We start from the raw sequence: 41564 nt of genomic DNA, 5'->3' as shown, positions 1-41564 counted from the left end.
CTTGGCGGTTACGATGAGCCAGAAACCCTCTCTTATCAAATCAACCTAAACTGTCCCATTGGTGCTGACGTCAGACAAACGTACTACATACGTCTAAGGCTGAACCGTGTTCGCGAATTTCTGTGCAAAGACGCATCGGTTTACAGGATTGTGGATGTGGCCAACCGCAACGGCTTTTGGCACATGGGGCAATTCGCGCGTGACTACAGGCGTTTTTTTGGCGAGCTTCCATCTCAGACTCAGCTTGGCTTGAAAGGCAGATAGGGAACCATGGGATCTTAGGTAAGGGGTCTTTGTTTCGGACATACGACAAAGTTCCATGCATTGCCTTTAAACGAACGGTAGTTTTGTTCGCATATCCACAGTTTCAAAGTTCGGTTTTGAAGGTATGCTTTGGGCTGAGACCGGTCCTCAACAACCATTGAGCCTATGGCAACTTTGTCCGCATTGCGGTCGCTCGCGATATTCGGGCGAACGTCTGCACCGAGCCCAACGCGGACCAGTACCAAAATCCATAATTTTCTCGCACCGGCTATAGCTTCAAACGTCGGTCAATTTTACCATAGTAGCAGGCTTGCTTTTTGCGCCTCGAAACCTTTTGGCGTTGGAAAAAGCGAGTGCATCCTGGCAGCAAGTTCAATCTCGCCATCCAGCATCTTGCGGACTGTGTTTAACCAGTTATTGAAGGTTTCAGAGTCCCAATAATCCTGAACTGCAGCTTCGTTCCGGAACACTTCGTAGAAATAGAAACGATTTGGATTTGCCTCATCCACCATAATTTGAAACTGGAAAACTTCGGGTTCTTCACTGACAGCATTTTGCGCTTGAAAGATGCTGGCCTCCAAAAAGGACTGCCGATACTCAGGCTTTACGTTGATCACGAAGAACCCGCCAAACATTGCATCGTCCATATTGTCTCCCTCAGTGACCAAAAAGCGGCGAAAGTCGCAAAACACACCGGGCCTGAAGGATGGCGCAAACCTGCAGCAAGGCGATGTCCATGACCCTAAGCCGGTATCCTGTCCTCGTCTGCTTCACCCCATCCCAGCGCGCGCGAAAGTTCGTGTGCCATTGCGGTAAGTGTTTGGCCAATCTTTTCTCGCGCCGAAGGTGTAAACACCCGAAGAGACGCCGTAGCGCCGATTGAAAGCGTTGCGCCGACACCTGTCTTCGTCAGCGTTGTTGCGACAGAGCTGATCCCGCGCTCAAGCTCTTCCACACATTCGGCATACCCTTTGTCTCGAATGACATCGAGTTCCGCGGCTAGTTCCTCAGGGTCTGTAATCGTGCGATCTGTATACCGTTTAAGCTGCCCATCCAATCGGTCTTGAGACAGCAATTCAGGCGACACGGCGGCAATTGCCTTGGCGCAAGAGCACGCGTGCATGGGTCGTTTGCCCATGCCTGGATGAAGAAAAGACACGCCCGTCTGCGGTGTCTCCACATGAATAATCTCAACCCAATGGCCCCGTAGCCGAGACAAGAAAAACGCAGCGCCATAGTTATTCGCGGCGCCAGAAAGGACAGGCGCAATCACTTGCAAAAGAGCAGGATCAGAGTGATCGCTCAACGTGATACGCTTTAGCCTGGTCCCAATCGTGAACTCACCGCGGGTCGGTGATTCAAGGAGGCCGGACGAAACCAGGTCTTGAACCAGCCTGTAGGCCGTTGGTTTGGGTATATTGGACTGGGCACAGATATCCGCTACGGACGCACGTCCTTTTTGGCCGACGATTTCCAAAATCAGCGCTAACCGTTCGAGATGCATGTTTCTCACTTTGTGATAACTAAATTTTCGATATACGATACACCTTAGGGAATCAAGGGAGGAGCACACGATGGATGGACAATGCTGCGGGCCGGGCTTCAAGAGTCCGCAAGAAGCCATCAAAGCCCCCCGAGAAAAGCTGCTCTACACGATCGCCATCTACACCGGGACAGGGATCCAGAAACCTGATTACCTTGCTACAGTGGATGTCGATCCGGACAGCCCGACCTATTCTCAGGTAATCCATAGGCTGGAAATGCCGGGGATTGGGGACGAGCTTCACCACATGGGGTGGAACGCCTGTTCGTCCTGTCACGACGACGGCTCGATGTCCCGCAAATACCTGATCCTGCCGGGCGTACGCTCTAACAACCTTCACATCGTTGATACAGCCACGGACCCGCGTGCGCCGCGGTTGCATAAGGTCATCGACGGGGCCGAAATCAAGGCGAAGGCAGATTTATCGGGCCCGCATACGGTGCATTGTTTGGGCTCGGAAATCATCATTTCCTTCCTTGGAAATGCCAAGGGTGAAGCTCCTGGAGGCTATCTGCATCTCGACAAAGAGTTCAACATCGTTGGTCGCTGGGAAACCTCGATGGGCGATATCAAGTTTGGCTACGATTTCTGGTATCAACCGCGCCACAACGTGATGGTCAGTTCCGAATGGGCTGCGCCCAATACCTTCATGCCGGGCTTCGATCTGGAAGAAGTGGGTCATCTGAAATATGGGCGGGAGCTGCATTTTTGGGATTTCGAAAAGCGCGAACCGGTCGAAAGCTTCTATTTGGGTGAAGACGGGCTGTTGCCACTGGAAGTCAAGTTCCACCATGACCCCGACAGCACACATGGGTTCTGTGGCGCAGCTCTTTCGACCAATGTGATCCATTGGTGGCAAGACGACGCTAAAAAGTGGCGGTGGGAAAAGATCATCGACGTGGAAAACGAGATGCACCCTGAATGGCCGATTCCATTGCCGGGGGTTATGTCGGCGATCCTTATTTCGATGGACGACAACTACTTGTACCTGAACAATTGGCTGCATGGAGATATGCGCCAGTATGACATCACCGACCCGCATAATCCCAAGCTGACCGGCCAAGTGTTTATGGGGGGGCTTTTGGGTCAAGCTCCGATCGTTAACGGGGTCGAGGTCGCGGGTGGTCCGCAAATGTTCCAGCTCTCTCTTGACGGACGAAGGCTTTATGTCACGACCTCGCTGTTCTCGACTTGGGATAACCAGTTCTATCCCGAGATCCGCGAAAAGGGCGGGGTTATGGTGATGATCGATTGCGACCCTGAAAACGGTGGTATGAAGATCAACGAGGATTTCATTGTGGACTTTGGCAAAGAACCGAATGGTCCATCGCGCTGTCACGAGAGCCGGTATCCGGGCGGTGATTGCACAAGCGACATCTGGCTATGACTATGTATACCGTGACGATCGCGAACAGAGATGGCGCGCAATACTGTGTGGATGCGCGGCGTCCACTTCTTGAAACGCTGAGAGAACAGGGCGTCGACTTGCCTTTTGGGTGCAAGTATGGTGGCTGCATTACCTGCGCAGCAAAACTACAGGCTGGCGCGATCGATCAACGCCGACAGGTTGCGCTGAATAATCGGCAAATCGCGAACGGCTATGTGATCCTTTGCGTGGCACGTCCGACATCCGACATCACGCTTGAGATCGGGGTCGAGAGCCATGACAAGCTGTACCGCAATCCGTTTCTCGACCCACTCAAACCCCACGAACTCAAGGCTGACATTGCGACGCCGAAGGAAGGTTAACAGATGCCCGAAGCAGATATCGACCGCATCTTCGATTACGACCCCAAATACCTCGCCGACATCCTGCAGTCGGTTAAAACCATTGCAATGGTGGGGGCTAGCGCGGACAAAACGAAATTCAGCTATGGCGTTCTGCGACAGCTGAGTGAAATCGGCTATGATATTCTACCGGTGAATCCTAACCCGAATGTTTCGGAAATTAGAGGGCTAAAGGTCTACCACTCGCTGGAGGAGATCGACAAACATGTTGATATGGTGGATGTTTTTCGCCCGAAGGAAGAGTTTTATGCCTTTGCCGAGAAGGCTATCGCAATCGGGGCAAAAGTTCTTTGGGGTCAAATCGGTGTGTACGACGACAAAGCAGCGCAACTCGCCGAAGCGGCGGGCCTTAAAGTCGTGATGAACCGATGCCCCAAGATTGAACTCTTCCGCCCGTTTTGGAAGCCGCGCCTAGACCTAAAGATATGATGGAAATTCGATTGGTAGCGGCCTCCTCAGCATCCAATAAGGGTGCCAATTGAGATATTGTGCTTACGGAAGAGAAGACACGTAATCCTGCCCGCTTTTCGAAATCCGCGTACTCTAAACCCAAGAATGGCCGTTTTGTTTATATAACCAACGGCCACGTTGTCCGCGAACCAGATATTCAGGCTACGTCCCAGCGCCGCGCAGCGGCGAACGGCAGCTTTGTCCGCGTTGCGGTCATTCGCGATATTTCGACCAACGTCCGCATCGAGCCCTGAGTTGCCGTTCCCGGGTCATTTGATTGCTGCAACCGCACACGACCGGTTGGTCGTTAAGCTGCCGGTTCAAAGGAAATGTCAGTGTAGTCTGGCACGTACCAGGTAGGCTTCAATTGTGTCACCGCCGAGGGCGCGAATGGCCTCCAATCGGTGCAGTCCCTCGATCAGCACGAATCTCTTATTGTCGGCGCGTAATTGGATCGGGGTCGTCTGGCCGTTCTGCAATATATCTTCGGCAAGCGTCAGAACTTTATTCTGATCAAGTGTTTTTGCACGTTTTGCAGGTACGTAGATCAATTCGAGCGGGTACGGTCTTTTCTCCAGCATAAGCTACCTGTGCAACCTTCCGTGCATTTGGTCCGGTTTGGGTTTCCCTTTAAAAGCGCGCGCTGGTTCGTACATCAAAGTACCGAACGAACTGAGCTGCGCAGTTCCTGATGCATGATCCAAGTCGCCGGTTTATCGTCACTTTCGACATGAGAGAAGGCCACGATCTGTGCAGCACTACCATTCTGTCCCGATCCGGTTTCGGGAAGATCGAGTTCCAGATATTCCGCGATCAATAGCCCTGCTTTTTTGAAGACCTTGATGGATGTCTCGCGCGATTTATAACCGGCTGCCTGAGATAGTTGACCAATAGTCAGGCCTTCCTTTCCTGCGATTGAAAGTGCTCTCAGCATAGTAATCTGCGCTGGTGTAAACCTGACTTGACGCAAGGCTTCTGTGTATTCTCTTTCGCTGGGAACAAAAGTGCCAGACTTTCCTTCCAAACGGTGTTGATCGCGGCGTTTCTTATCGCGTTCGTCAAGAATTTCCTTCAACGCCTCGATAGCCATTGCCGGAGTTTCACCAACAGCGTCGGCAATCATGGTTTGTGTCTTGGCAGGTGGCTTGGGGAATGCCCGTGCAACGCTGTTGCCGCTCAGAATACCCGCTTTTATCAAGTACTTTCCGAACTCTTCTTCAATAACCCCAGATACGTCAGCAATTCGCGATTTTCGAACACTGCGGTCCTGAAATTCTCGCTGTTCCCTACCTAAAACTGATGTCTTTGCGTTCTGAAGACTGACTTGCGGGGCTCTATTGCGCATCAGAGAAACACCACCACAACCGCCGCTGCAACGAGCACCACCGACGCGATAAACAATTTGAGTCCGTAAGCTTGGCGGCGAACCTTTTCGGCTTTGAGCTTTTTGCCCAGATTTTCGTCAATCGAGTCTAGAGTCACAGTTTGATCCTTCCGGCTCTTACGTGGCGGCGATGACTTACAACAGTCTAATTTCGCGGCAAATTTTCAGCGCATGTATCGTTCTGGCGATTGAAGGGTTGATTACATTCCCATCCATCACCTCTTCGGTTCAAATGAGCGTTTGTTGGAACGATGTTTGCTGTGCATTTGTCTTGGGCTGTACGGAATCCACGCTCGCATTTCCATCCAGCATAGGTATCTGATGTGAGGTATGCGTGATCAGGAACGGCCACAGGTTCACAGCCACTTTCCGTAGATTTGAACCCTCTCAGGCAGACCCAACCATCTGCACCGCGCTTATCGGTTAGGCGACCATTCAGAGGGACTTCGATAGCAACACAGTTTCGGCCTTCTTTGCGAAATCCCCAATTGCAATGTGCTTCTTGCACACCAAATCGGGTATCAACGAACCCATTTTCCGGTGCAATCACTTCCTCACACTCTTCACCAATTCGTCGAAACAATCGATTGCAGGTCCACCGATCTCCTGTTGAAGCGAGGAAGGCATTTTCAGGAACTGCTATTTTCTCACAAATATCCCCGATACGCCGGAATCCATGATTGCATTCCCAGCCTCGACCATAGGAACTGCCTGTCAAATATGCGTTTTCAGGTACGTTGTCACTCTGGCACGATCCGTCCCTGAATTCGTAACCTTGGTCACAAACCAATCCGTCTGCATTGCCAGCCACTTGGGAGTTCGCAGCCGCTAGTTGAGCCGAAAGCTGCGTTCCAGAAAGCAACACGAACAATGTCAGGATCAAACACGAAGCATCGCGCATACGTTTGATTGAAGTCAGGTTAATGCGGTGTCTGTGGCCGGACCTATCGGGCATCAGGAACGCAGTTGATGAGCCATATATTATTCATGTATCGCCTTCTTTCATGTGTCGTTCGTCGTCTGACGAGTATCAGGAAACAATTGCGAACGTTTGCGGGTAACGAGCTCGTTCCGAACACCCTAGCGGAACCCGTCCTAAGCTGGGGCACATGCTACAGATATCATGAAGGCCATTGGATCATCGAAGTCGGCAGCATCGCGACGACGAATAAATTTCACCAATGCATTCTTGTGGTTCCTACCAGACATAGAGTCAAGGAAGTTTCCTTTGTCGCAAAGTTCACTTTGCAACAAACCGGGCGCAGATTGATGCCAAGGCTGCAAACGCGGCGAAAGTCAGTTTTCGTCCGCGTTGCGGACCTCCGCCGAATTTTGACGAACGTCCGCTGCTGACGAAAGCGGCCGTTAATGGTCGATGATCTGCGGTTAAGTCCGTGAAGGTCGGCTTACCGATGTAACCGGACCTTAATCCTAATGCGAGCAAGGTCCGAGTTGCGGGACTAAGTTAGCGCGGAGAAAATCACCTTGATTGGTCGACCGTGCCACGGCAATTCCCGCGGCGGTGCAGCACGACTTCCCGAAACCGGACATTCAAATCGTGAAAATGGCCAAAACTCAATCCGGCCGTTCGCTGCGCTTCTGTTCTATGTCTCACATGCGGACAAAGCGGACTTTCAATCGAAAAAAATGAAAGTCCGCTTATTGATTGTAGCGCATGCTTTAACTGAGGTGATGCACTTCTTGAAAGCCGTAGACCGGCGTCGGGATACCCTCCATCCGGGCCTTTATTTGAAGCGACAGGAACTGTGAATAATGCCGGGACTGATGCAGGTTTCCACCATGCATCCAAAGGTTTGGAACCTGTGTCGGCTTCCACATATTGCGTTGCTCGCCTTCCCAAGGCCCCGGGTCCTTGGTTGTGTCAGAGCCTAGACCCCAACATTTTCCAAGGCGATCTGCCATATCCTGGCCCATCAGGTCCGCGACCCAGCCGTTCATCGAATTATACCCGGTCGCATAGACCACCAGATCGGCATCCAGATGCGTTCCGTCATCAAGGATAACTCCGGTTTCATCAAGCGCAGTGACCTGACCGCGTTTCAGTTTGATCTCGCCATCAATGATCAACTGGCTGGCCCCGATATCGATGTAATAGCCCGATCCGCGACGCAGGTATTTCATGAACAGGCCGCTGTCATCATCGCCCCAATCCAGCCAGAATCCGGCCTTTTCAAGGCCGTCATAAAACTCTTTGTCCTGCTCTTTCATCGCGGCATAAGCCGGAATCTGGAATTCGTGCAGAATGCGATAGGGCAGCGACGCAAAAATCAGATCGGCTTTTTCGGTCGTCATGCCTGACTGCACCGCACGTTCAGAATAGAGATCGCCCAGTCCGATTTCCATGAGGGTGTCCGAGCGGACAATATGGGTTGAGGACCGCTGCACCATTGTCACGTCAGCATCGTTTTCCCAAAGCGCCGCGCAGATATCGTGGGCCGAGTTGTTGGACCCCACCACAACGACCTTCTTACCGGCCCATTTGTCGGGACCTTCATGTTCCGACGAATGCACCTGTTCGCCTTTGAAAACATCCATACCCGGAAAATCAGGCATGCGTTTCTTGCCGGACATCCCCGTCGCCATGATCAGATGTTTGGGCCGCAGCACAACTTCTTCGCCGTCCCGGTCCAAAGTGATGGTCCATTCGCCCTTGTCTTCATTGAACGTGGCGGATTTGGCCGTCGTGCGCGTCCAATAGTTCAGCTCCATCACCTTGGTGTACATCTCAAGCCAGTCACCGATCTTGTCCTTGGGCGAGAACACGGGCCAGTTTTCCGGGAACTTGATATAGGGCAGATGGTCGTACCAGACCGGGTCATGCAGGCAGAGGGATTTGTAGCGATTGCGCCAACTGTCGCCGGGCCGGTCATTCCGTTCAACGATGATCGTCGGAACACCCAGCTGACGCAGCCGCGCACCCATGGCGATCCCACCTTGACCACCGCCGATGATGACGCAGTAGGGCTGTGTTTTGTAGCCCAGTTCAGCCTCTTCCTGCGCCCGTTCTTCGGCCCATGTGGACCTGTGTTTGCCCGCACCATGCTTGGCCCCAAGTGGGCGGTTGAACCCTTTGGGCTCTTCATGACCTTTCAGCTCGACCATCGTGGTCAGCAAGGTCCATATCTTGCCATCCTTGAGGCGCAGCAACCCGTAGCCGCGTGCCAATCCGGTTTCGAACTCGATCCATGAGGTGGTTATTCCGCCGTCTTCGGTGGGCACCTCACCTTCGGATACTTTCCAACCGCTCGGTTTGGTTGTGACCAGCTGATGCGAAAGCATATCTGCCACCTGCGCCTTGCCTTCGACCGTTTTGATATTCCAGGTAAAGCTGACCAGATCGCGCCAATAGCAATCGTCTTGGAACATATCGCACGCGGCACTGATATCGCCTTTGGATAAAGCCGCACCGAAGTCATCCAGAAACCCCTGCACCTGATCCGAGAGTGTTGTGTCGAGCATGTGATCCTCCCTATCTCCACGGAGCAGAAGGCTGGCAAATCCGTGACCCTTCGGGCAAGCGGATTTGGTGAATCAACACTTGGTGCGGTCCAAAAACGCCATAGCTTGTTGCGCGCGCAACAAGGGCGCAACACGGGTACGTGTTCGTTTAAGCGGGCGGTTTAAGCCCGGCTTTTCGCATACGGCGCAGGATCGTCGATCGGTTCACACCAAGGCGCCTTGCCAGTTGGGACATGTTCCAATCGCAAGCACGCAAAAGTGTTTCCAGATCATCTGATTCCTGCTTTTGCGTAGGGGCGAGCGCCGGGGCGGGCAAATCCGTTAAGTCGATGATGTTGTCCCCACACAGGGCGACCGAACTTTGCAGTAGATGTTCCAGTTCACGAATATTTCCGCGCCACAACCGTGATTTCAAATCGGCGCGGGCAGCGGTCGACAGGCGAATATCATGGCTGGCAAACCGTCGGAGCAGACGATCAATTAGCCAATCCAAATCCGCCCGGTGGCGCAAAGGCGGCAGAGACAATGTGGCCCCCGCAATCCGGTGAAGCAGATCTTCACGCAGACCGCCCTGCAATCCTGCCGGGGGCTGCCGGCAGGAGGCGATGATCCTCAGATCAGCGCGCCGCTCAAGCACTGCCAAAAGAGAGGCCTGCGCAGGCTCGCTCAGGTCTTCAACGCCGCGCAGGAACAGTGTGCCAGGTTCGATAGCATGGCAGAAGCTGAATGTCGGAGTGTCGCAGCAGATCACGGTGTGGAAATCCCGTGTCGCGGGATCGGCCATATGTATCGCGCGCGCCAGCTTGGTTTTGCCTGTCCCGCTTTCACCGGTCAGTAAAAGCGGCAGATTTGTCGGCGCAAGACGGGCAGCCTTGTTCAAAAGTTGCTGAAGGCCCACATCCGGCCCCGCAAAGCTGCCAAGGGCACCAGGCAGAACCTGTTCGCGTTTGCGCAGGGCTGCCGTCATCTGCGGCGTCTGAGGCGCAACGGCATGACCATAGAGCGCGCGCCCATCCTTGAGGTGTAGAACGCGGTCTTCGGACGGTCTGCCGCGCATGAATTCGGGCATGTCATCAACACTGATTTCAAGCCAGTCCTGCAATTGCGACCCGATCAGGTGGCCCGAACCGTCCGGGTCCAGTGCACATCGGGCCCCCGAAGTCATACCGATGATCTTGCCGCCTCCGTCCACTGCAACCGCCGCTTCAGGATCGACCTCAAGAAATTCGGGGCTGGCAGAAAAGCGCAGGACCCAATCGCGCCGGGTCGATGCCATCAGGTTTGCCATCTCAACGCGACGGGCGGAATTGGTCACCAATGTCATGGCCAGATTCTGCGATGCCTTAGGCGAGGGTCCACGCAACAATGAAACATCCAGAACAGCCGCAAGTCCACCTTTGGTGTCAAAAATAGGTGCTGCCGTACAAGACAGCGGCGTATGCGTGATTGAAAAATGATCGCCCTGATGAATCGTAACCGGCTGACCTGTAACGATACACGACCCCACCCCGTTCGTTCCTGCCAACTCTTCCGTCCACTTGAATCCCAGATGGAGACCCGCAGTTCTGAGCTCGTCCTCGAAGTTCCGGTCGCCAAAGTAATCAACGCAGACGCCATCTGCATCCGCAAGCAGCAGGACGTAGTTCTGCCCTGCCACCTGCGCAAACAGGGATTGCAGCCCCGAACGCGCCGTTGCGATCAGACGTTCGGATTGTTCCAGATGTTCACGGAATTTGGTGTCCGGGAGGATGTGCGCTGGTTCCTGTCTTGAGGGATCCATTCCGTAGGTTTCAACACAGCGCTGCCAGCTATCCGCGACAAGTCGGTCTCGCCCTGTATCGAACCCGCTTAAGACACGGTCAATCTCTTTTGAGTGCTGGCGGTCCAACAGCTTCCCGTCCTACAAATCCTCCCTAAAAATAGCATGAGTATAGCTGCGCGCCTATGTTCAATATTCGACTGGCAAACGTTTGGCGCTTTGCCTCGTCAAGCTGACCTTCGTTAATCGCGCAGCATTGGATCCTTTCGGCTCGAAGCTGACGTTGGGTGAATTCCTCCCAATGTCCGCATTGCGGACAAAGCTGACATTCCGGACTACTGTATGTGGTCGTCTTTTTCCTGCAAAAACTGCCTGAGCGAACCTATTGATCGTTCGCCGTGAAGCAGAAAGCCGTGGCAGAACTCGCTTTTTTGGCGTGCGGTCTGTACGTAAGTAGTGGAAGCGGCTCCCAACGTTAGTCGGGAGCCGTGTTTATTGAATAGGGGGGGCTTTGGGAAATCAGGCGTGTCCACCACCGATCAAGCCGATACCAGAGGTCAGACCGAACCAAGCTTTCACCCGTAGACCAACCGCCTTGATGATACCCATGGCCTGAATCCCGTGGGCGACATGTGTTCCTTCCATTTCGCCTTCAAAATTGGTGGTGTAGGATTGGACGATGCAACCGCTACCTGGCACCAGAAGATCGCGGTGCTCTGGATGCACCAGATCGAGATGCACAACGATCTGACCCCGTTTCGCCTTTTCACTGGGTTCAATCAGGCGACCGCTGGGCGCAAGCTGACCGGAAGAAATCTGCTCCTGAATTCGGACGATCGTTGCCGGGAGAACAGTATTCCGCATCGAGATGTTGAAGTTGCTTTCGCACGCCACCTCTGCGGCCATTCCCTCGTACAGTTCGGTGCGAGAAACCTGCGAGAAACCAGCAACGATACGTCCTTTCTCTGCATCTTTCCGATCCGGTACAATCAGCATGGCTGGGCTCATTGCGGCTTGCGCTGCGCGCGAACCAACGTTCAGGGTGACTTGTTCAACTACACCGTCGACTGAGCTGAGAGTCAGAGTTTTTGACAGCTCCACTTGTGCCTGCTTCAACGATGCACGCGCTGATGCAAGTTGGGCGGGCAGAACAGCCGTTGCCTGAACTTGTGCCACACCAAGTTGCGTTTCAGCAGCCTCAACCTCTGCCTCTCTTGTACTCAAGGTTGCCTGGGCGCGTTCCAACTGGCTCACTTGAAATGCTGCAGAGCCCTTTGCTTGAAGTGCCTCGTGATCCATCAGCACCAGCTCAGCCTGTTCTCTTGCTGTAACTGCGGCATCCACCACGGCCTGAGCAGTTTGGACCTGCAATTCAGCTGCCAGTTTCGCGCTTTCTATCTCCTCAACTTTACGGGTTGCAAAATCTACTGCAGCTTGTTCCGACGCATTCTCGACTGCAAACAGCGGATCGCCCGGTTCTACACGATCACCGCCCTTTACGTAGATATCTGTTACTGTTCCACCGTTCTCAGCAACGACCGGAACAGTTCTGAATGGCACAAGACCTGTGTAAGATTTTGGGTAGTAGTAGAACACGGCAAAGAAGACGATCAGCGCTAGTACGAACCACATGAAGAGCGCTCGGTGAACGTTGTATAGGGTGACTGGAATCCCGCGCCATTTTAGGTAGATCACCCGCAGGACAAACGGAAAAGATGTGACGAGCAGTTCAATCATTTTACCAGCTCCTCTTTTGAAGGCCGCCACCACAACATGAAGTCGCGGGCGATTGCAGTCAGGATCAGCGCGCCTGGCAGCAGAATGCTGAAGTGGCTGAGCGCGGGCATCAATTCGTACGCCAAGGCTATGGTAAGCATCACCGGAATAGTTGTGCGCAGCGGAGTGCCGATTGATTTGCGCTCGGTATAGCGTTCAAAGCGGGCATAGAGGTGTACGACCAGTAGGATCGCAAGGAAGAGGACAATCAGGCCGACCCAAGCATAGGTGTCGGTCTGATTGGGCGCGACCCACCATCTGGGGTCGCCGCCAGCGGCGAAGGCCGGAGTTGAGATGATGCCAAGCACAGGCGCCATCAGGAACGCGGGTGGTTTCATGTTTCAGGTCCTTGATTTACGCAGTCACGCGGTGCGTGAAGATTTTCGGTGTCTTGAGAACGTCAGTTCTCGGTGGGTTGTTGTGCGGGTTCTGATGGCTTTTCCTGCGGGGCGTAGGGTGGATCCCAACGACGCCCGTTCGGTGTTTCCTCGCCAAGCGCCAATGAGTGCAGACCGTGGATGTTCCCCCCGGACCACTCTTGTTTGGCGGAGTTTTGGATTGCCTTCAGTACGCGGTAGTACCTTGCGAAGTAGATCATGGTCGTTTCCTTTCTGATGACCCGGACCTAACCGTCATCGCATCCGCGATCCTGAGGGTTCTGGACATTTGTTATTGGCTTCTGGACAATTGCAGTGACTGCAGGGGGTTGCGTGCGAGTCAGGGGAGGACGCAAAAGTGCCACGCATCAGCGCTTATAGACTGCAAAATGTAGGGCTGCGTTATTCGCAAGAGCCCGGCGCGCGGGTTCCGTTTCCTGAAGTCCTGGAAATGGCGGGGGCACCCTCTGATATCGTCGACAGCCCCGACGCCACTGTCGAGCTGCTACATGAAGCAGGCGCTGTGGAAACCGCGTGTCACATTTTGGAAGACAAGACCTTCGCCGCACGGGTCGGGCTTTCGGCACAAGGTCCCGGAACACTTTTGGCCTACATCGTGCGGGCAGCCCAAACGGTGGAAGACGCGCTGGTATTGACGCAGCGCTTTTATGCAATGCAAGACCCTGACTTGCGTCTTGACGTGGTCGGGGTGCCCGACGAGCCAAAGATAACTCTGGAGAGCAGCGTTATCCCGGCGCATCAATATCCTCGCCACCGTGAAATGCTGATATTCGGTCTTTATAAGCGAGTTCAACAAATCACCTCTGGCGGGCTTGCAGCAATCTCTATCGAGTTGGAAACGGACGATGCCGAGCACTGCCGGCTGCTGGCCGAATTGGCCGGATGTGAAGTCTTAGGCTTCAAGTCCGGATACGCCTTGGCTTTGCCCCCAAACGGCATGAGCTTTCGGATACCAACGGCAGACCCCACCTTATTGGGGCATTTACGTAGGCACGGGGAAGAACAACTGAAGGCGCAGCCTGGTGCAGTCCGTAGTCTGTCCGACCGCATTGTGGACATGCTCGGGGAGCGTCTTCCCGGACCGATACCAAACGGCGACGATATAGCCGAAGAGCTTGGACTGACGCGGCGCACTATGACCCGGCACCTTTCGGCCGAAGGAACAAGCTTTAAAGCACTTTTAGAGGGGGTGTTGTGCGACCTGTCCAAACGGATGCTTCGTAGTGGTGAGGGTGTTGCCCGCGTTGCCTTCATGCTTGGATTTGCGGATCAGGCGGCTTTTTCAGTGGCATTCAAGCGATGGACAGGTGAAACGCCAGCCAGGTTTCGTAAAGCTGGCCGCTAAGTCTACTGACCGCTGCAGCGCGCGGGGCCGTAAGATGTCCAAGATCCACAAAACCTTGTCCTGTCCCCAAAAGAAAGCAGGCCATGGGGTCACCTAGTTCAATGGCACACAGCAGCCGCGGTGGTTGCTGACCCAGAACAAGGATGAACCCTATGAAAACCTCGAAGAAATTCTTTATCGCCCCGATCTCAGGCGCACTTCTGATCACCATGGCTGCTACAGCCCATGCTGACTACGTCACCGACAAAGCGATCAAAGGAGCGGTTGTCGGTGCCACTGTCGCCGGTATCGCTGGCGAAAGCATCGTAGGTGGCGCGGCCGCCGGCGCTGCGGTTGGTGCCGTGGGCGGTGCGATCCAGAAGGACAATTTCGAAGACGCGCAGGACGAAGCTCAAGAGCGTCGCGACGACTTCAAAGAAGAGCATAAAGACTGGAACGACTAAAGCTCGAACGCCAACGAAACAGAAATAGGAGAAACACAGCCGAATAAACTTGACCGGTCAGCCTGCCTGCTAGCATCCAGACGCAGTTTGACTGACCATCCCGCACAGAACTCGCACAGTTTCTGATAGGTTGCCATCCGGCTCACAAACGAGCCGGGTGGCAACTTTGTTTGGGGCGCTTGAACACCAGCCGTGCCCTGACTCCGCGTTTCAAATTCCGCTTCCTTTCTTGCCCTTCTCGACTTGGGTTTTGTCCAAAATCCAAAAACAACCGTCCAGAACCCAAACGAACTGAAACGCCCTCCGCCCCAAATCCTGCTCATCTGAATAACATCGACGAGCTGGCAACCGAAGCAACCCTGGCGACTGCCGCTCTTTGTAATCCGACGCCAAAGGAAACGGCAATGAACCTACTAGCAAACTTTGACGCAGAGACCCTGGCACGCATCCAGTTTGCCTTTACTGTGTCGTTCCACATCATCTTCCCGGCCTTTTCCATCGGCCTGGCAAGCTTCCTGGCCGTCCTCAATGGCCTTTGGCTTTGGTGCAAGGACAAGGCTTACCTCAATCTCTTCAACTATTGGAAAAAGATATTCGCTGTCGGCTTCGCGATGGGTGTCGTGTCCGGCATCGTGATGTCTTACCAATTTGGCACGAATTGGAGCACATTCTCGGATACCGCCGGGCCTGTGATCGGGCCCTTGATGGCCTACGAGGTGATGACGGCCTTCTTCCTTGAGGCAGGCTTCCTAGGCATCATGCTTTTCGGTCGCGAACGCGTGGGTCCCGGCTTGCACATGATGGCCACGGCGATGGTTGCCCTTGGCACGCTGATATCGGCCACGTGGATTCTTTCGGTCAATTCTTGGATGCAAACCCCGGCTGGGTTCGACATCAACGAACTGGGGCAGTTTATTCCCGTTGACTGGTGGTCGATTGTCTTCAATCCGTCCTTCCCCTACCGCCTGACACACATGGTTCTTGCCGCTTACCTCACCACTGCTTTCGTGGTGGCCGGGGTTGCGGCCTGGCACTTGTTACGCCGCAATCGCACGGCTGAGGTCACCCGAATGTTCTCGATGGCAATGTGGATGGCCGTTCTGGTCACCCCTCTGCAGATCGTCGCGGGCGACCTTCATGGTTTGAACACGCTGGAGCATCAACCGCAGAAAGTGATGGCGATGGAAGGTCACTTTGACAGCCACCCCGAAGGTGCACCGTTAATCCTGTTCGGCATTCCAAACGAAGATGAAAAGCTCGTGGACTATGCCATCGAAATCCCGAAACTATCCTCGCTGATCCTGAAGCATGACCCCAACGCACCGCTTGACGGGCTGGACACTATCCCCGACGACGAAGAACCCCCGGTCGCGATTGTTTTCTACAGCTTCCGCATCATGCTCTCAATCGGCTTTACAATGCTGGGCGTCGGTTTGTGGTCGCTTGTTCAGCGTGTTCGGGGCCGCCTCAACGAAGATCGCTGGTTGCACCGGGCATCGGTCCTTTTGGCGCCCAGCGGATTTGTGGCGGTGCTGGCCGGTTGGATCACCACCGAAGTGGGGCGCCAACCTTACACGGTGTACGGGCTGATGCGGACATCGGACTCCCTTTCCCAAGTGGGTGCGCCTGCAGTTGCGGCGTCTCTGATTGCCTTCATCGTCGTGTATTTCGCGGTATTCGGAGCGGGAACGTTCTACATGCTGCGTTTCATGGGAAAACCGCCTGTCGAAGATTTCCAGCAAAGTCGCAATCCCATTGGAATCTCTAACTTGGCGGAAGTAGCATAATGCTTGAACTCTCGACAATCTGGGCAAGCATCATTGCCTTTGCCGTTCTGACTTATGTGATCCTGGACGGTTTCGATCTTGGAATTGGAATCCTCTTTCCATTCGCGAAAACCGACAAAGATCGCGATGTCATGATGAACTCGGTCACGCCTGTATGGGACGGGAACGAGACCTGGCTGGTCATGGGGGGCGGAGGTTTGTTCGCTGTTTTCCCGCTGGCCTATTCTGTGGTGATGCCTGCGATCTATATTCCCGTCATCATCATGCTTCTTGCGCTTGTCTTTCGCGGTGTTGCCTTCGAATACCGATGGCGAACGGTACGCGGGCGCTGGCTTTGGGATATAGCGTTTCACGGTGGTTCAACCGTGGCTGCCTTCTGCCAAGGTATCACGCTTGGCGCGCTGGTCCAGGGCATCCCGGTCGAAGATCGGCTGTACGCAGGTGCACAGTGGGATTGGCTGACGCCGTTCTCAGTCCTAACGGGTGTGGCTTTGGTGATCGGGTATGCCTTGCTGGGCGCGACCTGGCTCAATATGAAAACAACGGGTGGAATACAGCACCAGATGCGTTCCTATGCACGTCCACTGATGCTCATAACGCTCGGGTTGATTGGCCTCGTCAGTCTTTTGACCCCGTTCCAGGATCCGATCTATCTGATCAGATGGTTTTCGTGGCCCGGTGTCGTTTTCTCTGTGTGTGTGCCGGCTGTTGTTGCTCTCATTGCTTGGATGCTTCATCGCGGCCTGAAGACACAGCGCGACTATCAGCCTTTCTTCTGCGCCATTGCCTTGTTCGTCTCGTGCTTCATTGGCATCGGGATCAGTTTCTACCCCTATATGCTACCCCCAAGCCTCACGATTGCCGAAGCCGCAGCGCCGGGCAGCAGTTTGGCCTTTGCTCTGGTCGGAGCCGTCATTCTGCTGCCTGTGATCCTGGCCTACACCGCCTACACCTACTGGGTTTTCCGCGGAAAGATCGATCCAGAGGAGAGCTTCCATTGAAACTGCTAAAGCAAGTTTTCTGGTTCAGCGCAATCTGGTTCGGCAGCGTCTTGTGCTTAGCCACTGTCGCTTACGTAATCAGGTTGTTCATCACTTGAAATAGCAAGGATACCAATGCTTGCGCCTCGGTATGTGCAGTTCGCGCAAACATTAGTCCAAGCGCCGAAAGATACTCCGTTCCAGCTTACCAGATTCCCAATAACACGCGGCTTGCTGGGTCGTTTCATATTTAACAATTCAAAGGGGCTGTGATGTTCTCTCGTCCAGAATCAATGTCGTTGCAGTGGGATCAGACCGATTCGGCTTTGCCCACTCCACCTAAGCAAAAGAAATGTGGCGCTAGCCGCTCGTCTGGCATATTGCCAAAGTTGCTAACTGGGCTCCTTGCTGCAGGGCTCGCGACCTTCGTTCTGTTGCCCTTCACCTCGGCCCTTACAGGAACTGTCACGAAAGACCTGTCCCCTATTGTGGAGATGTTACTCGCCCTGCTCTCTGCGCTTGTCGTTTTTTCTTCCACGGCCGCAATAGTACTGAAAGGGTCAACACTTCGGGCCGTCTTCGGCCGAGGATTGACCTCTCTCGGCGCGGCGCTAATCATTTCGCCCGTAGGGATTGCGGTCCTGTTCGCACAATACCTACAAGACTGGGTATCAGTCGTAGCAGACACGTCTATCGAACAGGCGGGAAGAACAGCGGCATCCCTGTTTGGCGGTCTGTTCGCCATCAATGCCCTCGCAATGGGATTGGCTTTAGGATGCTTATCTCTGCTACTTGGGATCAGGCTAATGCAAAAGCGTCCAAAACCACTCTTTTCGCCTTAGGCGAGTGAACTTCCGCTTTGGGCTCGAACCGGTCATTCGCTACAACTTGCTTGAACGTCTACTTTGCGGACTTTGCTGCCATCCAATCTGTCGATACCAATGTCCGCTTCCACGAAAGCGAAGTGCAAGCTAATTTGTCGGCAAGAACAAAACCAAAGAGGATAACTTATGGCCCATCGAGAGAAGCTCGCATTTGTCCTCGCGCTGCCTTTAGTATTGTGTTTCGGTTCCTCAGTGGGTTGGGCTCAAGACATGCAGGAACGGCTTAAAGCTGCAGTCGACGCAAATGAGATAGTCGGCCTCCACGGTGCGGTTGTAGTGCTGGATAGCGACAGAATTGCCGAAGCCTACTTCCCTGGCGAAGACGAGCGATGGGGTACGCCAATTGGTCTCGTCGATCATGGACCCCAGACCTTGCACGATCTTCGCTCTGTTACGAAGTCTGTCGTCGGTTTGCTGTACGGAATCGCGTTGTCAGAAGGTGCTGTGCCACCTGTCGACGCGTCTTTGTTGGACCAGTTCCCAGAATACACAGATTTACGCGACGGGTCAGGACGAGAAGACATCACCGTGGCGGACGCGCTCACATTGCAGATGGGAACACAATGGGATGAAAGCCTGCCATACATCGATCCACGCAACAGCGAAATCGCAATGGAACTGGCCGAAGACCGCTATCGCTTTGTCCTAGACCGTCCAATGGTGGCTGAGCCAGGAACAATTTGGACATATAACGGTGGTGCTGTTGCATTGATAGCAAAGCTGATTGCCGATGGTACTGGACAAGACATCGACCTATTCGCCCAGACCCGTTTGTTTGAGCCCCTTGGTATTGAGAATTATGAGTGGGTGCGTGGCAATGACGGCGTACCATCTGCAGCTTCCGGCTTGAGATTGACCGCCCGAGATCTTGCCAAAATTGGAGTGTTGATTGCCCAAAACGGCGTCTACGATGGTCGCGCAGTCGTACCTGCAACCTGGTTGGATTCGTCGTTTCGTGCAGTCACATCGATCCAGCCAGGATTGGACTATGGGTACTTGTGGTATCTGACTGAGGGCCCGAACGGCGATCCAATTCTTATTGCTGTCGGCAATGGTGGTCAGCGCCTTACCATACAACCAAACGCGGGCTTTGTCGTTTCGACCTTCGCAGGGAACTACAATGATCCCGATGCGTGGCAGACCTCTGTTCGGGTTTTGGTGGAATTTGCCGTACCAGAAGTAGGTAAGCGCCGTCAGCAGTGACTCGGCAGGGCTCGTAAGAGTCGAAAGCAGATGCCTATTAACCATGCAGCATCCGGTAAAAGGGCTCATTGCAGTCATTCGCTGCAACCCTCGCGGAATTCGTCGCAAAAGATAAAGCTGCTGTCAGCCAAGCCTGCTTGAAAGGCAGCCTTTAGCGCTGTTCGGGTTGCCAGAGCTGAACGACATTTCCCTCGGCATCAACGATGTCTTGAACAAAATACTGTCGGAATTTCCATTGCTTTGAGCCTGGGACCGGCTTGCCTCCAACCCTTGGAAGCTTCTCAAGAACATCAGCAATCGAAGTGATGCAGACTATTGGCTTAAGTGGCGTGGCAGAACGAACCACTGGCGGGTCTTCTATCGCGATTTGCGCTGCGATCTTCTGAGGAGCTTGCAAAATGACGAGTTCGGTATCGTCGTTCGAAATGGCGACAAATTCTCCGTCGATACCATCGGTCAGCTTTCCGCCAATCGCAAGATAGAAAGCCTTCAGTTTTTCTAAGTCCTTTGCGTACAACACCGCACCCTTGAGCATTTCGAAGTACCTCCAAGGTCCTGCGTAGCAGACATTAGCCCATGTTGCAGCATTGGTCGCTTTGGGCTCGAAGGCGTCAGTCGGGAAGTACTTGCTGTAGGACCGGTCTGAAAAGACGAACGGCAGCAAAGACCGTTCGTCCACTATTCAGATGTCGATCTTCTCAGCGATGCTCAGCGCATCTTCGAGCTCAACACCTAGGTATCGCACCGTGCTGTCGACCTTGATATGCCCAAGCAAAAGCTGCACAGCGCGCAGATTGCTAGTCTTGCGATAGATCTGCGCTGCTTTTGTGCGTCTCAACGAATGCGTGCCATACCCGCTCGGTTCGAGACCTATGGCGGAAACCCATTCACGCACCAGACGTGCATATTGCCGTGTTGATACATGCGGCCTGTTGTGAAGCCGGCTTGGAAAGAGACAGGCACACCCGCGCATCTTGGAGCTACATACCCAGGTCCAAATGGAGTCACGTGTGTTTTCAGACACCTCGAACTGTACTGGCCGGTTTGTCTTGCTTTGTATAACCGAACACTGTGTGAAGAGATTGGCGTAAGCCGACGGCAACCTGCCCCGAGAAAGGTGCCACCGGACATCCGGCACACGGTCTAACACGAGTTCGGCAATACCCGGGTAGCTCCCATTATGAACATAACTGCCTTGAGTGGTACGCTCGTCAGTCGAGCCTTGCCTGTAAGTCGCGGATGACCGCCCGGGCATCGACCGCCCGAGACCATTCTCCAGATTTCGTGCGTTCGTTCAGACGCTCACGCAACCAGTCGAAGTCTTTGACAACCGTGTCGCTCATACTTTTGCCCCCGCAACCATCGGCATGACGTTAGCGCGGCCCTCCTGCAACTGAACCAGAAACTGCGAATAGGCTTCCATCATTGCGCGTCGCTGGGCGAGGAACGATGTGCGGTCGTATGCGCGGCCATGCAGTTCTTTAGATGCGTGGCTCAACTGCGCCTCCGCCAATTTCTCGTCGAACCCGAGATGCTCGGTCACCAATGTGCGCAGCGTTGCGCGCAGGCCATGTGCGTCAGTCTCTCCATCAAAACCGATCTTGCGGATCATGTTCATTGTAGCGGGTTCAGACACGGGTCCGTTCTCCGATGCAAACACGAACTCGCGGTGGCCGTTGAGCTTGTACATCTCAGCCAGGATATCGATCACTGGGTCCGTCAGGGGAATGGCAATGGTGATGCCCGTCTTGGTGACGGGGTTGTTCCAGACCTTCGCTGACAGGTCGATGTCCGCCCATCGCATCTTGCGCACCTCACCGGCCCTTTGACCTGTATGCGCAATGATCTGCAGCAAAGGCTTTCCCAAGGTCTGATGAGGCCACGCGTCCAGCGCCTGCAGAAACAGCCAGACGCTCTGGTTCAACGATGGCGGGGTGGTGTTTCTTGGGCTGGGGCTTGAAGCGGTCGATCACGTTTGCTCCCGGCACGACAGAGATCAGGCCCTCGGCCTCCGCGTAGCCCAGAACCTGCCGCAGGATGCGAATGACCCGGCGCGCAGTCTCATGGCTCCCACGATCCGCGATCTTGAGCGCAACGGCCTTGATATCGACTGCTGTGATATCCGCGACCTCCACAGTCCCCAGCAGTGGGATAGCATCCTTTTCGATCCGGTTGCGGGCACGGACATAAGTCTTCTCTGCCCAGTGCGGGCGCTCTTCAACCAACCACGCGCGAGCAATCCCGGCGAAGGTGGTGTCCGTTAGGCCCGACCGAGCCTGAACTTCTGCGCGCATCACAGCCACATCGGGGGTGATATTCGTGTCCAGCTGGTTTCTCTGCGCCTCGACGCGCTGGCGCGCATCTTTGAGGCCGACAGAGGGGTAGGAGCCCAATGTCATCTCACGCTGCTTGCCATCGACCCTATAGCGCCAGACCCATGTCTTGCTGCCCCTGGGGTGAACGATCAGGGTCAGTCCACCGCCATCTGTCAGCTTGATCTTCTTGTCGCCGGGTTTCGCAGCCTTGATCTGCTTGTCTGTCAGTTTGGTCATCTTGCATACTTTCTCTCTGGCGAACCCCACACAGACCCCCACAATGGGAATACTGGCAGAGCCCAAGTTTCCTTGGGGATGAGAAAGACTGACACGTCAAAAGCCTTATTTTCAAAGCCGTATGACTGCGAGTGAATTCGAGCTGAGGAGAAAGATGGTGGAGCCTAGGGGAGTCGAACCCCTGACCTCTTGCATGCCATGCAAGCGCTCTCCCAACTGAGCTAAGGCCCCATCATGGTACCGTTGGTGCGGTGGACGGACGTTTAGGAGACAGTGACGACGAGTGCAAGTCCAAAAATGGAATTGAACTCGAATTTCCGCCCGGGCTGCCCGTCAAATGAAAAAGGCGACCCTGGGGTCGCCTTCTTGCGTAATCAGCTTTCGTCTTCCGAAGATATATCGGTAATATCGTCCAGAGAAACGTCATCACTGCTGTCGTCATCGTCGTCCAGCAGATCGTCGTCCAGTTCGACATCGACACTGTCGTCATCGTCCAGGACCAGCTCCTCTCCGGACGCGTTTTCACGCGCTTTGACCGAAGCTGCATCTTCAGCATCCGCCGCGATCATGCGGCTTTTGGATGTTTGAAGCTCCACGATCTCGCCAGTGTAGGGGCTGATGATCGGGTCCTTGTTCAGGTCGTAGAATCGCTTACCGGTGGTCGGGCAAACGCGCTTTACGCCCCATTCTTCCTTGGGCATGTCAAATCCCCTTGATATCAGGTGAGTCGTCTAAATGATTCAGCTCACCTGCCACAGGCAGAGGGCACTGTCAAAGTCTTTGCGCAAGAGAGGTCGCGATATGGGAGAGCACGCATTGCCAGGGACACCACCGGTCCCACTGAGGCTGCGCAAATCCGCCCGGGCGCGGCGCATCAGTTTGCGAATTTCTCAGCTGGACGGGCGGGTTACGTTGACCTATCCGATTGGAGTGCCTGAATCCGAGGCGCTGAGATTCGCACGTACCAAGGAAGAGTGGATTCGCCAGCATTTGCAGGATAGGCCGGAAACGGCCGTGGTGAAGTTTGGACAGAAAGTACCGATTGAAGGCGTTGCCCGGCGAATCGTGCCGGCGGACGGTCGACGTGTTCAGTTGCAGGCGGACGAGGTCGCAGTGCCAAAAGGGGCCGAGGCACGCAGATTGGCCCGGTTTCTGAAGGAACTGGCGCGGGACCGGTTAACCGGTGCGTGCGATGACTATGCGGCAATGCTGGGACGCCCATATACCACGCTTAGCCTGCGCGACACGCGGTCACGCTGGGGGTCATGCAGTTCGCATGGCGGATTGATGTTCTCGTGGCGTCTCATTCTGGCGCCGCCAGACGTACTGCACTATGTGGCTGCACATGAAGTGGCGCATCTTGCCGAGATGAACCACTCGCCCGCATTCTGGGCGCAGGTAGAGAATATCTTCGGCCCCTATCAGCAACCTCGTCGCTGGTTGCGCGACAATGGAGCAGAGTTGCATCGATACAGGTTCGACGCAAAGCCGAGTTGACCTTGCGCTATTTTGTGATCACATAAGCGGATGTTGAGCACACGCCCGTCTGAAACCCAAACTGCCACTCACGACCGGGTGTACCGCGCCCTGAGGTCTCGAATCATGCACGGCGAAATGGCGCCGGGTCAGGCGCTGACCTTGCGTGGTATCGGCAAGGAGTTTGGCGTCTCGATGACCCCGGCGCGAGAGGCCGTACGCCGTCTGGCCGCCGAGGGGGCTTTGTTCCTGTCCAATTCCGGCCGGGTCTCGACGCCCGAATTGACCAACGACCGGATCGAAGAATTGGCAGCGTTGCGCGCGTTGCTGGAAGTCGAATTGGCCAGCCGGGCTCTGCCCAGGGCGCATATTGCGCTGATCGACCGGTTGCAGACCATCAATATGACCGTTGCAGAAACGGTGACCAAGCGGGACGCGGTTGGTTACATCCGGTCAAATCTGGAGTTTCACCGCACCCTGTACCTGCGTGCTCAAGCGCCCGCGATGCTGGCCATTGCCGAAACGGTCTGGCTGCAACTGGGGCCAACGATGAGAGCGCTTTACGGTCGTCTCAGGCGCACTGAACCACCGCATTATCACAAGCTGATCATCGCTGCCCTCAAGGCCGGGGACGAACCGGGCTTGCGCTTGGCGGTCCGCTCGGACGTGACACAGGGGCTGCGCTTGCTGGTGAGCTGAGCGGCATCCCGCCGACCTTTCGGCGCACAAGATAGAGGGGTTCACTGTTCTGGCCTGTTCAGCCCGACTGGGTTACTCTTGAGGCAAATCACAAACAAGAGCAGACCACAGCCATGATCACTCGCCGGACTTTTTCCATTTGCCTTGGATCAACATTGTTGGCCGCCTGCACGGGTGGTGGTGCGCCATCCAGCGCGCCTGCTTCCCGAATGCGGGCAGTTCCCAATGTAGGCTGGGATGCCTGGGTCGCCGGGTTCAAGGGCAGGGCGGCATCGCAGGGAATTTCACAATCCACAATTGACCGCGCTTTTCAGGGCGCAGGGTACCTTCCTGATGTGATCGAGCGCGACCGCAATCAGGTAGAGTTCAAGCGTTCGCTCGAAGATTATCTGGCCATTGCCGCCTCGGACGAGCGGATCAGCACAGGACAGAAGATGCTGCGGCAATATAACGGGATGCTGTCGCAGATCGAGGCGCAGTACGGAGTAGACAAGGAAATCGTCGTTGCAGTGTGGGGGCTGGAAAGCCGCTATGGCGCGCGTCGCGGCGATGTGCCCGTTGTGTCAGCTCTATCAACACTGGCCTATGATGGGCGACGTGGTCAGTTCTTTGAAAGCCAGTTGATCGCGGCGATGAAGATCCTTCAGAACGGCGACACCACGCCTGACAAGATGACCGGCAGCTGGGCCGGTGCGATGGGGCATACGCAGTTCATTCCAACCTCTTACCTCGCTTATGCGGTGGATTTCACCGGCGACGGGCGGCGGGATATCTGGTCGGATGATCCGACGGATTCGCTGGCTTCGACCGCAGCTTATCTGTCGCGTGCAGGCTGGGTGCGGGGGCAGCCCTGGGGGGGCGAGGTCGGAACCGTTTCCGGTACTCCGGTGGCCGTGCTGCAACCGCAGGTACCCGGGCCGCGCATTGCTGTCTTCCGCAATTTTCAGGTCATCAAACGCTACAACAACTCGGACAGCTACGCGATTGGCGTCGGGCATCTGGCGGACAGAATTGCCGGCGGCGCACCGTTTCAGGCCTCGTTCGGGCCAGATGAAAACGGTCTGACATTGGACGACCGCAAGGAATTGCAACGTCGGCTGACATCCGAAGGGTATGATACGAAGGGCGCGGACGGGGTGATCGGCAAAAACACAACGTCAGCCATCAGCGCGTATCAAAGCGCCAATGGCCTTGCTGTCACCGGAGAGCCCTCGGTCGCATTGTTGCGCAGGCTGGGTGGCTGACGGTTACGCCGCCAACCCTTTTGATCCGATATCGAGGAATTTTTGACGGCGGTCCTGAATCAGGGCTGCCGCGTCTTTGCCGTCCAGTTCCGCCAACATGGCGGTAAGTGCCTCGCGGACGGATTTGACAGTTGCAGGACGATCGCGATGCGCACCGCCCTTGGGTTCAGGGATGATCCGGTCACAAACGCCAAGCTTGTGAAGGTCCTGAGCGGTCAGCCGCAGCGCTTCGGCGGCTTCACGCATCTTTTCTGCATCTTTCCACAGGATTGACGCGCAGCCTTCCGGCGAGATCACCGAATAGACCGAATGTTCCAGCATCGCCACGCGGTTGGCGGTGGCAAAGGCCACGGCTCCGCCCGAGCCGCCTTCGCCGATGATGACCGACACCAGGGGCACACCGATCTTCAGGCACATCTCGGTCGACCGGGCAATCGCTTCGGACTGACCGCGTTCCTCGGCGCCTTTGCCGGGATAGGCGCCGGCAGTATCGATCAGGGTGATCACCGGCAGGCCAAACCGCCCGGCCATCTCCATCAGGCGGACCGCCTTGCGATAACCTTCGGGCCGGGCCATGCCGAAATTTCGCTCGATCCGCGATTTGGTGTCGCTGCCTTTTTCATGGCCGATTACCATGACCGGTTGATCGTTGAAACGTGCAAGCCCGCCAATCACGGCCAGATCATCGGCAAAATTGCGATCTCCGGCCAAAGGGGTGAATTCGGTGAACAGGGCATTGACGTAAGCGCTGCAATGCGGGCGTTCCGGGTGTCGGGCGACCTGGCATTTCCGCCAAGGCGTCAGGTCGGCATAAAGCTCACCCAGAAGCTTGGCGGCTTTGGCGTCCAAAGCGGCGGCTTCTTCGGTTACGTCCATCTCTTCGTTGGTGCGGGCCAGCGCACGCAGTTCTTCAGCCTTGCCTTCAATCTCGGCCAGTGGTTTTTCGAAATCCAGATACTGGGTCATGACGCCTCTCAACGCGAAAGTTCCCTGCTATATGGCCTGACGATGCTCCGGATGCAACTCAGCAAGATCTGTGTGTCGAAGATGTTCGATTTCAGGTGGGCGAATAGAAAAACGGATACTGGTGGACACCACCAATAAAGACAGCGTGCTGCGTGCGCAGGCCTGCACCCATGATAGCCTTGCCGCGAAGTCTGACCCTATGATCCACCCGACACCGCGCCCGGGGATGTGCTGGCTGAAACCTGCCTGTCGTTGAAGCAGGTCAACTGGGCCAGAGAACGGGATAGAGTGAGGCCACAAGCAGCACCGCCATTGTCCAGTTGAACACAACCAGCCGGCGCGGGTTCGTCAGCACCCGCGACATCTGCTGACCAAGAAAGGTCCATGTGCTCACCGACGGCAGGTTGACCGCCCCGAAAACCAACGCAACGAGGGCAATTGCATGCAGGGTCTGATTGGGTGTGTAAGCGGTTGTGGCGGTCAGGGCCATGGCCCAGGCTTTGGGGTTCACCCACTGAAAGGCGGCGGCCTGTAGAAACGTCATGGGAGTCCCCGCTGCCAAAGCGCCCCCGGCTGGTGCGGCATGTGCGATCTTCCATGCCAGATACAGCAGATAGATTACCGACACGATCTTCAGCACTGAATGGCTGACCGGATATCGGTCAAAGACCTGAACCAGCCCTGCACCGACCAGCAGCACCATGAGCGTGAAGCCAAGGCCAATGCCCAGCATATGCGGGATCGAACGCCGAAAGCCGAAATTCGCACCCGATGCCATCAGCATCAGATTGTTCGGCCCGGGCGTAATGGATGTCACGAAGGCAAAGGCGATGAGGGCCAGAAGGATGTCGTAAGTCATACTGCGAAGTATCGTCCGACCGGCAGCAAATGAAATTGCTTTTTCGTGCGTGTTTCTGCTATTTCTGCAACTTGTGATGAAGAATGATCAAATAAATCACCAGATATTGCATGAACTGACCGGTGATGGGCGTATCAGCAATCTGGAATTGGCCGAACGGGTCGGGCTGTCGCCTTCCGCCTGCCTGCGTCGCGTTCAAGAGCTTGAGAAAGCCGGCGTGATCACCGGCTATCGTGCGGTTTTGAACCCGGCGTCGATGGGTGTCGGCTTTGTCGCCTACATCGGCGTTGGTCTTGGCGAACACACAAAAGCGGCGCAGGAGGGGTTTGAACGGGCTCTGCAACAAGCCCCCGAAGTGGTCGAATGCCACAACATCACCGGTACGATCGAATACCTGCTGCGCGTCGAATGCGCCGACTTGCCGTCCTACAAGACCTTCCATACCGAGGTGCTGGGAACGCTGCCACATGTTACGTCGATCACTTCCTATGTGGTCATGGGGTCGCCCAAGGATCTGCGTGCGTAACCTCTGAAATTGTGAAGCCGCACTCTCTTGCAGCGCAAATTTTCAGAGCCTAGTGTCACTGTAATGACGTTGCCAGGGGATACGCCCAGCCAAAACGGCACGCAAACAGGGAGATTACGATGAAACTCGTTCGAACAGTGGCGACCGCAGTTGCCATGTCGGTAGTTGCCGGGGCTGCTTTGTCTGCACCGCTGAAACTGCAACCTGCCAATCCACAGCCTTCTCCGAAGGCAGGGTTGAATGTCAAATACATTGGCACAGGCAATCAACACAAGAAGATCCGGGATCTGAGTCAGGCAAAAAGCATGCTGTCTCAGGCAAAGCCCGGAAAGCCGTTGCGTGGGTTGGATTATAGGGACACAAGCAAGGGTGAGGACGTCATGACGTTCGACGAAGCCTACAATGTTGCCGCTGAGGTGACAGGGTATATGCGGTTTAACTCACCGGGCGTTTACGAGCTGGAAACGTGGTCGAATGACGGGATAGAAGCTTGGGTTGGTGGTCAGCAGATCGGCCGCGTAACTGGTATTCAAGGTTGTGAAGCCAATCAACGCACGGAAGTGGAAGTGCCCAAAGCGGGTTGGTATCCGTTGAAGATCGTCTATTTCCAGAAACTGGGAACCTCTTGCCTGATGATGAAGTCAGGAAAGAAGGGTGAGCGCTTCACATGGACGCCCAATGAGGTTTTCGGCCGTTGAAGAGTTTAAAAAGGGCGCTCGGTGGGGCGCCCTTTTTTATGGCTTAGCTGCTCGCCGCAATCAGTTCGGCCTGTGCCACAATGACTTCAGCTTGCTTGATTGAGGCGATGTCGACAAGACGTCCTTTGTAGACGGTCGCGCCTTCACCGTTGGCTTTGGCCTGCTCCATTGCGGCCAGGATTTCGCGGGCCTCGGAAACGGCCTCATCCGACGGGGTAAACACCTGATTGGCCAGTGCGATCTGCTTGGGATGGATCGCCCATTTGCCGACCATACCCAGTGTGGCCGAGCGTTTCGCCTGAGCGATGTACCCTTCATCATCACTGAAATCCCCGAATGGTCCATCCACTGGCAGCACCCCATGGGTGCGGCAGGCCGCAACGATGGCGGCTTGGGCCCAGTGCCAGGGATCGGACCAGTGTTTTTCACCCTCGCGTAGCATGTAATAGTTTTCCTGTGTGCCGCCGATGCCCGTGGTCTGCATTCCCATCGAGGCGGCAAAATCTGCGGCCCCAAGGCTCATGGCCTGCAAACGGGGTGAGGAGGCTGCGATCTCTTCCACATGCGCGATACCGGCAGCGGATTCGATAATGACCTCGAAGTTGATCGGTTTGGTCCGGCCCTTGGCGCGTTCAATGGCGGTGACAAGGGCATCCACGGTATAGACATCTGATGCACAACCGACTTTGGGAATCATGATCTGGTCCAGACGGTCGCCTGCCTGCTCCAACACGTCGACAACGTCACGATACCAATAGGGGGTATCCAATCCGTTGATGCGAACGGACATGTATTTATTGCCCCAATCAACAGTGTTCAGCGCTTCGATGACGTTGGCGCGGGCTACATCCTTGTCCGAAGGCGCAACCGAATCCTCAAGGTCAAGGTTGATCACATCCGCAGCAGAAGCTGCCATTTTCGGGAACAGTTTGGTATTCGACCCCGGACCAAACAGTTGACAGCGATTGGGTCGTGCAGGCGCGGCGGGTTGGATGCGAAAGCTCATCTGGACCTCGTGTGGGTAATGAAGTTGCGATTTTCTCGCCCAATGAGGTATTAAATTGCGCAACTTGGCGCAAGGGAGATTGTGCATCTGCGGCAATGCGGTTGCAGAATGCAAATTTCCAGCAGAAGATGATTGGTGATTAAAGATTAATCAATTTGAAAACTTCGAAGAATTTTGCGTCACCCCGCACTAGGGCGCAAGAACATCGCGCGCTAGCTGTGTTTGACGGAGCAGAACGCGAAACGCTCGTTTTGCCGCTTCACTAGCTTAGGCCGGAATCAAAGGAGTGACCGCAATGATCGAGACACCGTACCTGCTGTTTTTGGGCGATGCGCCCGACCAATTGGCGGCCAAAGTGGCTGTGGGCATCAAGGATTGGCGCCCGGAAAACGCCGTCGGCCAATACCGTATGGACGGCTGCAAGGCCGATCTGGGCCTGACCGATATGACCCTGACAGAGGCGAAAGAGGCCGGTGCAAAAACGCTGGTCATCGGCGTGGCCAACCGTGGGGGCGTGATCAGCCAGGAATGGAAAAAGGTTCTGGTCATGGCACTGGAGGAAGGGTTTGACCTTGCCTCCGGCTTGCACAACCTGTTGCGCGACGAACCTGACCTGGTGGCGGTGGCCGAAGCGACCGGTCAAAAACTGCACGACGTGCGTGTGCCCGAAGTCGATTACCCGATTGCCAACGGGATCAAGCGCAAGGGCAAGCGTTGTCTGGCCGTGGGCACCGATTGTTCGGTCGGCAAGATGTACACCGCAATGGCGATGGATGCTGAAATGCGCAAGCGTGGTATGAAGTCGACCTTCCGCGCAACTGGTCAGACGGGCATCCTGATCACCGGCGATGGTGTGCCGCTGGACGCCGTGGTCGCGGATTTCATGGCGGGCTCGATCGAATGGCTGACACCTGACAACGACGACGATCACTGGGACCTGATCGAAGGCCAGGGCTCATTGTTCCATGTATCCTATTCCGGTGTGACCATGGCACTGATCCACGGCGGCCAGCCGGACGCCCTGATCCTGAGCCATGAACCGACCCGTGAGCACATGCGCGGTCTGCCGACCTATCAGCAACCGTCTTTGGAAACCCTGCGCGACACCGCGCTGGCCCTGGCCAAAGTGGCGAACCCCGATTGTCAGGTCGTCGGCGTTTCCGTCAACACGCAGCACCTGTCCGAAGATGACGCGACGGCGTATCTGGCCAAGATCGAAGCAGACATGGGGCTGCCTGCGACCGATCCGTTCCGCTTTGGTTCAGGCAAGCTGGTGGACGCGCTGGCTGCGATGTGATCTGAGACACGTGCCGGTGGCGGGTTCAACCGCTTCCGGCGTTAGATTTGGAAAAGATGAAGGAGCGGGTGCGTGCGGATAGAGGTCTCTCGCGATGTGTTTCGGCTGGCGCAGGTGTTTACCATCTCGCGCGGGTCACGGACCGAGGCAAAAGTGCTGACGGTTCGGGTGTCGGACGGAACGCATCAGGGCTGGGGTGAATGCGTTCCCTATGCGCGTTATGACGAAACGCTCGAGTCGGTTGAGGCCGAGATTGCCGGCTTGCCTGCGGAGTTCACCCGCCAGTCGCTGATGGACCTACTGCCTGCTGGTGCCGCCCGGAACGCCGTGGATTGCGCCTTGTGGGATCTGGAAAGCAAGCGCGCGGGAAAGCGTGCCTGGGATTTGGCGGGTCTGCCTGTTCCGGGACCAGAGATCACCGCATACACTTTGTCGCTGGACACGCCCGCGGCGATGCAGGCCCAGGCGGCCGAGAACGCGCATCGCCCGCTTCTGAAAATCAAACTGGGCACCTCAGATGACATGCCGCGGCTTGAGGCGGTGCGGGCCGGTGCTCCGAATGCCAAGATCATCGTGGATGCGAACGAAGGCTGGTCGGCCGAGGTTTACGCCGACCTCGCCCCTCATCTGGTACGTTTGGGCGTGGCACTGGTCGAGCAACCCTTGCCCGCCGGAGACGACGACGCATTGATCGGAATGGACCGCCCGGTGCCCGTCTGCGCCGACGAGTCCTGCCATGATCGCGCCAGCCTGTCCGGTCTGATGGGCAAATACGATGTCATCAACATCAAACTCGACAAGACCGGTGGCCTGACCGAGGCACTGGAACTTCGCAAAGCCGCAATCGCGGAAGGGTATGACATCATGGTCGGCTGTATGGTTGGCAGCTCGCTTGCCATGGCGCCCGCGACACTGTTGGCGCAGGGTGCGATGGTGACGGACCTTGACGGCCCGCTTCTGTTGGCCGAAGACCGCGACACCCCGCTGATTTTTGACGACGCCGGAGTTCACCCGCCAGAAGCGGCGCTCTGGGGCTGAGGAGACAAACATGACCCGAACCGTATACGTAAATGGCGAATACCTGCCCGAGACCGAGGCCAAGGTATCCATCTTTGACCGTGGCTTCCTGTTTGCTGATGCGGTTTACGAAGTGACCAGTGTTTTGGATGGCAAGCTGATTGATTTCGAAGGTCACGCCGTGCGCCTGAAGCGGTCTCTGGATGAGCTGGAGATGGCCGAGCCCTGCACCAAGGAAGAGCTGCTGGAGATCCACCGCAAGCTGGTTGATCTGAACGGCATCGAAGAGGGCCTGGTCTACCTGCAGGTCTCGCGCGGCAGTGACGGTGACCGGGATTTTGTCTTCCCTTCGGCAGATACCAACCCCAGCCTCGTTCTGTTCACGCAGAACAAGCCCGGGCTGGCTGACAGTCCGGCAGCACAGAAAGGTGCCAGGATCATCTCGATCGAGGACATCCGCTGGGGCCGCCGCGACATCAAAACCGTGCAGCTGCTTTACCCTTCGATGGGCAAGATGATGGCCAAGAAAGCGGGCTGTGATGATGCATGGCTGGTCGAAGACGGCTTTGTGACCGAAGGCACTAGCAACAACGCCTATTTCGTCAAGAACGGCAAGATCGTGACCCGCCCGCTGTCCAACGACATCCTGCACGGGATCACCCGCAAGGCCGTGCTGCGCCTGGCGGCCGAAGCGCAGATGGAAGTTGAAGAACGTCTGTTTACCATCGACGAAGCCAGGGAGGCTGACGAGGCGTTCACAACCTCGGCCAGCGCATTCGTGATGCCCGTCGTGGAAATCGACGGAGTCGCGCTGGGTGATGGTACACCCGGGCCGATTGCCAAACGCCTTCGTGAAATTTACCTGGATGAAAGCCGAAAGGCCGCGATCTGAAGAAACACCACGTCGGACGGCGTTGCGGTAAACTGCTGCGGCGCCGTGCCAATATCAGTCGGATCCGGGGGCAGGACAGGGAGTTTCGCTGTAGGTCTCGCCGAGCATGAGCAGATCATATGCGACTTTCGGCCAAAAAACAGGTCACTTGCGAAGTTGAGCCGGGACACCGGTCTTAACTGTCGAACCAGTTCCAGCTTTGTCACAAGAATATGGTTGAAGGTGGGGTTACCCGACTTTGAAAGGGCTCAGGCTTTCCTGAAACTGTTCAATGAATTCAAGGGTCACCAACGACGGTTGCTTCAATATTGGGCGTACCAACGAGAGAGTATGTGTCAGCAATGGCCTGAATGGCCGATAACTCAATCCGCGTGAGGTGTATTGGACGGCATCCAGTTCGCTTACGACCGAGACACCGGCGCCTTTCAGCGCCAATTCACATGCCGCTGTGAACTGCCTGACCTCGATATGCGAGTTCAATTCGACATTGGCATTTTGAAACACTTTCGAAAGCCGCCCGAAAAAGTCGCTGTCGCGTCGGGTGTGGATGATTTTGCTGTGTGCAAGATCCACCGGGGTAACTTCGGAAAGGCCTTCCAACTCGTGCCCGGAGGGGAACACGCACACCGTGCGAACGTCGATGTTCCTGCTTTCTACCGCCGGATGACCGTGAAAACTGTCTGTGATTCCGAAATCATACTGCTCGCCAATCATCCATTCGAGAATGCGTTCAGGTCGGTCAGGCTCGATCGTCAGGGTGACACCGGGCCGATCCTTCAAGAAGCTGGCGACGACTTTGGGCAAATGGCTGGTGGCAAATCCAGGTAGGCAGGCGACACGGATGTGCCCTGCTTTGCGTTGTGTGATATCCTGGCTGACATCCGAGATTTGCCTCATGAGTTCGAGAACGCGCTCGACGCTGGGCAAGAGGTAACGAACCTCCTGCGTTGGCATCAATCGGCCCTCCCGGCGATCAAAAAGCTGAAACCCAAGCGATTTTTCTAGATCAGACAGCAGCCTGCTGACAGCTGGCTGGGTCACTCCAAGATCGGTCGCAGCGGCTGTTACAGACCCGTTTTTGGTCACGGCCATTAGGGCCTCCAATTGCCGCACTCTCAGAATTTGACTCATTGTTGATCCCTAGCAACCACGCCAAGTCATAACACTATGTTATTTTTTCACCAAGTAGATAGGCCTTGAATTATATTTCTGTAACGCTAACGTCGTGAAATCGTCATGTGTGCCGTTTACGCGTTGTGGTCGGTATTCAACGAAGCATCAAACCTGATGCATGGGAGGAATCATGAAAAAGAATTTGCTTGGCGCTCTTGCCATCACCACGGCCTTGTCCCCCTTGGCGGCAATGGCGCAAACCGAAGTTCAGTTCTGGCATGCCTTCACCGGTCGCCTTGGTGAGCTTGTCAAAGGACAGGTTGAAGAATTCAACGCCAGTCAGGATGACTTTGTCGTGGTTGAAAGCCACAAGGGCAACTACTCGGAAACCCTGAATGCTGGCATTGCTGCATTCCGTGCCGGTGAACAGCCAAATATCCTGATGGTATTCGAAGTCGGCACGGCGACAATGATGTCAGCCGAAGGTGCGATCAAGCCGGTCTATGAAGTGATGGCGGAAAGCGGCGCGTCATTTGATCCCGATGCATATATAGGCGCAGTTAAAGGGTATTATACGACGACAGACGGAGAGATGCTGTCTCTTCCTTTCAACTCCTCGACGCCAGTGCTGTGGGTTAACCGCGATGCCATGGAAGCCGCTGGCGTTGATCCGGACACGGATCTGTCCACATGGGAAAAAGTTGGCGAGGTCCTTGAACAGCTGAAGGCGGGTGGCGAGGATTGCCCGCTGGTGACAGCATGGCAAAGCTGGATTCACCTTGAGAACCTGTCAGCCTATCACGACGTTCCGTTTGCATCCCAGGACAACGGTTTTGCTGGTCTGGATACCGAGCTTATGCTGAACGGTCCGGTGCAGGTTGCACATCTGACCGCAATGGGTGACTGGGCCCAGGACGGCAAGTTCATCTACACTGGCCGCAGAAACGAAGGCGGTGCGAACTTCCGGTCAGGCGAGTGCGCATTGTTCACTGAAAGTTCGGCCGGGTACGCTGGCATCAAGGCAGAGGCCGAGTTCGACTTCGACGTGCGTCCGCTGCCCTATTGGGAATCCGTCACCGGTGAGCCGCAAAACACCATCATCGGCGGCGCGTCTCTTTGGGTAATGGCGGGTCATGAGCCCGAAGAATACCGAGGCGTCGGCGAGTTCCTGAGCTTCCTGTCCTCGTCGGATGTGCAGGCGGCGTGGCATCAGAACACCGGTTATCTTCCGATTACCGTCGAAGCCGGCGAAGCCACCCGTGCGGCAGGTTTTTATGACGAAAACCCGGGCACCGACATCGCGGTGATCCAGATGACCGCGAAAGAGCCGACCGCAAACTCGAAAGGCTTGCGTCTGGGTTCGTTCGACCAGATTCGCGGCATCATCGACGAAGAGCTTGAAGCGATCTGGTCCGGTGAGAAAACAGCTCAGGAAGCGATGGACAGCGCGAAGGAACGCGGCGATGCGTTGCTGCGCCGTTTCGAATCCGCCAATCAATAAGTCGTAACTTCATGCGGGCCTTTTCAGGGCCCGCATTTTCTTTCTTCGGTGGGTTTTCAGGATGGAAAAACGCGTCACCTTTCGCGGCTGGCTGTTGCCATTGGCTCTGATTGCCCCTCAGGTCATCATTTCCGCCGTCTTCTTCTTCTATCCCGCCGGTCAGGCCATATGGCAGTCACTGTTCATACCTGATCCGTTCGGGTTGTCGTCCCAGTTCGTGGGGCTGGGCAACTTTGAATTCCTACTGAGTGACAAGTTTTATCGCGCCTCTTTCGTGACAACGGCAGTGTTTTCCACGCTGGTTACGCTGTGCTCGATGATCCCTGCCTTGTTTCTTGCGGTCATTGCGGATCGATTGATCAAAGGGTCCGGGGTCTATCGGACTTTGCTGATCTGGCCCTACGCTGTCGCTCCTGCCGTTGCGGGTGTTTTGTGGCTGTTCATGTTCAACACGCGCGTCGGCGTCGTGTCATGGTATCTCAGCCAGCTTGGTTATGACTGGAACCACGTTCTGAACGGCACCGAAGCTATGGGGCTGGTGGTCGTTGCCTCCGCCTGGGGGCGCATAAGCTATAACTTCCTGTTCTTTTTCGCTGCCCTGCAATCCGTTCCTAGATCCGTGATCGAGGCGGCGGCGATTGACGGCGCGCATTTCTGGCGCCGGTTCTTTACGATCGTGCTGCCGTTGCTGTCGCCGACGGCGTTCTTCTTGCTGGTGGTGAACGTCGTTTATGCCTTTTTCGAAACCTTTGGCGTGATCCACACAATCACCGGTGGCGGGCCGCAACAATCGACGACAATTCTTGTCTACAAGGTTTTCTCAGATGGGTTTGTGGGACAGGACCTCGGCTCGTCTTCGGCGCAATCGGTCATCCTGTTGATCGTCGTTGGTCTGTTGACGGTCATCCAGTTCAAATACGTGGAAAAGCGGGTGCATTACTGATGGCGTCCCAACAACACGGAATGGTCGAAAAACGCGGCGCGGGCATCTGGTTGTCCCATGCTTTGATGATCCTCGGTGTCCTGATCATATTTTTCCCCATATGGCTTGCCTTTGTGGCCTCGACCGTGACCCAGGCCGAGATCGTCTCACCGCCGATGCCAGTTGTGCCCGGCGATCAGTTCTGGGTGAACTACAAAGCGGCGCTGTTCTCGGGGGTAAACGTGCCCGTGGCAACGATGCTGTTCAACAGTCTGGTGATGGCGATTGGTATTGCAGTGGGAAAAATCGCCATCTCGTTGCTGTCGGCTTTTGCAATCGTTTATTTTCGGTTTCCAGGGCGAACGACGTTCTTTTGGTTGATCTTCCTGACGCTCATGCTGCCGGTCGAAGTCCGCATTGTTCCGACGTTCGAAGTTGTCGCCGGATTCGGTATGCTCAACAGCTATTACGGGCTGATCTTTCCTCTGATCGCCTCAGCCACGGCAACCTTCCTGTTCCGTCAGTTCTTTTTGACGATCCCGGATGAGCTGGCCGAAGCCGCCCGGGTGGACGGGGCCCGCCCGATGCGATTCTTTATTGATATTGTGGTGCCGATGAGCCGGACCAACATCGCGGCGCTGTTCGTGATCCTGTTTATCTATGGCTGGAACCAGTACCTTTGGCCGCTGCTGATCACGACTGATCCCGAGATGAATACCATCGTGATGGGTATCAAACAGATGTTTCCGTCCGGCGACGACTTTGCGCATTGGCCGACGATCATGGCGACGTCCATTCTGGCGATGATCCCGCCGGTCATTGTGGTGGTTTCGATGCAAAAGCTCTTTGTCCGAGGCCTTGTCGATAGTGAGAAGTAAGAAATGGCAACAGTTACCTTAGAGAATGTCAAAAAGAGCTTTGGCCCGACGGATGTGATCCACGGTGTTGATGTCGATATCGCCGATGGAGAGTTCATCGTGATCGTCGGCCCGTCAGGCTGTGGTAAATCAACGTTGTTGCGGATGGTGGCGGGGCTGGAAACGGTCACGTCCGGGGAAATCTGGATCGGCGGTGAGCGCGCCAATGACAAAGAGCCGATGGATCGCGACATTGCGATGGTGTTCCAGAACTACGCGCTCTATCCGCACATGTCCGTGCGTCAGAACATGGGATATGGCCTGAAGATCGCTGGATTACCCAAGGCTCAGATCGATCAAAAGGTGACCCAGGCGGCAAAACTGTTGCAGCTCGAACCTTTGCTGGATCGCAAACCCAGGCAGTTATCAGGCGGTCAGCGTCAGAGGGTGGCGATGGGGCGGGCCATTGTCCGCGAGCCTGAGGTTTTCCTGTTTGACGAGCCACTCTCGAACCTCGACGCCAAGCTTCGTGTTCAGATGCGTCTGGAAATACGCGAGCTTCAGGAAAAGCTGGGGATCACGTCACTTTACGTTACGCACGACCAAGTCGAAGCAATGACAATGGCCGACAGAATGATCGTGATGAATGGCGGTATTGCCGAGCAGATCGGCACGCCGCTGGAAGTCTATGAAACCCCGCGAACGCTGTTCGCCGCGCAATTCATCGGCAGCCCGGCGATGAACATTTTTGAAGCGCGGCGCGAAAACGGGACCATCAAGATCGGAGAAATCGAAGTCGGACCCTCTCAGGGTGCAGACAGCGCCGTGAAGCTTGGCATAAGACCAGAGCATCTGGTGTTGAATGACAATGGCCCACTTGAAGCGGCGATTCAGATAGCTGAACCGCTTGGGGCCAATACGTTGCTGCACGGTCACCTGTCTGGCACTGCAAGCGCGATCACGGCGAGCCTTCCCGGCGTCCACCCGATCGAGGGACGCCACCCGGTTATGCAGTTCTCGGTCGCACCAGAGAACATGCATTTGTTTGACCACGTGACGGGCAAAAGGCTGGAAGGTTGATGGTGTTTCAGCAGGTTGAAGCCTTTCGTGGCGGTGAAAACCTGATCCGGGTTGTTGGCCATCGGGGGGCACGAGGTGTGTTACCTGAAAACAGCATGGTGGGCTTCGACTTTGCGCTCTCCATTGGTGTCCCGCTTCTTGAGTTTGACGTTGTCCTGACTGCCGATAATGTGCCGGTCATAACGCACAATCATCGCCTGCACGCAGCGAGCTTTCGCGATTCCAATGGCCTGTTTCTGATCGGAGAAGAGCCGAAGGTTTCCGCACTGACTTACGAGCAACTCCGGCAATTTGATATCGGGCGTTTGGACGGGCAATCCGCCTATGGCCAACGCTTCCCGGACCAGGCCCAAATAGATGGCGTTCGTGTTCCAAAGTTGTTGGATCTGCTCGATTTGGTCGATGACCCAAAAAACAGTGATGCCTATCTGATGCTCGAACTGAAGTCGGATCCCGACCTGGCCCATGATGCGCTATACAGGGAGAAATTTGTCGGGAGAGTTCTTCAGGACGTTCGCGGCAAAGGTTTATCTTCGCGCGCGGTCCTGCACAGTTTCGATTGGAATCTCTTGGAGGAATGTCAGCGGCAAGCTCCGGATATGCCGTCATCCTATCTGACGCAACTTCCGGAAAACGCCGACGATGTTGGTGAAGATTCCTCAAAATCCGTTTGCCCGGACTTTCGTGGTCGCCGCGATGAGATTCCAGACTTGGTAAAGCAAGCTGGCGGTTCGCTTTGGTGCCCATATTTTGCGGATGTGACGACTGAAAACGTGACGCGAGCAAAAGAGTTGGGCTTGTGCGTCGCCGTGTGGACGGTCAATGAGCACGAAGAGATAGGCAGGATGATAGACCTGCGCGTGGACGCAATCGTATCCGACTACCCCGGGCGGGTTCAAAGACAACTGTCGGACTCTGGCTTCGGTTGGCGCGCAGGGCATCGGTGATCCCGGCGCCCTGAGGGTGACGTGGATGAATTTCTTTCGCCATTTGAAAATTGCCTCAAACAAAGGCCCTTCAGCCCGTTGACGCACGGGACCAGCACGTTTTTACGGCATGACCCAATGAGAGCCTATTCTCAGGAAACCGTTCTTGGGCGCGGTTGACGGAAGTCCGGAATTCCGGAACGAATGCCCAATCGCTGACCTCACTGTTCTGAGCATTGCGCTTGCGGATGTCGGGACCGTGTACTGCGCCTTCGGTCGATGAAGAATAATTGATACCTGCGTAACAATATTCTCAATGCCGTTAGGTATTTCTGGCACCGAGGCTCGGCAATCGCGCTGGCCACAACCGTCATCGACTGGCCGTAAAGCCTGACGGATGGCGCCAAATGCTGAGTCACATTAACAACAATCTTGTGATTGCTGCAGTTCCGTCTCTTTTCCGCCGGAATTTGTGCTGATAAGGGTAAAGTTAAGTGTTGGGGTGGTAGTAAGTGCGAGTGGGCAGATGAGAGCCGGAACAAACGGTCAAATAGCTATTTCCTGGTGTCAGACGGAAATTGACGGGCTTGAAGATGCGCCCCTTTCCTCTTTGATGATTGGAGCATCATGGTCATGGCGTGGACAAGCAATCGTCCTGAGCGAGGCTGTGGAGCAAAGCATTGGAAAAATGGGGAATGCCGGGGGCGTTGCGACCCACGTGAACAGCCACTTTCCAATTGTCCGTGAGGTTTCAGGCCTTGTGTCAGGCATTCTTACCTTTACCAACGGTGCGCAGAAGTTCTCTGCCAGGCTTGTTGTCGATGGCAAGGATACGTCGCGGACTCTCGTGTTTGACGGCGCTTGCCCGCCACGGGATGAAGAGTTCTGGATTGTCGAAGTGACAGAGCTTGCGGCGATCCCGAACCCGCCATTGAAAAGTGACGCGACAGTAGTCTCTTTCCCGATCTCAAATTAGAGTTTCAAGGCAGCGCTACGCGGATTCGACGCTGCGTCGGTCCCGATGTCTGTCTGCCCTGATCGATTTTCTGAACTTTGCTGAATGCTGTGTTGACTCCGACGGCATTGCGGCTATAAGCGCGGCTTCATTGGTGTTGGTGGCCCCCGCAAGGGGATGCCTGTCATGGGGGAAACCTCAAGAGGACAACGCCCTTCATAGTGGCCCGTTAGGGCTTCGACAAAACGAAGGAGATCAGCCGTGACCAAACGCACGTCTGCCAAGTACAAAATCGACCGCCGGATGGGCGAAAACATCTGGGGTCGTCCGAAATCCCCGGTCAACCGTCGTGAATACGGCCCCGGCCAGCACGGTCAGCGCCGCAAGGGCAAACTGTCGGACTTTGGTCTGCAGTTGCGCGCCAAGCAGAAGCTGAAAGGCTATTATGGCGACCTGACCGAGAAGCAGTTCCGCCGCATCTACGCCGAAGCCGAGCGTGTGAAGGGCGACACCGGTGAAAACCTGATCGGCCTGCTGGAGCGCCGCCTGGACGCCGTTGTTTACCGCGCCAAGTTCGTTGCAACCGTCTTTGCCGCGCGCCAGTTCGTGAACCACGGCCACGTCAAAGTGAACGGCAAGCGGGTCAACATCCCGTCCTACCGCGTCAAAGAAGGCGACGTGATCGAGGTGCGCGACAAATCCAAGCAGCTGGCTGTTGTTCTGGAAGCCGCTGCGTTGGCTGAGCGCGACGTTCCTGACTACATTGACGCCGACCACTCGAAAATGACCGCGACTTTCGTGCGCGCTCCGTCGCTGGGCGACGTGCCGTACCCGGTCATGATGGAACCGAACCTGGTCGTCGAATTCTACGCCAAGAACTAATCTTCGCAGCACCCGAATTCCGAAAGGCCGCGCTTTTTGCGCGGTCTTTTTTGTTTGATGGGGACTCTGCCTCCATCGCAACGGCCCGCGCCTTCCCTGAGGGTTATTGGCCAGATAAGGTGCGGGTCAGATCGGCAGGGGTCTGCCTTCGGCAATCGCTTCCATTGCGAAATACGATGTCACGCTGTCCAGCTCGACCTTTTCGATCAATCGCTGATAGACCTTGTCATAAGATGTCATATCCTGTGTTACGACTTTCAACTGATAGTCGTAATCTCCTCCGATCCGATGAAAATCCACGACTTCCGGGATCGTCAGAACGTGGCTCCGAAACGCTTGAAGCCACTGAGCGGAATGATGTCGTGTGCGGAGCATGACAAAGACCACAAGGCTCAAACCCAGTTTCTCACGTGCGATGCGGGCCGTGGACCCGATCAGAACGCCGTTTTCGTTCAGGGCCTTCAAGCGCCGCCAGCAAGCGTTTTGAGAAAGTCCCACACGATCCGCCAATTCCCGCTGCGACAGAGTGGCGTCCTTTTGTAGTTCTTTCAGAATGCGCGTGTCAATTTGATCTAATTTTGATGTCATAACTGATCATATGACACAAAATTT

At 55.5% G+C, this 41564-nt stretch carries 45 protein-coding genes, 1 tRNA gene and 1 pseudogene; 25 read left to right on the top strand and 22 right to left on the bottom strand.

Translation table 11 applies throughout. The annotated features are described in order from the left end of the window. On the top strand, nucleotides 1-264 hold a 264-nt coding region (locus tag AC2FJB_RS13780), incomplete at its 5' end, for a helix-turn-helix domain-containing protein (protein ID WP_496718679.1). A gap of 293 nt (nucleotides 265-557) precedes the next feature. On the opposite strand, the gene AC2FJB_RS13775 is transcribed toward AC2FJB_RS13780, so the two are convergent. After that, nucleotides 558-899, bottom strand: coding sequence for a putative quinol monooxygenase (locus AC2FJB_RS13775; RefSeq protein WP_496718680.1), 342 nt, complete (start codon nucleotides 897-899; stop codon nucleotides 558-560). Between the two features lie 107 nt (nucleotides 900-1006). Beyond that, nucleotides 1007-1768 (bottom strand): IclR family transcriptional regulator, encoded by a 762-nt coding sequence (locus AC2FJB_RS13770; protein WP_496818496.1) that lies wholly within the window; start codon nucleotides 1766-1768, stop codon nucleotides 1007-1009. Between the two features lie 70 nt (nucleotides 1769-1838). On the opposite strand from AC2FJB_RS13770, the gene AC2FJB_RS13765 reads away from it, so the two are divergent. Genes AC2FJB_RS13765 through AC2FJB_RS13755 form a run of 3 tightly spaced genes read left to right on the top strand, consistent with a single transcriptional unit; the run spans nucleotide 1839 to nucleotide 4024 of the window. Beyond that, nucleotides 1839-3194 carry a selenium-binding family protein gene (locus tag AC2FJB_RS13765; RefSeq protein ID WP_496718682.1) on the top strand — a complete coding sequence of 452 codons (1356 nt, stop codon included), beginning with the start codon at nucleotides 1839-1841 and terminating at the stop codon, nucleotides 3192-3194. Continuing rightward, on the top strand, nucleotides 3191-3556 hold the full coding sequence (locus tag AC2FJB_RS13760; protein WP_170774103.1) for a 2Fe-2S iron-sulfur cluster-binding protein: 366 nt from the start codon (nucleotides 3191-3193) through the stop codon (nucleotides 3554-3556). The genes AC2FJB_RS13765 and AC2FJB_RS13760 overlap by 4 nt, the downstream gene beginning before the upstream one ends. A 3-nt stretch (nucleotides 3557-3559) precedes the next feature. After that, nucleotides 3560-4024, top strand: coding sequence for a CoA-binding protein (locus AC2FJB_RS13755; RefSeq protein WP_299895627.1), 465 nt, complete (start codon nucleotides 3560-3562; stop codon nucleotides 4022-4024). A gap of 353 nt (nucleotides 4025-4377) precedes the next feature. Here AC2FJB_RS13755 and AC2FJB_RS13750 read toward each other — a convergent pair whose 3' ends face one another. The 8 genes from AC2FJB_RS13750 to AC2FJB_RS13715 form a co-directional block, all read right to left on the bottom strand. Then, entirely contained in the window at nucleotides 4378-4626 is a 249-nt protein-coding gene (locus AC2FJB_RS13750) for a ParB N-terminal domain-containing protein (protein ID WP_496683172.1), read from the bottom strand. A gap of 74 nt (nucleotides 4627-4700) precedes the next feature. After that, nucleotides 4701-5390, bottom strand: coding sequence for a hypothetical protein (locus tag AC2FJB_RS13745; RefSeq protein ID WP_496683170.1), 690 nt, complete (start codon nucleotides 5388-5390; stop codon nucleotides 4701-4703). Continuing rightward, complete coding sequence (locus AC2FJB_RS13740; protein WP_299895621.1) at nucleotides 5390-5527, bottom strand: hypothetical protein; 138 nt, start codon at nucleotides 5525-5527, stop codon at nucleotides 5390-5392. Before AC2FJB_RS13740 ends, AC2FJB_RS13745 begins: the two co-directional genes overlap by 1 nt. 1582 nt (nucleotides 5528-7109) lie before the next feature. Further along, nucleotides 7110-8909 carry an NAD(P)-binding domain-containing protein gene (locus tag AC2FJB_RS13735; protein WP_496718685.1) on the bottom strand — a complete coding sequence of 600 codons (1800 nt, stop codon included), beginning with the start codon at nucleotides 8907-8909 and terminating at the stop codon, nucleotides 7110-7112. Between the two features lie 148 nt (nucleotides 8910-9057). Next, nucleotides 9058-10797: a sigma-54-dependent Fis family transcriptional regulator gene (locus AC2FJB_RS13730; protein WP_496718686.1), complete on the bottom strand. Its 1740-nt coding sequence runs from the start codon at nucleotides 10795-10797 to the stop codon at nucleotides 9058-9060. Nucleotides 10798-11187: 390 nt separating this feature from the next. Next, nucleotides 11188-12405, bottom strand: coding sequence for an HlyD family secretion protein (locus AC2FJB_RS13725; protein WP_496718687.1), 1218 nt, complete (start codon nucleotides 12403-12405; stop codon nucleotides 11188-11190). Further along, nucleotides 12402-12782 carry a hypothetical protein gene (locus tag AC2FJB_RS13720; protein ID WP_496718688.1) on the bottom strand — a complete coding sequence of 127 codons (381 nt, stop codon included), beginning with the start codon at nucleotides 12780-12782 and terminating at the stop codon, nucleotides 12402-12404. Before AC2FJB_RS13720 ends, AC2FJB_RS13725 begins: the two co-directional genes overlap by 4 nt. A gap of 62 nt (nucleotides 12783-12844) precedes the next feature. After that, on the bottom strand, nucleotides 12845-13042 hold the full coding sequence (locus AC2FJB_RS13715) for a hypothetical protein (RefSeq protein WP_496718689.1): 198 nt from the start codon (nucleotides 13040-13042) through the stop codon (nucleotides 12845-12847). Between the two features lie 137 nt (nucleotides 13043-13179). On the opposite strand from AC2FJB_RS13715, the gene AC2FJB_RS13710 reads away from it, so the two are divergent. From AC2FJB_RS13710 to AC2FJB_RS13685, 6 genes are all read left to right on the top strand, one after another. Continuing rightward, entirely contained in the window at nucleotides 13180-14187 is a 1008-nt protein-coding gene (locus tag AC2FJB_RS13710) for a helix-turn-helix domain-containing protein (RefSeq protein WP_496718690.1), read from the top strand. Nucleotides 14188-14339: 152 nt separating this feature from the next. Then, complete coding sequence (locus tag AC2FJB_RS13705; protein WP_496718691.1) at nucleotides 14340-14630, top strand: hypothetical protein; 291 nt, start codon at nucleotides 14340-14342, stop codon at nucleotides 14628-14630. 404 nt (nucleotides 14631-15034) lie between these two features. Further along, complete coding sequence (locus AC2FJB_RS13700; protein WP_496718692.1) at nucleotides 15035-16417, top strand: cytochrome ubiquinol oxidase subunit I; 1383 nt, start codon at nucleotides 15035-15037, stop codon at nucleotides 16415-16417. After that, complete coding sequence (cydB, locus tag AC2FJB_RS13695) at nucleotides 16417-17418, top strand: cytochrome d ubiquinol oxidase subunit II (RefSeq protein ID WP_496718693.1); 1002 nt, start codon at nucleotides 16417-16419, stop codon at nucleotides 17416-17418. The genes AC2FJB_RS13700 and cydB overlap by 1 nt, the downstream gene beginning before the upstream one ends. Further along, nucleotides 17415-17516 carry a DUF2474 family protein gene (locus AC2FJB_RS13690; RefSeq protein ID WP_496718694.1) on the top strand — a complete coding sequence of 34 codons (102 nt, stop codon included), beginning with the start codon at nucleotides 17415-17417 and terminating at the stop codon, nucleotides 17514-17516. The genes cydB and AC2FJB_RS13690 overlap by 4 nt, the downstream gene beginning before the upstream one ends. Before the next feature lie 891 nt (nucleotides 17517-18407). Then, a complete protein-coding gene (locus AC2FJB_RS13685) occupies nucleotides 18408-19484 on the top strand; it encodes a serine hydrolase domain-containing protein (RefSeq protein WP_496718695.1) in 1077 nt (358 codons plus the stop codon). 151 nt (nucleotides 19485-19635) lie between these two features. Here AC2FJB_RS13685 and AC2FJB_RS13680 read toward each other — a convergent pair whose 3' ends face one another. The 7 genes and pseudogenes from AC2FJB_RS13680 to AC2FJB_RS13650 all read right to left on the bottom strand — a co-directional run bounded on the left by AC2FJB_RS13680 (nucleotide 19636) and on the right by AC2FJB_RS13650 (nucleotide 22737). Beyond that, the gene (locus AC2FJB_RS13680; protein WP_496818489.1) at nucleotides 19636-20148 is read right to left on the bottom strand and encodes a VOC family protein; all 513 of its coding nucleotides are present in this window, start codon (nucleotides 20146-20148) and stop codon (nucleotides 19636-19638) included. Between the two features lie 18 nt (nucleotides 20149-20166). Continuing rightward, nucleotides 20167-20550 (bottom strand): annotated as a pseudogene (locus tag AC2FJB_RS13675) (tyrosine-type recombinase/integrase); the annotation flags it as partial. A gap of 145 nt (nucleotides 20551-20695) precedes the next feature. Beyond that, complete coding sequence (locus tag AC2FJB_RS13670; RefSeq protein WP_496718697.1) at nucleotides 20696-20827, bottom strand: hypothetical protein; 132 nt, start codon at nucleotides 20825-20827, stop codon at nucleotides 20696-20698. After that, nucleotides 20824-21339 carry a tyrosine-type recombinase/integrase gene (locus AC2FJB_RS13665; RefSeq protein ID WP_496718698.1) on the bottom strand — a complete coding sequence of 172 codons (516 nt, stop codon included), beginning with the start codon at nucleotides 21337-21339 and terminating at the stop codon, nucleotides 20824-20826. Before AC2FJB_RS13665 ends, AC2FJB_RS13670 begins: the two co-directional genes overlap by 4 nt. After that, complete coding sequence (locus AC2FJB_RS13660) at nucleotides 21299-22036, bottom strand: tyrosine-type recombinase/integrase (RefSeq protein WP_496718699.1); 738 nt, start codon at nucleotides 22034-22036, stop codon at nucleotides 21299-21301. The genes AC2FJB_RS13665 and AC2FJB_RS13660 overlap by 41 nt, the downstream gene beginning before the upstream one ends. A gap of 155 nt (nucleotides 22037-22191) precedes the next feature. Next, nucleotides 22192-22267, bottom strand: a tRNA-Ala gene (locus AC2FJB_RS13655). Between the two features lie 143 nt (nucleotides 22268-22410). Continuing rightward, entirely contained in the window at nucleotides 22411-22737 is a 327-nt protein-coding gene (locus AC2FJB_RS13650) for a TIGR02300 family protein (protein WP_299895604.1), read from the bottom strand. 100 nt (nucleotides 22738-22837) lie between these two features. Between AC2FJB_RS13650 and AC2FJB_RS13645 the strand changes: the two genes are divergently transcribed. The 3 genes from AC2FJB_RS13645 to AC2FJB_RS13635 all read left to right on the top strand — a co-directional run bounded on the left by AC2FJB_RS13645 (nucleotide 22838) and on the right by AC2FJB_RS13635 (nucleotide 25455). Further along, nucleotides 22838-23533 (top strand): M48 family metallopeptidase, encoded by a 696-nt coding sequence (locus tag AC2FJB_RS13645; protein WP_299895601.1) that lies wholly within the window; start codon nucleotides 22838-22840, stop codon nucleotides 23531-23533. A 30-nt stretch (nucleotides 23534-23563) separates the two neighbouring features. Continuing rightward, nucleotides 23564-24211, top strand: coding sequence for a GntR family transcriptional regulator (locus tag AC2FJB_RS13640; protein WP_299637617.1), 648 nt, complete (start codon nucleotides 23564-23566; stop codon nucleotides 24209-24211). A gap of 113 nt (nucleotides 24212-24324) precedes the next feature. Then, a complete protein-coding gene (locus AC2FJB_RS13635; protein WP_496718700.1) occupies nucleotides 24325-25455 on the top strand; it encodes a lytic murein transglycosylase in 1131 nt (376 codons plus the stop codon). 3 nt (nucleotides 25456-25458) lie between these two features. Here AC2FJB_RS13635 and AC2FJB_RS13630 read toward each other — a convergent pair whose 3' ends face one another. Further along, nucleotides 25459-26421 carry an acetyl-CoA carboxylase carboxyltransferase subunit alpha gene (locus AC2FJB_RS13630; RefSeq protein ID WP_117872430.1) on the bottom strand — a complete coding sequence of 321 codons (963 nt, stop codon included), beginning with the start codon at nucleotides 26419-26421 and terminating at the stop codon, nucleotides 25459-25461. Nucleotides 26422-26683: 262 nt separating this feature from the next. Then, complete coding sequence (locus tag AC2FJB_RS13625; RefSeq protein ID WP_117872432.1) at nucleotides 26684-27280, bottom strand: LysE family translocator; 597 nt, start codon at nucleotides 27278-27280, stop codon at nucleotides 26684-26686. Nucleotides 27281-27353: 73 nt separating this feature from the next. Between AC2FJB_RS13625 and AC2FJB_RS13620 the strand changes: the two genes are divergently transcribed. Further along, a complete protein-coding gene (locus AC2FJB_RS13620) occupies nucleotides 27354-27806 on the top strand; it encodes an Lrp/AsnC family transcriptional regulator (RefSeq protein ID WP_496718820.1) in 453 nt (150 codons plus the stop codon). A gap of 119 nt (nucleotides 27807-27925) precedes the next feature. After that, complete coding sequence (locus tag AC2FJB_RS13615; protein WP_117872435.1) at nucleotides 27926-28504, top strand: PA14 domain-containing protein; 579 nt, start codon at nucleotides 27926-27928, stop codon at nucleotides 28502-28504. Between the two features lie 43 nt (nucleotides 28505-28547). On the opposite strand, the gene AC2FJB_RS13610 is transcribed toward AC2FJB_RS13615, so the two are convergent. Then, nucleotides 28548-29510 (bottom strand): L-malyl-CoA/beta-methylmalyl-CoA lyase, encoded by a 963-nt coding sequence (locus AC2FJB_RS13610; RefSeq protein WP_496718703.1) that lies wholly within the window; start codon nucleotides 29508-29510, stop codon nucleotides 28548-28550. A 295-nt stretch (nucleotides 29511-29805) separates the two neighbouring features. Between AC2FJB_RS13610 and dgcN the strand changes: the two genes are divergently transcribed. From dgcN to AC2FJB_RS13595, 3 genes are all read left to right on the top strand, one after another. Continuing rightward, entirely contained in the window at nucleotides 29806-30807 is a 1002-nt protein-coding gene (dgcN, locus tag AC2FJB_RS13605) for an N-acetyltransferase DgcN (RefSeq protein ID WP_117872440.1), read from the top strand. Nucleotides 30808-30879: 72 nt separating this feature from the next. Beyond that, complete coding sequence (gene dgcA, locus AC2FJB_RS13600) at nucleotides 30880-31845, top strand: N-acetyl-D-Glu racemase DgcA (RefSeq protein WP_496718704.1); 966 nt, start codon at nucleotides 30880-30882, stop codon at nucleotides 31843-31845. 10 nt (nucleotides 31846-31855) lie between these two features. Next, entirely contained in the window at nucleotides 31856-32716 is an 861-nt protein-coding gene (locus AC2FJB_RS13595) for a D-amino-acid transaminase (RefSeq protein ID WP_496718706.1), read from the top strand. A gap of 228 nt (nucleotides 32717-32944) precedes the next feature. On the opposite strand, the gene AC2FJB_RS13590 is transcribed toward AC2FJB_RS13595, so the two are convergent. Then, nucleotides 32945-33847, bottom strand: coding sequence for a LysR substrate-binding domain-containing protein (locus tag AC2FJB_RS13590; protein WP_496718708.1), 903 nt, complete (start codon nucleotides 33845-33847; stop codon nucleotides 32945-32947). A gap of 172 nt (nucleotides 33848-34019) precedes the next feature. Between AC2FJB_RS13590 and ugpB the strand changes: the two genes are divergently transcribed. The 7 genes from ugpB to rpsD all read left to right on the top strand — a co-directional run bounded on the left by ugpB (nucleotide 34020) and on the right by rpsD (nucleotide 40952). Beyond that, entirely contained in the window at nucleotides 34020-35330 is a 1311-nt protein-coding gene (ugpB, locus tag AC2FJB_RS13585; protein WP_117872449.1) for a sn-glycerol-3-phosphate ABC transporter substrate-binding protein UgpB, read from the top strand. Nucleotides 35331-35391: 61 nt separating this feature from the next. Next, entirely contained in the window at nucleotides 35392-36273 is an 882-nt protein-coding gene (ugpA, locus tag AC2FJB_RS13580) for a sn-glycerol-3-phosphate ABC transporter permease UgpA (protein WP_117872451.1), read from the top strand. 20 nt (nucleotides 36274-36293) lie between these two features. Further along, the gene (gene ugpE / locus AC2FJB_RS13575; protein ID WP_117872982.1) at nucleotides 36294-37130 is read left to right on the top strand and encodes a sn-glycerol-3-phosphate ABC transporter permease UgpE; all 837 of its coding nucleotides are present in this window, start codon (nucleotides 36294-36296) and stop codon (nucleotides 37128-37130) included. A gap of 3 nt (nucleotides 37131-37133) precedes the next feature. After that, nucleotides 37134-38189, top strand: a complete 1056-nt coding sequence (locus tag AC2FJB_RS13570) for a sn-glycerol-3-phosphate import ATP-binding protein UgpC (protein WP_496718709.1) — start codon at nucleotides 37134-37136, stop codon at nucleotides 38187-38189. Next, the gene (locus tag AC2FJB_RS13565; protein ID WP_496718710.1) at nucleotides 38189-39136 is read left to right on the top strand and encodes a glycerophosphodiester phosphodiesterase family protein; all 948 of its coding nucleotides are present in this window, start codon (nucleotides 38189-38191) and stop codon (nucleotides 39134-39136) included. The genes AC2FJB_RS13570 and AC2FJB_RS13565 overlap by 1 nt, the downstream gene beginning before the upstream one ends. Before the next feature lie 505 nt (nucleotides 39137-39641). After that, nucleotides 39642-40091, top strand: coding sequence for a hypothetical protein (locus AC2FJB_RS13560; RefSeq protein ID WP_162896878.1), 450 nt, complete (start codon nucleotides 39642-39644; stop codon nucleotides 40089-40091). 240 nt (nucleotides 40092-40331) lie between these two features. Continuing rightward, entirely contained in the window at nucleotides 40332-40952 is a 621-nt protein-coding gene (gene rpsD, locus AC2FJB_RS13555) for a 30S ribosomal protein S4 (protein ID WP_117872460.1), read from the top strand. Between the two features lie 126 nt (nucleotides 40953-41078). Here rpsD and AC2FJB_RS13550 read toward each other — a convergent pair whose 3' ends face one another. Beyond that, nucleotides 41079-41540 (bottom strand): Lrp/AsnC family transcriptional regulator, encoded by a 462-nt coding sequence (locus AC2FJB_RS13550; protein WP_117872462.1) that lies wholly within the window; start codon nucleotides 41538-41540, stop codon nucleotides 41079-41081. Between the last annotated feature and the right edge of the window lie 24 nt (nucleotides 41541-41564).

The sequence above is a fragment of the Ruegeria sp. CDSC085 genome (genome assembly GCF_059610465.1).
The sequence above is the reverse complement of the archived record's forward strand: the minus strand, read 5'-3'. Positions and strand labels throughout refer to the sequence as shown.

Coding starts and splice junctions, on each gene's coding strand:
- AC2FJB_RS13775 (WP_496718680.1), bottom strand. CDS start 899: ATGTTTGGCGGGTTCTTCGTGATCAACGTAAAGCCTGAGTATCGGCAG.
- AC2FJB_RS13770 (WP_496818496.1), bottom strand. CDS start 1,768: ATGCATCTCGAACGGTTAGCGCTGATTTTGGAAATCGTCGGCCAAAAA.
- AC2FJB_RS13765 (WP_496718682.1), top strand. CDS start 1,839: ATGGATGGACAATGCTGCGGGCCGGGCTTCAAGAGTCCGCAAGAAGCC.
- AC2FJB_RS13760 (WP_170774103.1), top strand. CDS start 3,191: ATGACTATGTATACCGTGACGATCGCGAACAGAGATGGCGCGCAATAC.
- AC2FJB_RS13755 (WP_299895627.1), top strand. CDS start 3,560: ATGCCCGAAGCAGATATCGACCGCATCTTCGATTACGACCCCAAATAC.
- AC2FJB_RS13750 (WP_496683172.1), bottom strand. CDS start 4,626: ATGCTGGAGAAAAGACCGTACCCGCTCGAATTGATCTACGTACCTGCA.
- AC2FJB_RS13745 (WP_496683170.1), bottom strand. CDS start 5,390: ATGCGCAATAGAGCCCCGCAAGTCAGTCTTCAGAACGCAAAGACATCA.
- AC2FJB_RS13735 (WP_496718685.1), bottom strand. CDS start 8,909: ATGCTCGACACAACACTCTCGGATCAGGTGCAGGGGTTTCTGGATGAC.
- AC2FJB_RS13725 (WP_496718687.1), bottom strand. CDS start 12,405: ATGATTGAACTGCTCGTCACATCTTTTCCGTTTGTCCTGCGGGTGATC.
- AC2FJB_RS13720 (WP_496718688.1), bottom strand. CDS start 12,782: ATGAAACCACCCGCGTTCCTGATGGCGCCTGTGCTTGGCATCATCTCA.
- AC2FJB_RS13715 (WP_496718689.1), bottom strand. CDS start 13,042: ATGATCTACTTCGCAAGGTACTACCGCGTACTGAAGGCAATCCAAAAC.
- AC2FJB_RS13705 (WP_496718691.1), top strand. CDS start 14,340: ATGAAAACCTCGAAGAAATTCTTTATCGCCCCGATCTCAGGCGCACTT.
- AC2FJB_RS13700 (WP_496718692.1), top strand. CDS start 15,035: ATGAACCTACTAGCAAACTTTGACGCAGAGACCCTGGCACGCATCCAG.
- cydB (WP_496718693.1), top strand. CDS start 16,417: ATGCTTGAACTCTCGACAATCTGGGCAAGCATCATTGCCTTTGCCGTT.
- AC2FJB_RS13685 (WP_496718695.1), top strand. CDS start 18,408: ATGGCCCATCGAGAGAAGCTCGCATTTGTCCTCGCGCTGCCTTTAGTA.
- AC2FJB_RS13670 (WP_496718697.1), bottom strand. CDS start 20,827: ATGAGCGACACGGTTGTCAAAGACTTCGACTGGTTGCGTGAGCGTCTG.
- AC2FJB_RS13660 (WP_496718699.1), bottom strand. CDS start 22,036: ATGACCAAACTGACAGACAAGCAGATCAAGGCTGCGAAACCCGGCGAC.
- AC2FJB_RS13650 (WP_299895604.1), bottom strand. CDS start 22,737: ATGCCCAAGGAAGAATGGGGCGTAAAGCGCGTTTGCCCGACCACCGGT.
- AC2FJB_RS13645 (WP_299895601.1), top strand. CDS start 22,838: ATGGGAGAGCACGCATTGCCAGGGACACCACCGGTCCCACTGAGGCTG.
- AC2FJB_RS13640 (WP_299637617.1), top strand. CDS start 23,564: ATGTTGAGCACACGCCCGTCTGAAACCCAAACTGCCACTCACGACCGG.
- AC2FJB_RS13635 (WP_496718700.1), top strand. CDS start 24,325: ATGATCACTCGCCGGACTTTTTCCATTTGCCTTGGATCAACATTGTTG.
- AC2FJB_RS13630 (WP_117872430.1), bottom strand. CDS start 26,421: ATGACCCAGTATCTGGATTTCGAAAAACCACTGGCCGAGATTGAAGGC.
- AC2FJB_RS13625 (WP_117872432.1), bottom strand. CDS start 27,280: ATGACTTACGACATCCTTCTGGCCCTCATCGCCTTTGCCTTCGTGACA.
- AC2FJB_RS13615 (WP_117872435.1), top strand. CDS start 27,926: ATGAAACTCGTTCGAACAGTGGCGACCGCAGTTGCCATGTCGGTAGTT.
- AC2FJB_RS13610 (WP_496718703.1), bottom strand. CDS start 29,510: ATGAGCTTTCGCATCCAACCCGCCGCGCCTGCACGACCCAATCGCTGT.
- dgcN (WP_117872440.1), top strand. CDS start 29,806: ATGATCGAGACACCGTACCTGCTGTTTTTGGGCGATGCGCCCGACCAA.
- AC2FJB_RS13595 (WP_496718706.1), top strand. CDS start 31,856: ATGACCCGAACCGTATACGTAAATGGCGAATACCTGCCCGAGACCGAG.
- AC2FJB_RS13590 (WP_496718708.1), bottom strand. CDS start 33,847: ATGAGTCAAATTCTGAGAGTGCGGCAATTGGAGGCCCTAATGGCCGTG.
- ugpB (WP_117872449.1), top strand. CDS start 34,020: ATGAAAAAGAATTTGCTTGGCGCTCTTGCCATCACCACGGCCTTGTCC.
- ugpA (WP_117872451.1), top strand. CDS start 35,392: ATGGAAAAACGCGTCACCTTTCGCGGCTGGCTGTTGCCATTGGCTCTG.
- ugpE (WP_117872982.1), top strand. CDS start 36,294: ATGGTCGAAAAACGCGGCGCGGGCATCTGGTTGTCCCATGCTTTGATG.
- AC2FJB_RS13570 (WP_496718709.1), top strand. CDS start 37,134: ATGGCAACAGTTACCTTAGAGAATGTCAAAAAGAGCTTTGGCCCGACG.
- AC2FJB_RS13565 (WP_496718710.1), top strand. CDS start 38,189: ATGGTGTTTCAGCAGGTTGAAGCCTTTCGTGGCGGTGAAAACCTGATC.
- AC2FJB_RS13560 (WP_162896878.1), top strand. CDS start 39,642: ATGAGAGCCGGAACAAACGGTCAAATAGCTATTTCCTGGTGTCAGACG.
- AC2FJB_RS13550 (WP_117872462.1), bottom strand. CDS start 41,540: ATGACATCAAAATTAGATCAAATTGACACGCGCATTCTGAAAGAACTA.